The 43,870-nt window shown below is 50.4% G+C and carries 45 protein-coding genes; 25 read left to right on the top strand and 20 right to left on the bottom strand.

From position 1 onward, the window contains the following. Nucleotides 1-115: 115 nt before the first annotated feature. Both QLG09_RS15950 and QLG09_RS15955 read right to left on the bottom strand, forming a co-directional pair. Nucleotides 116-622 carry an ATP-binding protein gene (locus tag QLG09_RS15950; RefSeq protein WP_032677602.1) on the bottom strand — a complete coding sequence of 169 codons (507 nt, stop codon included), beginning with the start codon at nucleotides 620-622 and terminating at the stop codon, nucleotides 116-118. Between the two features lie 269 nt (nucleotides 623-891). Then, a complete protein-coding gene (locus tag QLG09_RS15955; protein WP_282489063.1) occupies nucleotides 892-1,767 on the bottom strand; it encodes a LysR family transcriptional regulator in 876 nt (291 codons plus the stop codon). 128 nt (nucleotides 1,768-1,895) lie between these two features. On the opposite strand from QLG09_RS15955, the gene gstA reads away from it, so the two are divergent. Beyond that, complete coding sequence (gene gstA / locus QLG09_RS15960) at nucleotides 1,896-2,501, top strand: glutathione transferase GstA (protein ID WP_183516567.1); 606 nt, start codon at nucleotides 1,896-1,898, stop codon at nucleotides 2,499-2,501. Between the two features lie 332 nt (nucleotides 2,502-2,833). Here the strand turns inward: gstA and QLG09_RS15965 are convergent, their stop codons facing one another. Continuing rightward, nucleotides 2,834-3,613: an SDR family oxidoreductase gene (locus tag QLG09_RS15965; protein ID WP_047955189.1), complete on the bottom strand. Its 780-nt coding sequence runs from the start codon at nucleotides 3,611-3,613 to the stop codon at nucleotides 2,834-2,836. After that, entirely contained in the window at nucleotides 3,613-3,939 is a 327-nt protein-coding gene (locus QLG09_RS15970; protein WP_032681485.1) for a nuclear transport factor 2 family protein, read from the bottom strand. The genes QLG09_RS15965 and QLG09_RS15970 overlap by 1 nt, the downstream gene beginning before the upstream one ends. 89 nt (nucleotides 3,940-4,028) lie before the next feature. Between QLG09_RS15970 and QLG09_RS15975 the strand changes: the two genes are divergently transcribed. Together QLG09_RS15975 and QLG09_RS15980 are read left to right on the top strand one after the other, a co-directional pair. Beyond that, a complete protein-coding gene (locus QLG09_RS15975; RefSeq protein WP_014169010.1) occupies nucleotides 4,029-4,355 on the top strand; it encodes a helix-turn-helix domain-containing protein in 327 nt (108 codons plus the stop codon). A gap of 581 nt (nucleotides 4,356-4,936) precedes the next feature. Continuing rightward, nucleotides 4,937-6,517, top strand: a complete 1,581-nt coding sequence (locus QLG09_RS15980) for a phosphoethanolamine transferase (RefSeq protein WP_183516566.1) — start codon at nucleotides 4,937-4,939, stop codon at nucleotides 6,515-6,517. Nucleotides 6,518-6,718: 201 nt separating this feature from the next. Here the strand turns inward: QLG09_RS15980 and QLG09_RS15985 are convergent, their stop codons facing one another. From QLG09_RS15985 to QLG09_RS16000, 4 genes are all read right to left on the bottom strand, one after another. Then, nucleotides 6,719-7,615: a PhzF family phenazine biosynthesis protein gene (locus QLG09_RS15985; protein ID WP_068795188.1), complete on the bottom strand. Its 897-nt coding sequence runs from the start codon at nucleotides 7,613-7,615 to the stop codon at nucleotides 6,719-6,721. A gap of 137 nt (nucleotides 7,616-7,752) precedes the next feature. Next, complete coding sequence (locus QLG09_RS15990) at nucleotides 7,753-8,289, bottom strand: GNAT family N-acetyltransferase (protein WP_044868879.1); 537 nt, start codon at nucleotides 8,287-8,289, stop codon at nucleotides 7,753-7,755. 255 nt (nucleotides 8,290-8,544) lie between these two features. Continuing rightward, the gene (locus tag QLG09_RS15995; RefSeq protein WP_282489064.1) at nucleotides 8,545-11,592 is read right to left on the bottom strand and encodes an autotransporter domain-containing protein; all 3,048 of its coding nucleotides are present in this window, start codon (nucleotides 11,590-11,592) and stop codon (nucleotides 8,545-8,547) included. A gap of 116 nt (nucleotides 11,593-11,708) precedes the next feature. After that, on the bottom strand, nucleotides 11,709-12,023 hold the full coding sequence (locus tag QLG09_RS16000; protein WP_014169014.1) for a lipoprotein: 315 nt from the start codon (nucleotides 12,021-12,023) through the stop codon (nucleotides 11,709-11,711). 175 nt (nucleotides 12,024-12,198) lie between these two features. Here QLG09_RS16000 and QLG09_RS16005 point away from each other — a divergent pair, with 175 nt between their 5' ends. The 3 genes from QLG09_RS16005 to QLG09_RS16015 all read left to right on the top strand — a co-directional run bounded on the left by QLG09_RS16005 (nucleotide 12,199) and on the right by QLG09_RS16015 (nucleotide 15,009). Next, nucleotides 12,199-12,831, top strand: coding sequence for a response regulator transcription factor (locus QLG09_RS16005; protein WP_044867764.1), 633 nt, complete (start codon nucleotides 12,199-12,201; stop codon nucleotides 12,829-12,831). Next, on the top strand, nucleotides 12,828-14,615 hold the full coding sequence (locus tag QLG09_RS16010; RefSeq protein WP_151711985.1) for a hybrid sensor histidine kinase/response regulator: 1,788 nt from the start codon (nucleotides 12,828-12,830) through the stop codon (nucleotides 14,613-14,615). Before QLG09_RS16005 ends, QLG09_RS16010 begins: the two co-directional genes overlap by 4 nt. A 76-nt stretch (nucleotides 14,616-14,691) precedes the next feature. Further along, nucleotides 14,692-15,009 carry a YebG family protein gene (locus QLG09_RS16015; protein ID WP_282489065.1) on the top strand — a complete coding sequence of 106 codons (318 nt, stop codon included), beginning with the start codon at nucleotides 14,692-14,694 and terminating at the stop codon, nucleotides 15,007-15,009. Nucleotides 15,010-15,161: 152 nt separating this feature from the next. On the opposite strand, the gene QLG09_RS16020 is transcribed toward QLG09_RS16015, so the two are convergent. Next, on the bottom strand, nucleotides 15,162-15,998 hold the full coding sequence (locus QLG09_RS16020) for a MipA/OmpV family protein (protein WP_282489066.1): 837 nt from the start codon (nucleotides 15,996-15,998) through the stop codon (nucleotides 15,162-15,164). A 205-nt stretch (nucleotides 15,999-16,203) separates the two neighbouring features. On the opposite strand from QLG09_RS16020, the gene QLG09_RS16025 reads away from it, so the two are divergent. Next, a complete protein-coding gene (locus tag QLG09_RS16025) occupies nucleotides 16,204-16,881 on the top strand; it encodes a response regulator transcription factor (RefSeq protein ID WP_282489067.1) in 678 nt (225 codons plus the stop codon). Next, a complete protein-coding gene (locus tag QLG09_RS16030; protein ID WP_282489068.1) occupies nucleotides 16,881-18,275 on the top strand; it encodes an ATP-binding protein in 1,395 nt (464 codons plus the stop codon). Before QLG09_RS16025 ends, QLG09_RS16030 begins: the two co-directional genes overlap by 1 nt. Before the next feature lie 75 nt (nucleotides 18,276-18,350). On the opposite strand, the gene QLG09_RS16035 is transcribed toward QLG09_RS16030, so the two are convergent. The 4 genes from QLG09_RS16035 to QLG09_RS16050 form a co-directional block, all read right to left on the bottom strand. Beyond that, nucleotides 18,351-19,049 carry an alpha/beta hydrolase gene (locus QLG09_RS16035; protein WP_226876204.1) on the bottom strand — a complete coding sequence of 233 codons (699 nt, stop codon included), beginning with the start codon at nucleotides 19,047-19,049 and terminating at the stop codon, nucleotides 18,351-18,353. Between the two features lie 183 nt (nucleotides 19,050-19,232). Further along, nucleotides 19,233-19,616 (bottom strand): RidA family protein, encoded by a 384-nt coding sequence (locus tag QLG09_RS16040; protein ID WP_049022507.1) that lies wholly within the window; start codon nucleotides 19,614-19,616, stop codon nucleotides 19,233-19,235. Between the two features lie 107 nt (nucleotides 19,617-19,723). Next, nucleotides 19,724-21,181: an MFS transporter gene (locus QLG09_RS16045; protein WP_282489071.1), complete on the bottom strand. Its 1,458-nt coding sequence runs from the start codon at nucleotides 21,179-21,181 to the stop codon at nucleotides 19,724-19,726. Between the two features lie 49 nt (nucleotides 21,182-21,230). After that, entirely contained in the window at nucleotides 21,231-21,977 is a 747-nt protein-coding gene (locus QLG09_RS16050) for a glucose 1-dehydrogenase (protein WP_282489072.1), read from the bottom strand. A gap of 113 nt (nucleotides 21,978-22,090) precedes the next feature. Here QLG09_RS16050 and QLG09_RS16055 point away from each other — a divergent pair, with 113 nt between their 5' ends. After that, nucleotides 22,091-22,960 carry a LysR family transcriptional regulator gene (locus tag QLG09_RS16055; protein WP_282489073.1) on the top strand — a complete coding sequence of 290 codons (870 nt, stop codon included), beginning with the start codon at nucleotides 22,091-22,093 and terminating at the stop codon, nucleotides 22,958-22,960. A gap of 19 nt (nucleotides 22,961-22,979) precedes the next feature. On the opposite strand, the gene QLG09_RS16060 is transcribed toward QLG09_RS16055, so the two are convergent. Further along, entirely contained in the window at nucleotides 22,980-23,888 is a 909-nt protein-coding gene (locus QLG09_RS16060; RefSeq protein ID WP_025204723.1) for a LysR family transcriptional regulator, read from the bottom strand. A 125-nt stretch (nucleotides 23,889-24,013) separates the two neighbouring features. On the opposite strand from QLG09_RS16060, the gene QLG09_RS16065 reads away from it, so the two are divergent. The 10 genes from QLG09_RS16065 (at nucleotide 24,014) to QLG09_RS16110 (ending at nucleotide 33,286) form a co-directional block, all read left to right on the top strand. Further along, nucleotides 24,014-24,751, top strand: a complete 738-nt coding sequence (locus tag QLG09_RS16065; protein ID WP_059306374.1) for an SDR family oxidoreductase — start codon at nucleotides 24,014-24,016, stop codon at nucleotides 24,749-24,751. A 232-nt stretch (nucleotides 24,752-24,983) separates the two neighbouring features. Then, nucleotides 24,984-25,898 (top strand): LysR family transcriptional regulator, encoded by a 915-nt coding sequence (locus QLG09_RS16070; protein WP_282489074.1) that lies wholly within the window; start codon nucleotides 24,984-24,986, stop codon nucleotides 25,896-25,898. A gap of 170 nt (nucleotides 25,899-26,068) precedes the next feature. Further along, nucleotides 26,069-26,716 (top strand): isochorismatase family protein, encoded by a 648-nt coding sequence (locus QLG09_RS16075; RefSeq protein ID WP_020885059.1) that lies wholly within the window; start codon nucleotides 26,069-26,071, stop codon nucleotides 26,714-26,716. A gap of 334 nt (nucleotides 26,717-27,050) precedes the next feature. Next, nucleotides 27,051-27,614 carry a gamma subclass chorismate mutase AroQ gene (aroQ, locus tag QLG09_RS16080; RefSeq protein WP_183516557.1) on the top strand — a complete coding sequence of 188 codons (564 nt, stop codon included), beginning with the start codon at nucleotides 27,051-27,053 and terminating at the stop codon, nucleotides 27,612-27,614. 97 nt (nucleotides 27,615-27,711) lie between these two features. Further along, nucleotides 27,712-28,767, top strand: a complete 1,056-nt coding sequence (locus tag QLG09_RS16085; protein WP_282489075.1) for a catalase family peroxidase — start codon at nucleotides 27,712-27,714, stop codon at nucleotides 28,765-28,767. Then, nucleotides 28,764-29,309: a cytochrome b/b6 domain-containing protein gene (locus QLG09_RS16090; RefSeq protein ID WP_063156293.1), complete on the top strand. Its 546-nt coding sequence runs from the start codon at nucleotides 28,764-28,766 to the stop codon at nucleotides 29,307-29,309. The genes QLG09_RS16085 and QLG09_RS16090 overlap by 4 nt, the downstream gene beginning before the upstream one ends. A 75-nt stretch (nucleotides 29,310-29,384) precedes the next feature. Continuing rightward, nucleotides 29,385-29,972: a TetR/AcrR family transcriptional regulator gene (locus tag QLG09_RS16095; RefSeq protein ID WP_044857230.1), complete on the top strand. Its 588-nt coding sequence runs from the start codon at nucleotides 29,385-29,387 to the stop codon at nucleotides 29,970-29,972. Nucleotides 29,973-30,381: 409 nt separating this feature from the next. Then, nucleotides 30,382-30,876 carry a molybdopterin-dependent oxidoreductase gene (locus tag QLG09_RS16100; protein ID WP_020885054.1) on the top strand — a complete coding sequence of 165 codons (495 nt, stop codon included), beginning with the start codon at nucleotides 30,382-30,384 and terminating at the stop codon, nucleotides 30,874-30,876. 16 nt (nucleotides 30,877-30,892) lie between these two features. Further along, a complete protein-coding gene (locus tag QLG09_RS16105; protein ID WP_282489076.1) occupies nucleotides 30,893-32,836 on the top strand; it encodes a GGDEF domain-containing phosphodiesterase in 1,944 nt (647 codons plus the stop codon). Between the two features lie 63 nt (nucleotides 32,837-32,899). After that, nucleotides 32,900-33,286, top strand: coding sequence for a hypothetical protein (locus QLG09_RS16110; RefSeq protein ID WP_040016881.1), 387 nt, complete (start codon nucleotides 32,900-32,902; stop codon nucleotides 33,284-33,286). A gap of 108 nt (nucleotides 33,287-33,394) precedes the next feature. Here QLG09_RS16110 and QLG09_RS16115 read toward each other — a convergent pair whose 3' ends face one another. Next, nucleotides 33,395-33,871, bottom strand: a complete 477-nt coding sequence (locus QLG09_RS16115; protein WP_014169039.1) for a GNAT family N-acetyltransferase — start codon at nucleotides 33,869-33,871, stop codon at nucleotides 33,395-33,397. Between the two features lie 92 nt (nucleotides 33,872-33,963). On the opposite strand from QLG09_RS16115, the gene QLG09_RS16120 reads away from it, so the two are divergent. Beyond that, nucleotides 33,964-34,923, top strand: a complete 960-nt coding sequence (locus QLG09_RS16120) for a LysR family transcriptional regulator (RefSeq protein ID WP_079231304.1) — start codon at nucleotides 33,964-33,966, stop codon at nucleotides 34,921-34,923. A gap of 15 nt (nucleotides 34,924-34,938) precedes the next feature. Next, nucleotides 34,939-35,295, top strand: a complete 357-nt coding sequence (locus QLG09_RS16125) for a DUF4440 domain-containing protein (RefSeq protein WP_079232011.1) — start codon at nucleotides 34,939-34,941, stop codon at nucleotides 35,293-35,295. A 188-nt stretch (nucleotides 35,296-35,483) separates the two neighbouring features. Here QLG09_RS16125 and QLG09_RS16130 read toward each other — a convergent pair whose 3' ends face one another. After that, nucleotides 35,484-36,692 (bottom strand): MFS transporter, encoded by a 1,209-nt coding sequence (locus QLG09_RS16130; RefSeq protein ID WP_032677632.1) that lies wholly within the window; start codon nucleotides 36,690-36,692, stop codon nucleotides 35,484-35,486. 103 nt (nucleotides 36,693-36,795) lie between these two features. Between QLG09_RS16130 and QLG09_RS16135 the strand changes: the two genes are divergently transcribed. Continuing rightward, nucleotides 36,796-37,713, top strand: coding sequence for a LysR family transcriptional regulator (locus QLG09_RS16135; RefSeq protein ID WP_032677633.1), 918 nt, complete (start codon nucleotides 36,796-36,798; stop codon nucleotides 37,711-37,713). Between the two features lie 150 nt (nucleotides 37,714-37,863). Here QLG09_RS16135 and QLG09_RS16140 read toward each other — a convergent pair whose 3' ends face one another. Beyond that, on the bottom strand, nucleotides 37,864-38,268 hold the full coding sequence (locus QLG09_RS16140) for a nuclear transport factor 2 family protein (RefSeq protein ID WP_032677634.1): 405 nt from the start codon (nucleotides 38,266-38,268) through the stop codon (nucleotides 37,864-37,866). Nucleotides 38,269-38,493: 225 nt separating this feature from the next. Next, a complete protein-coding gene (locus QLG09_RS16145) occupies nucleotides 38,494-38,934 on the bottom strand; it encodes a GNAT family N-acetyltransferase (protein WP_032677635.1) in 441 nt (146 codons plus the stop codon). 251 nt (nucleotides 38,935-39,185) lie between these two features. Between QLG09_RS16145 and QLG09_RS16150 the strand changes: the two genes are divergently transcribed. Continuing rightward, the gene (locus QLG09_RS16150; RefSeq protein WP_282489077.1) at nucleotides 39,186-40,088 is read left to right on the top strand and encodes a hypothetical protein; all 903 of its coding nucleotides are present in this window, start codon (nucleotides 39,186-39,188) and stop codon (nucleotides 40,086-40,088) included. Between the two features lie 550 nt (nucleotides 40,089-40,638). Here the strand turns inward: QLG09_RS16150 and QLG09_RS16155 are convergent. Then, nucleotides 40,639-41,259, bottom strand: a complete 621-nt coding sequence (locus tag QLG09_RS16155; protein WP_079231302.1) for a LysE family translocator — start codon at nucleotides 41,257-41,259, stop codon at nucleotides 40,639-40,641. 224 nt (nucleotides 41,260-41,483) lie between these two features. Here QLG09_RS16155 and QLG09_RS16160 point away from each other — a divergent pair, with 224 nt between their 5' ends. Beyond that, the gene (locus tag QLG09_RS16160; RefSeq protein ID WP_032677643.1) at nucleotides 41,484-41,702 is read left to right on the top strand and encodes a ParD-like family protein; all 219 of its coding nucleotides are present in this window, start codon (nucleotides 41,484-41,486) and stop codon (nucleotides 41,700-41,702) included. Beyond that, complete coding sequence (gene map / locus QLG09_RS16165) at nucleotides 41,683-42,471, top strand: type I methionyl aminopeptidase (RefSeq protein ID WP_032677644.1); 789 nt, start codon at nucleotides 41,683-41,685, stop codon at nucleotides 42,469-42,471. Before QLG09_RS16160 ends, map begins: the two co-directional genes overlap by 20 nt. 223 nt (nucleotides 42,472-42,694) lie before the next feature. Here map and QLG09_RS16170 read toward each other — a convergent pair whose 3' ends face one another. Then, nucleotides 42,695-43,570 (bottom strand): AraC family transcriptional regulator, encoded by an 876-nt coding sequence (locus tag QLG09_RS16170; protein WP_020885047.1) that lies wholly within the window; start codon nucleotides 43,568-43,570, stop codon nucleotides 42,695-42,697. Nucleotides 43,571-43,870: the final 300 nt, after the last annotated feature.

Below are 43,870 nucleotides of genomic sequence, written 5' to 3' on the forward strand. Positions count from 1 at the left end.
CCAGAGGGACTCTGGACGTTTTCATGTCAGTTTTACTAGAAACTCAACGTCCTCTTATCGCTCACAGCGGACCTTGCGGCTCTTATGCCGGTCCGCTTTGTGCAGAAAGGTAAATTCAGCTGTATTCAATAATATCAAACCCTTCATCAGCCGTTGGCTCTGCGAAAAAGCGCGTTATGGTTTCAAATTGTTGATCTGAGGCTGTAAATTCATGCATTCCTTCTGCATTACGGGCGCGCAAGCGGGATTTACATACTTCATCAGTAACTTTCAGATAATGCAGCCTGTTACTGGCACCTGACTCCTTAATGATGCTCATCATCCATTCACGATTGGTTTGTGTGTTTGCCGGAAAATCCAGAACTACGGATAGACCCGCTTTGAGTAGCGACACCAGATGAGGCTTCATAGCGTTTCTGAGTTTTGAAGAATACTGCACATAATCAGCTATGGATTGCATTTCATTGGCAAAGAGGGCAGCCAGCCAATAATCTTCACTGACAATTATGGTGCCGGGTAATGCACCTAACTTTGCTGACAATGTGGATTTGCCTGATGCAATTTTCCCACATAACAAGTGCAAAGTGGGTTTTTCTGACGTTGTTACTGAAGCGATATCCATTATTTACCTCACGGGATTGTTACCGGTAAGGCCCGCCTTACCGGCGGGAAAATGGCGAACGTTATCCCACCTGAGTCAGACAGGTGATAATAATCATTGAATGGAATAGGACAGAGTGTGTTTTCATTGTCATTCAAGTTAACAGGGCCTGAATGCAAAATCAGCAATTTTTTTCCCTTATATACTGAATGTCCACTCCAGTGAGTTTGGCCGCTTTGTGCCAGAAGCGGACATCTAACAAGGCGCTGAATTGAATAACACCAGCTGGCTCATCTTCGCTTACGTAGCGCATTAAGTAGCGTCTGCGTTGCATCGGAAGACGCTCCAGATGACGAACAAACCAGCCCAAATTCCCGGTGTATAGCAGGCGTCAAAGGCGCCACGCACAGGTTGCGCAGCGTCTCCGGCAGGGCTGATTCAGGTACAAGGGCGACGCCCATCTCTTCCCCGACCAGCTTACAGGCGCTAATCCAGTCGCGTACTGTCACGCGTATATCAGAAAGTTGCAAACCAGCCATTTCCATCAGGCTTTTTCCATTAACGACACATCCGCCTGTCGCCAGAATGAAGGGCTGGTCTGCCAGCGCCTTTAGCGTTATGCCATAAGCCCTGGCATGATGTGCCAGCTGATGTTTCGCTGGTATTACCGCGACCCATGCATCCTGTCCTAATATAACCTGTGCACGCCCGGGGCCGGGATTCATGACCACCCCAAGTTCTACGGTATCGGCGGCAAGCCACTCCTCGACTTCCTCGTCCGAACCTTCCAGGACAACGATTTCAATACCCGGATGCAGGCGCTTAACGTCGCGCAGAAGCCCTGGCAACAATGTGGATGTCACTGAGGGAAAACTGGCCAGGCGAATGCGCCCTCGGTGTAAGTCTCGGCTCTTATCAGCCAGTATGCGGATAGCATTCAGCTGCAAAAGCATGTTTCGTGCATTTTCAATAACCTGCTCACCCAGCGCGGTAATACCGATATACCGTCGCTCACGCGTAAATACCGGAAATCCAAGCGAAGCTTCGAGCTGGGCGATGGCCTGGCTGGCACCTGACTGAGTCATTCCTATCTCTTCTGCGGCGCGCGAGATGTTGCCGGCATCGGCGACGGCCACCAGCAGGCGCCAGTGTAAAAGATTCATCATGATTATCAGTAGCTCAGCTAATAGTTAGATTCTATATCATTAATTTTACAGCGAAATACGCGTCAAATACAGTGAGTTCAGAATTGCTTCGAATTTCTCGATGGCTTTACACATTTAACGGAGACAACATGAAACTCTATTACGCCCCGGATACCTGTTCGTTATCACCGCACATTGTGCTGCGTGAAATGGAAATTGAATTTGAACTGGTGAAGGTTAACAACAAAAGCAAGCTTACTGCTGATGGTCGCGACTTCCGCACCATTAACCCTAAAGGTTATGTCGCTGCACTTGAATTGGATAATGGGCAGATACTCACTGAGGGGCCAGCCATAGTGCAGTACCTCGCCGATCTTAAACCAGAATATGGCCTGGCACCGCGCGCGGACAGTTGGGCTCGGGTGCGTCTGCAGGAATGGCTTAACTTTATCACTAGTGAAATACACGCTGGCTCGGCACCGCTGTTCAACCCCGCGCTGCCTGAGGACATCAAAGCGATTTTTCAGGATAAGCTCTTCCGACAGTTCGATTTACTCCAGGCGAGGCTCGACGAAAACACCTATCTGACTGGCTCATCCTTCAGCGTAGCGGATGCCTACCTTTTTACTGTACTGGGTTGGTGTAAATTCTTCTCAATCCAACTGGAACGCTGGCCAGCGCTACCGGCGTACATGGAAAAAATAAATGCCCGACCTGCTGTACAGGCTGCATTACTGGCTGAAGTGTCTCAGTAGGGTAGGTAATCGCTTATTGCTGGACACAACATGTTGAGTGTCTGCAAAGAGGTCGTCTGCCCTTTGTTCTACGCGGGCCTGAAGTTGCGCGTAGCGTTCTGCTCTTTAGCATGAGCAGATGCTGAAACCCATTCCCGGCGGCATTCACTGCTGCTTTCGTTTCATTATGGACTCAACGCCGCGCGACTTTTTGCCTTCATCTATGCCTCAAGTCAGACCTTGCGGCTCTTATATCAGGCCGCTTTATACCCTAAGCGGCCGTTACGCCTGGCCACTCGTTTGTCGTGAGGAAACGTTAAGGCTCAAAATAATGCACTGTTTCAGATATAAAATTATACCGTCGGGACAGTACCGCCATCGATCACATATTCCGTACCGGTAATAGTGGCAGCACAGGATGACGCAAGGAAGACGATGAGGTTCGCCACTTCGATGGGCTTTGAGGGACGGCCCAGCGGAATTCCACCGAGTGCATTCATGATGATCTGCTTACCGCCCTCGTAGTCCGTTCCAGCCTGCTGAGCAAGTCGTTCCGCCATCGCTACCGATGCTTCGGTTTCTACCCAGCCAGGCGCCACACGCACCACCCGAATTCCCTTAGGGGACACCTCTTTCGACAGGCTTTTGCTGTACGCCGACAGTGCCGCTTTGGCCGCCGCATATCCGGTGGTCGATTCCGGTAACGGCAGTTCACGCTGAATAGAGGTGACGTGGATGATCACCCCATCCTGTTGCGCCAGCATCCCAGGCAACAACGCGCGATCTAAGCGTACCGCAGGCAACAGATTAAGATTGAGCTCCTGTTGCCATTCCTCTTCCCCAAGGGCTGCAAACCCACCGCCGGGAGCGGTAGAACCGCCTGCTACGTGGATGATGATATCGACGCCGCCCAGGTGTTTCTGAACGGCGTCCACGACTAAATTACATCCCTGGATGGTGGTCAGATCCGCCGCCACGAAAGCGTCTGCGGTAGATTCTGCGGGCTCGTGACGCGCGGTGGTTAGCACCGTTGCCCCTTGCTGTTTTAAAAGGCGGACAACTGCTTTGCCGATCCCTTTGGTACCTGCGGTAACCAGAACACGTCTGCCCTGTAAATCAAGATCCATCAGCATCAGATTATCTCCAGAGTCGCAATCTTGTCGCCAGCGAGGCCGAAAGTATGTGTAAGCATCACGGGGCTGCCGGGAAAATTACCGACAACGTTCGAGGTGACTATTACCCGATCGCCTTGCGTGAGAACTTCAATGGGGTGAACGCTATAGTCGAACGCATCACGCGCCGCGCGTTGCCACGCTTCGATTGCCGCGTGCCCCCGATGGGTTTTACCTTCGTCGAACACGATGGCATTGAGGGTAAAACAGCGCTTAACGCTGGCAATATCGGCACCATTGCCGATCGCAAAATAGGTTGAAATAGCTTGCGGTAGAGATAATGACATGGCCCTTACTCCCGTTATTTACAGTACGGGAATTTTTAACATAGACTGTAAAATTGACAAGTACGCACAAAAAAGTGAGCAACTGAATTATGAGTAAGTTATATAGCCCTGAAACCGCCGCAAGCGGCGTGGAACAAGTTCTGCGAATGCTGGAAGGTCGCTGGAAACTCATTATTCTGTTTCATCTTTTCGACGGAAAGGTGCAACGCTATTCTGATTTTGAAAAACTGATCCCCGAAATTTCGCAGAAGATGCTGGCACAACAGCTGCGACAGCTGGAGGCCGACGGCATTGTGTCACGTAGGGTATATCCCCAGGTTCCACCGAAAGTCGAATATCGGCTCACTGAGTGGGGGCAGGCGCTGTGTCCGGCTCTCGATGCGATGCTGAAATGGGCAGAAAAACGCGAGGTTTAGGGGCTCGGGTACATTTTTGTTTATGATCGAAAATTGTTGATGTTCATTCCTTGCTGATAGCAGACCTTACGGCTCTTATTTGGGTCCGCTTTGTGCCGGGAGCGGACATTATTTTTATCGACTTATTCTAAATTCAATGCAAGGTACTATTATTGAATATATCGGCTGGGTTAAATTATGAACACAACCAAACCCATAACGGGCAATATTGTGAAACGAAGGAATATTTGCATATGGCCTCATGGCCGCATCCCTGCTCATAGGCTGTTATGCGGACGTACAACGCATTGAGTGGAGTAGGGAGCATGATAAAGAGCGAAGTATGAAAATCGAAATCTACTAATCCTCGTAGTACCGAAGATTGCCGGCATACTATAGACTCTGGCACCCGCAGCGTTTCATATTCTAAAAGTCCTCAAGAAAGCTAAACAAGGCGTCCTGATTCTGTGAACGCTTTGAGCTTATGGAGCATATTTGCATTAATTAATCAAGCTCAGCTGATTATATAATAAACAAGAATCACACTATTTTCTATATTTAAATAAAACGGATAAAAACCGAGCCGGTTTAGGTGCTATGAAATGTTATTAACTCTTAAAAAAATTTGTTATGATAATTTTAGATTTGTTTTAAGTGGGGTGTTTTTTATAATTTCAGTATCCATTGTTGTAATTGTTAATTTTATTGGTGCGCGTTATAATTTGGTCATTAATCGCACCTTGGTTTTTGCTTTTCTGTTATTAACACTTCTTTGCATCAATAGCAAAATATTAAAAAACCTTATTGGCTTTATAGCCTTAACATTAATCGCTGCTGATTTATCTCTTCAGATGTATGCCTGGAATCACTTCAATGCTAAATTTGACTATGGTTTTGCATTAAGTGTAATAAATACTACAGGTAGCGAAGCATTTTCAATGTTAGGCGTTTATTGGAGAAGTTGTGCAATTTTTATGGGGTTGCTGTGTTTATTTGTTTTAACTATCAACTGTAGCACAAGTACCCTGCCGTTAAAGTATAGGCGATACCCTGCAATATTATTCGTGCTTTTGCTAACTGGCTATACTGTACAGGGTATACTGCATCAATTACGAAAAAGCAATGTTGATAGCCTTGCTCAACGTGTTGTCAATTCAACTCCACTGAGCACGGCTACAGTCTTTATGCAAGCCATCTCTGATATGAGTATTGCCTCCAGTATTAATAATAATACACCTGACTATTCAATATCACTATCAGATACCGGAATTGATAATTATGTAATTATTATTGGGGAGTCTGAGCGCAGTGCAAATATGAGCATATATGGATATGAGCGAAGCACGACTCCTGAACTGGAAGCAGAAATGAAAAATCTTCTGTTGTTCCAGCATGCCATTAGCCCCGCGCCAGTGACCATTATGGCTGTGCCACTTGCGCTCACTGCTGATTCAGTACAGGAAGCAGATCCCGCTAAGTACAGTGACAATATTATTAGTATAGCGAACAAAGCCGGGTACGATACGTACTGGTTTAGCCACCAGGGAAAAGGGGGCGCATATAATAATGTGATTACAGGTATCGCTATGAAAACCAAACACCATCAGTGGATTGAGCAGGGGTTCGATGACTCTTTGCTCCCAGAACTTGAATCAACGCTGAAAACATCTGGTAAGAAATTAATTGTGCTACATCTATATGGTAGCCACGAACCAGCCTGCGCGCGCTTCCCAAAAGATGCTTCCTTCTTTAAAGATGGAAATAAAGATGATGATTGCTATGATAACTCTGTGCGCTTCACGGATTATGTTATGGGGAAAGTTTTTAGCCAACTTTCAAATACACGCTCTTCTGTATTTTACTTTTCTGACCATGCCTTAATACGCGACCCTTCACGTTCAGTGGTATATTACCATGCGGGGGCTAATCCACCCCGGGAAGCGTTATCTGTCCCAACTTTCATTTGGTATAGCCCTAAAGTTGAAAGAAAGAATAAGTTGATCGGAGACTACAATACGCCATGGTCTACCGATGATGCGAATACCCTTTCCGAATTATGGCTCGGAATACATCGGGTTGAAAATGATATCGTTAGCTTGCAAAAGTGGCTACAGGACTATCAAAAACCGATTGTAATTAAGGATACAACGGGTAAGAAATTTAATTGGACGGATATAAAGTAGTAGAAACGATGATTCGTGGTTAAAAATTATTCTGCCGATTGACTGAAAATTCATGACTATGGGAGCCAGACCTGAAGAGGTACTGGCTCGTACTCTAAATATTCATGACCAGCTCTCCATTGATTTATACACTATGCTCTGAGTCAATCTTCATCGGGTGTGATAAAAATTGCGACATCCGCACCTCATTCACCGCGGCCGTCAGGGCAATGTAAATGAGCCTTCCATGACAATAACGCTTTTTCCTCCTACCCGAACTGACGGGCTTTCTGCAGTGCCGTCATAGCCTGAAAATAATATGCTGGCGCGCCCCATATCAACGCCCTGGCTTACGCGAAGAGAGAGCTCTTTTTTATTGCGAAGCTGGGCCAGCAGGGCTGTCACTGCGCCAGTCGCGCTGCCTGTTGCCGGATCTTCGGTCATGCGTGGCGTAAACATCCGGGCCTGCAAATCACACGGGTCTTCAGGATCCGTTTCCAGCGTATAGGCGTAAATGGACACCGCGCCGTCGAGGGGCAAAATAGCCCGGAACCCCTGCAAATTGGGTACGCAACAGCGAAGCGCATTTCGGGTCGCGAGTTCGACAATCAAAAAAGGCAGGCCAACAGAGGCGACGACAGGCATATGCATTTCAGTGCGTATATCACTGGCTTCAAGAGAGAGGCAGGCCGCCACGTTTTCCGGACTGACTTCTGAGTGGCAGGATAAAGCTTGCGGAACAAGAAGCTCTGCACCCGTGACCTTTGCATTTTCTTTGATAATCCTGACAGGTACCCGCCCGGCGGCTTCTTCGAATATCAGCGTTTCAGGTAGCGATTCGCCATTCAGTTCAGCCTGATACGCCAGGACAAAAGCAGTCCCAATATTGGGATGACCAGCGAAAGGGATTTCACGCGTCGGGGTAAAAATCCGTACCCAAGCCGTATGTGATGGTTCTTCAGGAGGTAAAACAAACGTCGTTTCACTGTAGCCAAATTCTAAGGCGAGCAGCTGCATTTGCTCAGTGGTCAATCCCTCGGCATCCAGAACGACAGCGACCGGGTTACCGCAAAACGGTTTATCAGTAAACACATCTGCAATCACATAACGTCTTCTCACCAGGACCTCAACTTCCATGCCTTAAAATGAATTTATACTCAACGAGTTTGTCGTTTTAATATACGCTCACGTGAAAACATAACCCACTGGCATTTACCTGTATGCGTATTTTTCACCTTAACGACGGAAGGTGATGTTTACCTGATTTTGTTCATCCACTCCGTTAAGGTGAGTGAATACAAAAGGCTCGGCGGTGCGTCTTTAATATCATGTATATCTCTGACATATCTCAGTCCCGTTTTTTCAAGAACGTTCTGTGATGCCAGATGGTTAGCTCTGACAACGGCTGAGATCTCGGTGAGTTGCATATCATCAAAACCATACCTTACCGCGCGTGTAGCAAATTCTGTCGCCAGGCCTTTTCCCCAGGCATCTGTCGATAACCGATACCCAAGATTGTTAATCACACAATCGCCATAGCTACGGATGCTCAGACCACCAAATCCGATGATTTTTTCAGGAGAGCCAAGAAGCGATATGGCGAAGCTACCAAAGCTGTGAGTTTGCCAGTGGGCGAGCCAGCGATTGAGAACCGTTTTTGCATGATCAATATCCGGGTAGGGGCCTGCGGGGTTAAACGTGTTCGTCGCCGGATCACCATAAATTCTGTAGAGATCCGCTACGTCTGATGCCATTACCGGGCGAAGGCACAATCGAGTTGTTTCAATTCGCAAACAGACCTCCTGATATGTGTTGACGGGAATATGTCTTTCATTAATTGATGCTCTCTGATTAAAGCATATATGTGTTTTGACGTAATTCGACAGATCCGATTGTGTGCTGTCGTGGCGAAACGCACACGACGAATACCCTGGTGTGTTAACCAATGGGCACAGGTCAGCCTCACCAGACATCAGTATGCGATGGACAGAATACGGACAAAAAAAGACCCGCAGTATGCGGGTCTGTATAAATGCTGAAAAGGGTAATCAGAACGACCAGCGCAGGTTAGCGTTGACCGAATTGATGCGGGTGTCTTGACCGAGTTGCCCCTGATAACCGACATCCAGCGTCGCAGCGCGCGACAGCTGTACGCGGACGCCGATATCGCCCACCATCACGTCCTCATCAACGGCCTGGCCCTGGGTGATGAACGCGTCACTGCCGGCAAATGCCATCCGCGATGAGGTGTTTTTATCCCCGTAGGCGTGCTGCCAGCCCAACGAACCATACAGGTTAACGTTTTTCGGCAGCTCGGTGACACCGCGCATCCCGAGCGTGGAGTAGAAGGTGTTCATCGTTTCATTACGCACGCTCAGTGCGGCGGCACCGCCATCTTCCCTGAAACTGTCGGTATGCAGTCGAATCCAGGACAGGTTGATAAACGGTTCAACATTCATCGCCGGCTGGCCAAAACGGTAGCCCGCCTCGGTAAACGCCAGCAGCGAGTTGGCGTCGTAATCTGACTTCAGGCGGTCCGAGAAACCACTGAAATCAACGTTGCGCTCGCCTTCAATCTTGTGCCAGGTGTAACCCAGCGCGCCGCGCAGTGAGAACGCATTCTGTTGCCCTGCGGCATACAGGCCAAGGTGATAGTTGTCGGTATCCGTGGATGAACGGCGGCTATCAACGTCGTAATCACCACGGCTATAGCCGAAGTACCCCCCGACACGTACGTTATGGTCAGCCAACGTGCGATCCGCGCCCAGCAGGAAGCCGGTGGTGTTGCCGTCCAGCTTGCCTGCGTTACCGTTGCCGCTCGTTCTGCTCCAGGAACTGAAGGTCTGGCCCCATATGCCGTTATTTTGTTGCTCCGGCTGTTGTACCAGCGACATCGCTAACGGCGGTATCGGCAGACTGTCATTATCGAACGCGCGCTGCATGCGCTGGTTCAGTACGTTGAACAGCTGAGTGCTGCCGGCGATCAGGTTAGACTGTACCGACGGGTAAACTTCACCTGACAGCTGGTTGAACGCCTCGCGCGCTTGCGGTGCGCTGAGTACCAGCAGAGAGTTATACAGCGCCAGGGAAGGGCCGTTTTGTGTCAGCGTGGAAAGCGCGCCGGCGGTATTCCACTGGTTGCTGGTGTTGGCTACCGTCTGGAAAATACCCGGCTTACCGCTTCCTGGATTTTCTCCACCTGGATTCTCGCCGCCAGGGTTTTCACCGCCAGGGTTTTCACCACCCGGATTCTCGCCGCCAGGGTTTTCACCGCCAGGGTTTTCACCACCCGGATTCTCACCACCCGGATTTTCACCCCCAGGATTCTCTCCGCCGGTCTCTTTCTGCGCGATGGTGAGATCGACTGCGTCGGTGCTCTGTTTCAGTGCCACGTCCAGGAAGGCGGATTTGGAGATGGCCCCGGCGAACTGGCCGTCAATTCCCCCGTCGGAGGTTAGAATGCGATAGCTTTGGCCCGTTTTGTAGCTGGTCTGCGGATCCAGCGCGGTAACCTGTACTTTAGCCTGATCGCTGATGGTCGTTTTGCCAGACACCAGTAACTGATCGCTGCGGCCGTCACCGGCGATATCAACGTCATAGAACGATTCACCCACAAAGTTCAGGTAGCGTTTCAGCGTCAGCGTGCCGATAGTACCATCACCGGGCGAGATATGGCCGCCGGAGAGGATCTCTGTCTGGCCCAGCGTGCCGTCACCGCCCAGCGTGCCGCCGGCTTTGATCGACGCGGCGCTGCTGTAACCTTGTCCGTTACTGACCTCCGATCCCGCCGTCGCGTTGAGGATCAGCGTGCCGCCGTTCTCGGCGCTAAGCGTCTGCACATCAAAAATATCGTCTTCGGGTTGGGTGTTGATATTGCTGGCAATAATGACTTTTCCACCGCGCGCGGTCACGTTCGCCTTGAGCCCTGAAAGATCGCCGTTCAGCGTGGTCTGACCGGAGGTATTGATCACTTCACCTTCGCCGCTCATCTTGTTGCTGAAAACGTAATTTCCGTCGGTATGGTTGAAGTAGACATAACTGCCGAATAACCCACCCCGAAGGCTGATTGCCGTCTTCGCATCAAGAGTGCCCGCGCCGCCCGCCGCGCCGAGCGTCGGCTCCGTTAAACCGGTGCCGGAGTCCATATTGCCGCGGCTGCCGATTATCAGCGCGCCCCGGTTCGAGCCAGAACCCGTCATCCCCACTACCAGCTCGTTACTGCCTGCGGAAAATGCACCGCCGTCCATGACCGACAGTACGCCATTGCCGTAATCGCCAACGCTAACGCTGCTGGCACTGGTAAAACGCGAGCCCTCGCCCGCGATAACCAGCTCGGCGGTTTTACGTGCGCCTGAGACGCCAGCCACCTGAATGTTGCCCACGTTAACCGCTCCGCCGTTGAGCACGTCCAGATCGCCATAAAGCGTGAGCGTACGGCCAACATTCCATTGCGAACCGGATCCCGTGACGGTGGCCTTCGGGCTCAGCTTGTCGGTTTCATCTGGGCCGGAACCATTGCCGATACGGGCATCGTAGGTGGTGTTGAGCGTCGCACCGTTTTCAATCGCCAGCGTGGAGCGGGCTCCCAGGTCAGTGCCAACGCTGAGAAAATTACTGACGACGCGTGAACCTGCGCCCGTAGCGATTAGATGGCTGTCGTAGCCACGGGTGGTACCGACCACGATCTCCTTCGCGCTGGCCAGCGCACCGTCTTCGACTCGCAGGGTGCCCAGGCCAAGATTCAGGCCACCACGCAGAATGTACTGATCGTTAACCGCGTTCAGCTCAGCGTTTGGTCCGCGGACCGTGACCACGCTTTCATAAATTTGGCCGTTGAACAGTCGACCGATATTGATGTTATAGGCAGTGATTTTGCCATTATCGATCAGCAGGTTTCCGCGTTGGTTACGGCCGACGTAAACATCGCCGGTGTAGCCTAAAGATTCGGTAACACGCGCGTCGCCGTCAAAAATGGCATCCGCTGCGCGAGCGAAATCGGCAGGGGAGAGCATCAACAGCGGTGCGGAAAATAGAGCGAGGTAAAGTCTGGAAAGCGGTGTCTTGACCGCTAAAGAATGCGATGTAGAGTTATTCACGGGCTATCTCCGTACTCATTAGCATGATGTCTGGAAAATCGTTTTTATATGAAACTCAAATGTGTCGGGAAATTTAAAAGGCGTTATTATTTGTACGCCTTTTGGTATTGAGGAAATTATTTATGCGTGACAACCGGCGTACAGGTCGGTGCGCTTAGCGTCGGCGCAGATCCTAAAATTCCAGGCATCATCATTGATGAGCAATCGAAAATTCGCCCTTTTTCTGTCGTGGCGCGATAAGAAAGTTTTTGCCCGCCCAACGCATCCGGTTGGGCACCATTCACGTTGGTCACCGTTATTTCGTCCGACGAGCCCAGCCCCAGCATTTTAGCGGTTTCCGCCTGCAGCAGTGGAATAGCCTGATCGGTTTTCAGGGTGGAACAACCGGCTAGCATCAACGTAACGGTTAAAGCGATTAGTGGTCTTTTCATAAATTATCCTTTATATCCAACCAGTTAAAATCACTGATTGTATTTATGTTTTCTATTACCCAAATCAGCGGGTAATATATTTCTCTTTCCTAATTGAAAAAACCCTCCTAAAGTAGGGTGGGTCGATAATAATTCATCTGTACTTTCAGATACGCGAAGGTGAAAGGAGATTCCTTTGGGGCAGAATTATGCGTTGGTCGTTGATGACCATCCATTGGTAGCAAGCGGCATCGCCAATTTTCTGATTACACATTGCCGGTTCAAACAGGCGTATGTCGTGACGAATGAAGAAGATTGCTACCGTCATATTAGGGAAAATGGCCCGCCACGTTTACTGGTAATCGATTTTTGGCTATCTTCCGGTACGGCGTTGAAATTACTCAAAGAAGTGAAACAGCTTTACCCTCAGGTGCGCCTCCTGGTCGTCAGTGGGGATGAAAATAACGATATCTGGCAGAAAGTGCATACGGCCGGAGGACACGGTTTCGTATTGAAAAGCGAACCTCCTGAATTATTCTCACGGGCCGTTTTTGCCCTGGCGGATAATCTGACATGGTTTCCTTGTGCAAACGAATGTGCCGTTAAGACGAATAATGAGAAGTTAAGTAAATTTAACTTAACGCCGCGGCAAATTGATGTTTTGAATATGATTATGCGCGGCCTGCCAAATAAAAGAATTGCCGCCCAGCTTTCTATTTCTGAGCCCACGGTAAAAGAACACATCAGCAATATTCTGAAAAAGATAGGCGTTAACAGTCGGGTGGAAGCCATCACGCTACTGCATGGCAAACGGGAGCCGTCGGAATGAGGTTTTTCCAGGGTTCACAGAACGATGGCATCTCTCCCCCCGCGCAAATTCGCCTGCTGAATAATACGTTTCTGCGGCTGGTATTCAGCTTTAGCGCTGTGCCTTTTGTCGGCATTCCTTTCGCTATCTGGATCCATTTGCTGGGGGACGATCTGGGTCCCACCATTACCTGGATAATAATTTACTTGCTCTGTGCTGTGGCGATCCGAATAGTGCATCGGCGCTATCAGCAAGAGGTTAAAGAAAATGATGATGAGGCCGTCCTGCGCCGCTGGCTTCCGCGCATTAATAAGGTGGCCTTTTTTCATGGGCTGGGGATTTCATCACTCTATTTAATTACCCCGCAGACGCAGAATTTTGACTTTTTCCTGCTCCTTAATATCAGCATTGCCGCTATTGTCGCTGCCAATGCGACGCATCTAACGCCGGTCATCAGCACCTTCACACGGTTTTTCTTTGCCTCCTGGGGGGTTCTGACTCTCGGTATCATCCTGCGACTGGATGACCTGATGTTCATCGTGCTGATGCTGAATCTGCTGTACGGCTTCGCAATCTACCGCCATGCGTTAACGTCCCACGCGTTCTTTATCCAGCAAGCACTGCTGGAAGAGCAAAGCTCACGCCTGGCGGAGCAGTTCCGGCAGGCCAAAGAAGAAGCGGAACAGGCGTTGCTCGATAAAAATCAGTTCCTGACGACCGCCAGCCACGATCTTCGCCAGCCGGTGCATGCCATGGGCTTTTTGATCGAAGCCATTATCCACAGAAACCAGGACGACAGCCTGACGCCGCAGCTGCTTGACCTGCAACAGAGCGTTCGTTCGGTGCACCTGATGTTCAATTCCCTGCTCGATCTCAGCAAAATTGAATCTGGCAATGTGATGACCGCCCCTACACGCGTGGACATCGGCACGCTTCTCGACTCGGTGATCACCCTGTTTCGCGAAGAGGCCAACAGTCGCGCCCTACGGCTGCGAACCTGGCGGCCCAAACGTCGCCTCTTCGTGATGGGGGACCCGCTGCTGGTGCGTCAGTCCTTGATTAACCTGATACAAAATGCCCTTCGCTACACGCAGCAGGGCGGTGTGCTGGTTGCCATCCGCCCGCGCGGTGCCGAGTGTCTGGTGGAAGTATGGGACACCGGGGTGGGGATTGCCGACGACGAAAAAAGCAAAATCTTCTCGCCTTACTACCGCCCCGAGCTGGCATGGAAGATCGACAGCGCAGGGCACGGGCTGGGCCTGGCGGTGGTTGCCCGCTGTGCCAAGCTGATGAACGTGAAGTATGGAATGCACTCCATTGAAGGCAAAGGTTCACGCTTCTGGATGCGCTTTACGCAATACACGGGTGACGTGAAAGCGGTGGATCCACTGCCCGCCGGTGACAACATCGCTTCCCCAGTACGCTATGCGCCACTGCATGGCTCCTGCCTGGTCGTTGACGACGATCCGCTGGTGACGTCCGCCTGGGAGAGCCTGATGAGCCTCTGGGGGATTAACGTGCGCTGCGCGGCCTCGGCCGAAGACGCTTTTGCCATCATTGACGACGGTTTCACGCCATTTGCTGTACTGTGCGACCAGCGCCTGCGATCCGGCGAAAGCGGGTTCGACATCCTGAAAGCACTTTTCGAACGTCTGCCCGACATGAGCGGCGCGATGGTCAGCGGGGAGTTTAACTCGCCGGTTCTGCTGGAAGCGGAGCAGGAAGGCTACCTGGTGTTGCGTAAGCCGCTGGAGCCAGCCAAACTGCATGCGCTACTGACACAGTGGTCTGCAGGCTCGGGCTAAAACGAAAGTGCAATTTGACTGCAACACAATTCTGGACATGCTATACTGTATATAAATACAGTATGAGAGGTGCATAATGGCTGTTGAAACAAAATATGTTGTCGTACGAAAAGGTGAAGAGAAAATGACATTTGCCAGTAAAAAAGAGGCTGACGCTCACGACAAACTGCTCGACATGGCAGAAGCGTTCACCGACTGGCTGTTGCAAAGCGGCATGCAGATGGATGAAACGCAGGCTGAAAATCTTGGGCTGTATCTCGCCGAGCAGAAAGAGGCCGTGCAGCATATTCTGCGTACCAGCAAGCTTCCCGATCTCAATGCCGCCAATGCCACAGATAGCCCCGAGCCAGATGCGGCTGGCAGTAAAAAAATCAGAGCCGTTAAAGCTGCCTGATCGCCAGAGTGCATCATTGATTCTGATGCCCCGAGTCAGGGGGGCATCAGGGCGTGTTGAGTGCCGCCCCGTTATCTGACAGGGGCGGAACGAAAACATATTATTGAGAGTTCAGCGCGAGAAGTCGTCGGGAAGCACTCATCCCATCACGATCAGAAGCTGTACGTCACTTTCAAACTTCCCGTGGGCGACGTTTTTCGTTGAACAATGGGGCTATTGCCTGCATCTCCCGTCAACTGCGTAACACCTGTTGCGACAGCTACGCTCCAGTCCGGGGTGAGCTTGTGGGTCCAGTCCACATTCAGCGAATAAGCATAAATACCGGATCCAGCATCATGTCGGGAAAACCCCGATGCTGCTGACTGTGCGGCATTCACCCCGTAGTAAGTCTGCATGTATTTGCTGGATCCCCAACTGGTGGTCAGCGCCAGCGTCAGCGAATTTTTCGGTGATGTATAAAGCGGGCTGATAATCCCGAAGTGCAGGGCCTCACCGTTGTTTCTTTCAGAAACCGGCACTTCAGCCTGCAATTGCACACTCAGCCAGTCGGTCACCTTATACCCCAGTCCGGGCACAATGATGGCCGATCCTTTGACATCACCCATACCCCGCAAGTCGTCACTGCCGGAGCTTATTGAATCGCTGCTCACGTCACGATCCTTGCGACCAACGCGATAGCTCAGCGCAGCGTTGTAATCCAGTTTACCGACACTGTTACCGTAACCGATACCCCGCGTGGTGCTGATAAAGACGCCATTTGCCATGGAGTAATCAAGCACTAATGCTGTAGTGGCGCGGCTTTTATCCGAACCAGAATAGCGTGGCGCAATATCCACACCTCCCCCCAGGGTCAACACGTTACCCTGGTTCTGTTCTGCCGCCAGTGTCGGGGTGGTCAGAAACGCCAGAACGACTCCCGGCACTATTTTTTTCAGGCTGCGAGGCAGGAGCAAAGGAGGAAACTGATGACGCAGTGCGATGTTTCTCATTAAAGAAGTCCTTGTGGATTCAAATGATGACGATACAAGCGGTTATTCACGCCAGTTTTCTCAGTTTGAATACGCACCCTAAGGTTCTTATGAGCCGAAAATGAAGAAACACTGAAGCAAGTACCGCTGCAGTAAACCTGATAGATTTATCGAAACCGTTTTTTTCTTAAGACGTTCTTCATTCACTGTTGATACCGTTACCAATGTGAAAATTCTACTAATCGAAGACGACCTGGATCTGGGCAATGGCGTGCGGATCGCCCTTGCAGATCAAGGGTTTGATGTCATATGGGTTCGCCGCAAAGAGGATGCGCTGCATCAGCTTGATGCCTGCGTGCCAGAATTGATATTGCTCGACCTGGGACTGCCCGATGGCGATGGCATGGGCCTGATGACCTGCTTGCGGCAACAGTTCAAGGGGATCCCTGTCATCATCCTGACTGCGCGAGGCACGCTACAGGATCGCCTGTGTGGGCTGGATGCCGGTGCAGACGATTACCTTGTTAAACCTTTTATTCTCGCCGAGTTGTTGGCCAGGGTAAGAGCGCTTGCGCGACGCAGTTACGGTTTTCAGAATGAGGCAATAGAAATCAGAGGGTTATCTCTGCATGTGCCAACGCGTCGCGTGACGGTGAGTGCCCGTCATGTGGAGTTGACGGCAAGTGAATACGCGCTGCTTGAAACGTTAATGTTGCGCGCTGACCGCGTGCTTACACGACGTTTTCTGGAAGAAAGAATCTTCGGCACCAAAGAAAATCTGAGTAATGCTCTCGACGTGCATATGGGGAATTTGCGTCGAAAAATCGGGGACGGTTATGTGCGAACGGTGAGAGGGGTGGGGTATGTCATTGATACTGTCCCGATCAACAAAGGCGGTGATTGATGCGAAATATCTGGCGCACCCTGAGACTCCCCACGCTCGTACGGCGAATCATCATCGCCCAGATGCTGCTGCTTACCTTGCTGTGGTGTCTTTTTTTGACTTTTGTTTTGTGGGAGGACTTGCGTAGCCCTCCGATATTAACGGGCAGTAAGACCTACGAAACCCTTTTTACGCTGGTGAACAGTATGGACGATCGCCCGCAGGAACGCACCGATGTGCTGAACACGTTCAGTAAGGCGTTGCGGGAAGGATATGGCGGAGGTGAAGATCCTGAACTGTCAATCAGCCTCATTATTCGCAAACATAACGAGATAATTTATTCATCTGATGGCGCACCAACAGGGGTCGTAAACACCCAACTGGGGGAATTACAGCGTATTGAGAGTGAGGGGCGCACCTGGACCAGCCGTACGCTAAAATCCGGGAACTCCGATGTGGAGGTGACACTTGTGACGCCTGCCGGAGGATGGAACTTCTTTATCTACCTGAACTCGCGTGGCTATTACATATTGCCGCTACTGGTGTGCATTCCTTTTCTTTTATTTCCCGCGTGGCTGTCAATTCGTATTGCAATGCGCCCCTGGAGCAAGGTCGTAAATGAAATATCCTTGCGAACGCCAGACGATCTCTCTCCATTAAAAGCCATGCCAAAACACATGGAGCTTCGTCAAATGGTGGACGCGATAAACGTGTTTCTTGCCAGGGTGCGCGAAAGCGCGGAAAGGGAACGGATTTTCATTGCTGATGCCGCTCACGAGCTGCGTACTCCTCTGGCTGCAATGCGAATCAACGTGGAGGCGCTGCAGTCGTATGTAAGCAATGAGACTCAACAGGAATTACTGGCGGGGATTGTTCGCAGCAACAGCCGGGCCGCCCGACTCGTCAATCAATTGTTGCTGATGATGCACAGTGAAGCACGTATTGATGCCGTTATGCAGCCAGTGCCGCTGACGACGCTCATTCAGGAGCGAATGGCTGCACTGGAACCGCTGGCTACGGAGCGCAGGATAGAGCTTGAATTCGTCTCTGATGATGAAGTCTGGATCACAGGCATCAGGGAGCGCCTGATGTCGCTGATTGACAATTTGATTGAGAACGCAGTCAAGTACAGCCCTGAGGGCGGACGGGTTGAAGTAGAGATACGATCGCGGGATAAAGCCACGCAGCTTCGTGTCTCAGATGCCGGGCCCGGTATTCGGCCTGAATTGAGGGAGCGTGTGTTCGACCGATTTTTTCGCGATCCCAACCAGATGCAAAGCGGGAGTGGACTGGGACTTGCCATCGTCAACGCGGTTGCGCAGCAACACAACAGCAGCGTAGGCCTGTGTACGTCTGCAGAAGGCGGGCTCCTGGTCACTGTCGATTTCCCAACTCAGATAGCCGAAAATGCGTAGCAGAGGCCAGAAGCAGACATCTAAGAAAAACGACCTGGTGTTTGATTCGGGGACTCTGTTTGCATCAACGTTATTTTAAAGGCCTGTTTTATCGAGCCATCTGGACACACGCTGGGCCAGTTCATCCGGTTTTTCCAGAGGAATAAGGTGTCCACAAGCGTCGACATAATCCACACAGGTTCCGGTTAGCCTGGCGAGTTCTTCTGCCTCCTCTGTTGAACGCAGCCGATCATGTTTCGCTGCAATAACGTAGGTCGGGCATAAAATGGGTTTTAACGTTATTCGCTCGCGGTTTAGCCCTGACTGGACTCTGAATACATCGGCTCCCAGCCTTTTTCCCATATTACGGATTTTCTTAATAATGGCCGTATTACTGGCGAGATCAGCATGAAGTGATTTTCTAATGGCCGTTGTGCTCAGCCCACTAAATTCTCTGGAGGAATTGATATTCGCTGCAGCAACACGGGTATTTATCTGTTCTGCCGAATCCTCTCTGAGAGACGTGGCAATGAGGATCATCGCCGCTGTCCGTTCCGGAAAAGCCTCATAAATAGCTCTGGCAACATAACCACCTAGCGAAAAGCCGGCCAGCACAAAACGCTCCGGTAGTTTCTGGACTATATTAGCGGCTATATCCTGGATTGTGGTTCCTTGGCCCAGGCTCGCAGGTATAAAGAGCCTGCGCTCGGGAAATGCGGTGATAAAATCGTCCCACAGTGTTTCATCAAGCATAAATCCCGGGATAAGTACCACAGGAAGGTTCTCTGCATTCATCGGCAAGCCTCATTTCCTGGCCGCAGTGCCATTGCCAGGGTTTCTAAATCTGTAAACATAGCCTATTGCAGTTGATGAAGACATTGTCGTCTCGTCGAGGTCTGCCGTTTGTTCGTAGCAGACCTTGCGGCGCTTAAGTCGATCCGGTTCGTGCCTGAGGTGATTTGGGGACTCACGGCGGCACTATTTTTTAGCCACAATCCGCATTTCCACCAGCGCATTTTCTGGAATGAACGCTGATACGCCTATGGCAGTCCACGCCGGGTAGGGTGCCTTAACATATTCATCTTTCACCTTAGAAAAAACGTCTATATGTTTTTTAAGATCAATATGAAAAGTGGTTATCTCAAGAATATTTTCATACCCTAAGCCTGCGGCTTTCAAATAAACACCAAGCTTATAAAACGCATCATGGAATTGTTCTTCCGGATGCTGACTTATCGGTTTGTCCTTCCGTGCCGCGGTAACACCAGAGAGATACACCGTGCCATCTGCTTCGATGACAGGCGAGAAGTGCCAGTCATCGAAATAATGTTGGAATTCTTCAGGGACTATCGATTTTTTCATGATTTTTTCTCAGGTTGACGCATGAGTACCTGCTGCGGGTAAACGGCACGCTGGGGAGGAACATGAGCAAGGATGTCCACGCCTCAGCCAGTTGATTGTCTGTTACGTTACTTGATAGACGCGCCGCTCGCAGCAGAAAATAAACCGGAGGCCTGCCGGGTAAGCCGGATGCTTAGCGCGGCACCCGTGGCCAGGCATATCGCCATCGCCAGAAGGGCGACGATAAAGGCATGCGTAATATTTGCACCGCTTCTGCCGGTGTCCAGCATGCTGTAAAAAATGCCACCGATGACGGCGACGCTCAGTGCAGTGCTGATTTGGAGTGTCGAGCTGGTTACTCCGGCAATCATGCCTGAAAACGCCGGTGCAACGCGGCCTGTCACCATCCGGACCAGCGTCGGCATCGCCAGTCCCTGGCCGAGGCCGGTGATAAAAAGCAATACAGCGAGTGGCAGCATGGACGGTGCGCTACCCGTCATGGTATGGGCAATCAACCCTGCCAGGCCTGTTAACCCCAACGTCTCGCATCCCATCCCGATTGCGCTCAGGTAATTGCCGACAAAACGCCTCAGATAAGGTGTTAGCAACGGACCGATCAGAAAACCCACGCCAAAAGGCAGAAAAAGCAGGCCCGCAGTCAGGGCGTTTAACTGCAACGCATCTTGTAGATAAACGGAGAACAAAAGAAAGAAGGCCCCGATAGAATAAAACAGCAAAACGATCGCCAGCCCCTGGCCCAGCCCCGGTGCGCGTAACACGACCGGATCAAGCAGAGGCGAACCGCCGTTCTGGCTAAGGCGACGCTCATAACGCCATAACAGCGACGCCAGCAGCGGGACAGCCAGAAATGACAGCCATGTCCACCAGGGCCATCCCGCTTCACGGCCTTCAATTAACGGCACAATCAGCGCACTCAACGTGGCGCTCGCCAGTAACATGCCGACCGGGTCCAGTCGTTGTGCGGATGGCGCACGCGTCTCTTTCAGCAGTGGCAACCCGAAGAGAATGACCAGCAGCGCCACCGGCAAGTTAACGAGAAAAATAGCGCGCCATCCCAGGTGAAACAGATCCGCTGAGATCAGGATACCGCCCACTACCTGCCCGATAACCGAGGCCAGGCCAAATACAGCGCCATAGATACTCAACGCGAACGGTTTTTCCGCTTCCGGAAAAATGGCCTGTACGGAAGCCAGTGCCTGAGGCGCCATAATCGCGGCCGTAGCACCCTGTAACACGCGTCCACTAATCAGTACCCATGGTGACCAGGCTAAACCGCACAGCAGCGATGCCGCCGCAAAACCGATAAGCCCTATAAAAAACATCTTCCCACGACCATAAATATCACCCAGACGGCCGCCGGTAATTAAGGTTACGGCATACACGGCTGCATAGGACGAAATGACCAGCTGTTCAGCAGAGGAAGAGGCGCTCAGCTCGTTCTGAATAGCAGGCAGTGCAACATTGACGATAAAAAAATCGAGCGGGGGCAAAAATGCGCCAACCAGCAGGATGACAAACATTGCCCAGCGACGCGGCTCGGCTTGCGGGAGGATAGGGGTCGACATGGAACACTCCACAGGTAACAGTTATGTGCAGAGATTGAGAGGCAGGGCGTTAGCGCATGCCACCAGAGGCAAGAATCACCTCACCGGTGATCCATCCCGCATCGTCTGATGCGAGAAATGAGACGATCGGCGCAACATCCTGCACCTGACCGATGCGGCCGAGTGGGGTCTGCTTTTCATTCCATGTCTGGAAGTCCGAGTTCATCGCGCCTGCACTATGACTGCCTTCCGTTTCGATAAGGCCAGGGTTGACCGCGTTGACGCGAATTCCCCGGGGGCCGAGTTCTCGTGACAGTACCCCGGTAATAGCATCGATCGCCCCTTTGGTGCCGCTGTAGATGGCACTCTCGGCGATAAAGACGCGGGTGACGAACGAACTGATGTTAATGATGCTGCCGCCTTTATTCAGATGCGGCGCAGCAGCGCCGGACATTAACAGCGGGCCCAGAACATTGATGTCGAATTGTCTGCGGTAGAGTGCCTCTGTGCTCTCTTCAATGCGGGCGAACTCATAAATGCCGGCGTTGTTCACCACAATGTCCAGCCGCCCGAAAATGTCGATGGCCGCGTTAACCAGCGCCTCAACCTCAGCCTGACGGGTGACATCCGCCGCGACCGCTACCGCCTGCCCACCGGCAGCCTGTATATCGGCAACGACGTTATCAGCACTACTTTTGTCTGACGCGTAATTGACAATAACCTTCGCGCCGTCAGCCGCCAGTTGACGGGCAATCCCGGCTCCGATGCCTTTGGAACCACCGGTTACAATCGCCACTTTGTCTTTTAATTTGTACATGTCATTCATTTCCTGACTGGGGGGTGAGGACGCTATAGTGATATCGACAAAGTTGTTTTGGAACTGCCACTTTTGTATATTCAATGTTCATTTTTGTACGGTGAGACACTGGCATGGAATGGGGCGATGTCCGGGTATTTCTTGCAGTTATGCGTAAGGGCTCTTTCGGCGAGGCGGCACGAAGCCTGGGTGTGAGCCATCCGACGATTGGTCGCCGGATAAAGGCGCTTGAGGAAGAGGCGCAGCAAGCGCTATTTCGCCGGACACAGGATGGTCTGGTTCTGACCGACGCCGGCGATAGGGTGCTGAAGCTGGCAGAAGCGATGGAAAACTCCGCGCTGGCGATGGAGCGGCGTCTCGCCGGTAATCACGAACGTCTTGAAGGGATATTGCGGATCTCTTCAGCAGAGTGGTTTGCCAACTATGTTCTCGCACCGGTCCTGGAGGAACTGACGCGCCGCCATCCGGCGATTGTGCCGGAGCTTATCGCAAGCTACCGCTTACTTAACCTGTCGCGGCGTGATGCCGACATTGCGTTTCGCATCGTTCCCTTTACCGAACCGGATATTGTCCAGCGCCGCCTGATGCGCATCCCCTATGCGCTATATGGAACGCCGGAAATCGCCGATATCGCCCGACACGATCCGGCCGCAGTGGGGCTTATTCTGATGAACACGGCACAATCCCACTTCTCTGACGTCGCCTGGCTGCTCGACAGGTTCCCCCAGTCACGACGTGTGTTCACCAGTACCAGCCGGGCCGTACAGGCACAGATGTGCCAGCGCGGAATGGGCATCGCCGTGTTACCGCGCCCGCTTGGTGATGCCATCACCGGCTTAGCGGCTATCAGCATGCCGGAGCCACCGCCGTCCAAAGATATATGGGTAGGGTATCACTCTGACCTCCGGCATATGGATCGCCTGCGGGTTATACTGGATATCGCCGATGCGATGCTTGCCGATCCCGCGGCGCCGTCAACGTGAGCGACGGTTTACGCAGCCATTAAGCGTTCACCTCAAAGCGTTCCCGATAGAGAGAAACCAGCCAGTCTACAAAAATCCGGACACGGGGAGAAAGCTGTCGGTGCTGTGGATAGATAGCCGAAAGTTGCATGGACGGGCTTTTCCAGTCGCTTAACACTTCCTGTAGCAGGCCATCCCGAAGGGCATCGTCCACATGATAACGTGGAAGCTGAACCAGCCCACATCCACGCAACGCGCAAATAACGTAATTCTCTGCGTCATTCACTGTCATCCAGCCTTTGGTCGGATAGCTTTTCTCTTTACCGTTAACAATGAGTTCCAGAGGGTAGTTCTTACCCCGGCTGGTGGAAAAGAAATTGACGCTCTGATGAGAAAGCAGATCGTCTGGAGTCATCGGTCGGCCGTGCTTACGAAGATAGTCCGGACTGGCGCAGATAACCTGAGGCATCTGGGCTAAAGGCCGGGCAATTAATGATGAATCAAAGAGCTTGCCCGCGCGTACGGCGCAGTCAACGCCTTCCCGAATCAGATCGACCAGACGATCCCCACTGCTGATAACCAGCCTGATGGCGGGATAGCGGGCGTGAAACTCGTCAATACGGGGCAGTACAATGCGGGTCGCATGGGCCCCGTGAAGATTCACGCGCAAAATCCCCTGTGGTCTTACGCCGGAATGACGCAGGGAAGACTCCGCATCGTCCAGTTCAGAAAGAATATGCACGCAGCGTTCATAAAATGCCTCGCCATCCAGCGAGGCCCGCACGTGTCTGGTCGTGCGCTCCAGCAGACGACACTCCAGGTTTTTCTCCAGGCTTTTTATTGCATTGCTGGCCGTCGCTCTGGGGATCCCTAGCTGGTCCGCGGCCTGACTGAAGCTTTGAAGCTCTACAATGCGGGTGAAGAGCAGCATGGTATCAAATTTATCCATCACGGATCCTGAAGGCGATTATTAACGATAATGGAATTATGTTATCAAATATCACCCATTTATCTCTCCCGCTAAAACATTAATATCTCCATTCAGACCCCCTTTCACTGAAACCGGAGAGAACGATGGACAAAGTCAATAAAACTGCCCTTGTTACGGGTGGTTCCCGTGGTATCGGCCGCGCCATTGCTGAGCGTCTCGCGCGGGACGGTTTTACCACTATCGTGAATTACGCAGGTAATGCCGAGGCGGCTGAGCAAACCGTGCAGAGCATCGTTGCTAGAGGTGGCTGTGCGACGGCGATTCAGGCTGATGTTGCCAGCGAAGCGGATGTCAGCCACTTGTTCCAGCAAGCGAAAGCGGTTACCGGCAGACTGGATGTGGTGGTGCACAGCGCGGGGATCATGCCAATGGCGAAGATTACCCCTGCCGGTCTTCACGATTTTGATCGTGTCATTCATACCAACCTGCGTGGCGCATTTCTGGTGCTGGCAAATGCTGCTGAAACAGTGAGTGAAGGCGGCAGAATCATTGCCCTTTCGACGAGCGTGATCGCCAAATCCTTCCCGGCTTATGGTCCCTATATCGCCTCAAAAGCAGGCGTGGAAGGGCTTGTACACGTGCTGGCAAACGAACTGCGGGGCAGAAATATCACCGTTAATGCCGTTGCTCCGGGCCCCACCGGGACTGAGCTCTTCTTTAACGGTAAGAGCGAAGAGCAGGTTGCGGCCGTTGCAAAACTGGCCCCGCTCGAGCGCATCGGTACCCCAGAAGAGATCGCCAGCGCAGTAGCGATGATCGCCGGTCCGGACGGGAGCTGGATCAACTCGCAGGTTATTCGTGTAAACGGTGGCTTCGCCTAATCCCCCCGACAGGCGGATGCATACGCTTTCGGGGTAAATGAGCGATGAGGCCTGCACGGTCATGCCGCGCAGGCAATAGTCAATATCGTCAATACACCTGCGGGAAACGTCCCTTCCGGGTTGATATTGATCCGACTGATGAGAGTGCGGCGGTGGTCAATGCCATTGCCGAGCGCATCCGCCAGCAATTTTTACAGCTGGCCTGCCGATAAGATATTTGGATTTAAAGAGTATGAAGAAAATGACCTCCCAGAACTTTTCCTGGGATGATTTGAAAACCGTTATGGCTGTAGGTGAGCACGGTAATCTGTCACGCGCCGCAGATGCTCTGGGCATCAATCATTCCACCTTGTTTCGTCGGTTGGGGGCCATTGAGACGTCGCTGGCATTAGCCCTCTTTCTGCGTCGCCGCACCCACTACGTTCCGACAAAAGCCGGAACCGCGCTGATCGCCCTGGGACACCGCATAGAAGAGGATATCCACTATGTTCTACAGAACATTGAAGAGGATGAATGCGGTTTTTCGGGGGAGATAAGGGTCACCACGTCGGATGCCCTTTTGCAGGATTACCTTAACCCGCTGATCGCGTCATTTAGCCGGGTAAATCCCCACATTACCTTTCAGGTCTCGACAGGAAATGAATCCGTCAATTTGTTCGATGGCGGGGCGGATATCGCGTTTCGAGCCACCAGAGACATTCCGGAGCATCTTTCCGGGCGCAAGGTGGGATCGGCGTTATGGGCAGTGTATGGTTTACGTGAGCAATGGGAAAAAAAGCAAGTCAATGCTATGGCGCTCACGGAGCATCGCTGGGTCTCCTTCCATTACGCAATGTCTAAGTTAAACGCCTTTCTGTGGATTGAAAAAAATATTCCCGAAAAAAATATCACCTTTCGCGGCGACTCCGTTCTCAGTGTTGCGTCGGCAATCTCAAGCGGGATTGGGATCGGTTTGTTACCCTGCATGCATGGCAATCAGATAGATAAACTGGCTCAGATTAGCCCCATCATGGAGGGACTGGGTGAAGACATTTGGCTGCTCGCGCATCCTGATGTGAGGAAATCAGCAAAAATAAGGGAATTTATGAATCACTGTTCTCACTATTTAGCAGAGAACAGAAAGAGAATATTCGGACAGACATGTTAATTCCTTTTTTCATATAAAATTCATTAATATTTCACAGCGTTCATTTTTGCAATAAGCCCTTTGCAAAAATGAACGGACAAAAGAATATTTCGTTTTGTATAGTTTTCTCGTGTTCACGAATCAGGTCGTTAATACACTGATAAATTTAAACAAACATCGCGGAAACTATTATGACGATTAAAGCAACACCTGCAGCGGCCAGAAATCTGTTAAGCCCGGAAAACCATGCGCTGATCCTGCTGGATCACCAGAGCCAGATGGCGTTCAATGTGAAAAATATTGATATCGGCCTGCTGAGACAAAATACCGCAGTCCTCGCGGAAACAGGTAAGGGGTTTAATATTCCGACCCTTGTTTCGACGATTTCACGCCATGATTTTGCGGGCCCGGTATTTCCTGAAGTTTCAGCGGTATTCCCGGATGACGCGTCGTATGTTAACCGATCCACCTCCAACGCATGGGAAGATGGTAATTTTGTTGATGCCGTCAACAAACTGGAGCGCGACCGCCTGGTGTTTGCAGGTCTGTGGACCTCGGTCTGTCTGAATGGTCCGGTTCAGTCTGCCATTGAGCAAGGTTTTGACGTCTATATCGTCACAGACGCCAGCGGTGACATGAGTGCAGAAGCTCATGAACGCGCTGTGCAACGCATGATTCAGGCTGGCGCAAAGCCGATTACTGCCCTGACTTACCTGCTTGAACTGCAACGTGACTGGGCACGTCATGAAACCTACGAACTGACCACTTCGATCAGCCAGAAACATGGCGGAGCGTTCGGTATTGGCATTCAGTATTGTGCAGATATGGTTCACGCCTAAGATAACTCGCCATACGATTTTTTTTGCTGGGGGAGTGGAATGACCGTATGGCCGGTATGCGGGCAGGATGCAGTATTCCTGCCCGCATGTTTTTTCTGAGTTCTGTTCATCTTTCTTCGTTCCCCCTCGCTCGCCGTTTCGGCAGCCTGCCTTACCCCGAATTCTTTTGAAAACCATTCCGAACAAACATGCCATCCAGCATTGAGTAAAAAATGAGTGATGAAATTGACACTCAACCTACCAACTGGTAGGTTGGTTTTCGCTCGCTTTCCAGCCAACCGGATCCGGGCCTGAGAACGTTATTTTTTTACCTATGCGATAAGTGAGATCGGTAATGGAGAAAAAGCATGAGTTAGCGGCAGGGCCATCCATTCAGGGAGATGGCATTGCGGAAACAACGACAGCGACCGAGGTTTTTTCCGGCCCTGGCATGAGTATCAACCTGCGTTTTTGCCTGATGAAAGAGGTTGCGGCGTATAAGGCGCAGCAGGGTCAGGCAATTGCCGACCCTGAACAGGAACGGGACGTGCTTGAAAGAGCCTTTGCTGTCGCCCACGCGTCAGGGCTGGAAAGAGAGAGCGTCAGGTCTTTCATTCAACTGCAGATGAACATTGCGAAGGCTATCCAGCATTTCCATTGTGCCGACTGGCTCATGGAAGAAGACACACCGAGGACACCGATGCCGCTCTCTGCGGTGAGAGCAAAAATTGCCCATGCCGATGAATCAACGCTTCGCAGTATCGCCCGGAAATTAAAAACGGAGGGCGGCTTTTCCGGAGCTGATAAAGCGGCATTCATGCGAGAAATTCAGCATGAAAAAGTACGTGACAGAGATAAAGAGCGGCTCTGGGCTACAGTTAAAAAAATCCTGCTTCATTCATCCTGTGGCGCGTCTTAATGGGCGAGTTATCACGCCAGCAGCGAAAGACGTGCTTAATGTTTTCAGGAATACGTTCTCGCGTATTTGATTGTGTATTCACTGTGTGAGCAAAAATATGACGAACACTTCACTTTCCACCGGCCAAAAAATAGTCCGCCTGTGCCTGGTCGCGATTATTCCCCTTGTCTTGATAGCGCTGTTTCTCTGGTCAGGCGGCTGGCTGACGCCCAATCGTCTGACGTCTGACAAACTGGTTTCGGTATTGCAGAAATCGGGTGGGGAACATCCCGGTTTTCGCCGCAATCACGCGAAGGGCGTGTGCGTGGTGGGGGATTTTATCTCTAACGGCCAGGTCAGTTCGTTATCGCGAGCAGCGCTATTTGCCCCTGGCGAAACGCCAGTTACGGGCCGTTTCGCCATCGCAGGGGGTAACCCAAAAGCGCCGGATTATGCCGTTCCCGTGCGCAGCATGGCGCTGCAATTCAGGCAGAGCAACGGCGAGCAGTGGCGAACAGGCATGAACGCGATGCCACGCTTTCCGGTCTCTACCGTTGAAGACTTCTATGCGCTGCAAAACCTGACTCTGCCCGATCCGGCAACCGGTAAACCCAACCCCGATAAGCTTAAGGCGTTTGTGATCGCGCATCCTCAGATGCAACCCTACCTCGCCTGGGCAAAGCAGTATGTACCTTCATCCAGTTGGGCAAGCGATCGCTTTAATAGCCTGAATGCATTTCGCTTTATTGATAAAGCGGGTAAAGAGCATCTGGTCCGCTGGAGTATGGTGCCGCATATTGGCTCTCAGCCGATGAGCGAGGCGGATAAAAATGATAAAGATTTTCTGCAACACGATCTTGAAGAGCGCCTGAAGCAAGGGCCGCTGAAATGGGATCTGATGATTACCGTCGCTAAACCGGGCGATCCGGGCAACGATGCAAGCCAGGTTTGGCCTGAAGATCGGCAAACCATCAATGCCGGCATGCTCGTGCTGACGCGTGCAACACCGCAGCAAAACGGTCCGTGCAATGACATCAACTACGATCCGCTGATTTTGCCCGATGGCATTGCCCCTTCGGACGATCCTATACTGAATGCGCGCTCGGCGGCCTATGCCAAATCCTACAATGCGCGTACCCGTGAACAGTCCCAACAGTCAGGAGCTGGCTTATGAAACAGGTTGCTTATTTCCATCCGGCGTTGCGCATTCTGCACTGGTTCATGGCGGCGGCTATCGTGGCAATGTTGTTTATCGGTATTGCAATGGTTTCAACCATTTCGTCGAAACATGCCCTGCTGGTGGCGATCCACAAACCGCTGGGGCTGATGATTCTGGTTCTGGTGGTGGTCAGGCTATGGCTGAGGTTTTATACCTCCGTCCCTTCGCTACCGGCTTCCATACCGGCCTGGCAGCGCCTGATAGCGCATCTCTCACACTGGGCGTTATACCTCATGATGTTCCTTCAGCCCCTGATTGGCTGGGCGATGCAGTCAGCGGCGGGGTACCCCATCACCCTCGGGGGCGGGGTTGTTTTGCCACCCATTGTTCCGGTGAATAACGACTGGTTTGCCATTCTGCGGCCTTTGCACTCTCTGGTTGCGCTGATGCTATTTGCTACCGTGATGCTGCATTTGGCGGCCGCGCTTTTTCATGCGTTAGTGCTGCGAGATAGCGTCTTTGACAGTATGGCGGGGACCGGCAGACGGCGGCAGTAAAGGCGGCCTGTCGGTAGGTTTTCGCTCTGCTCTCTGATATCTTATTGATCTGTATACTGACAATGGGTTACGGCTATGTCCACCGAACGTTCACAGAAAGCAAACGACATTATATTTTTCACCCGACAATTGCTTACCACCGGTGGCTACCGAAGCTTCAGTTTTGCCGACCTTTCTGAAAAGGTGAATATTCGCAAGGCGAGTATTCACCACCATTTTTCAAGCAAGGCGGAGCTGGTAAGGGTCGTCGTGAGCGAGTATCGCCAGGAGGCCCGCGCCGGAATGCAGGCATTAAGCCGTCAGCTAAATAATCCGGTTGCCGAACTTCAGGCCTATGCCGATTATTGGGCCAAATGCATCCAGGACGGTTCTGCGCCATTTTGTATCTGCGCGATGCTTGCCGCCGAACTGCCGACGTTGCCGCCCGAAGTCGCTTCGGAAGTGACGGGACATTTCGCCGATCTCTCTGGCTGGCTGACGGAGTTGCTTCAGAGAGGAGAAAGGGAAAAATGCTTTACTGTCCGGTCAACCCACGCCAGCGAGGCGGGGCAGTTAATGGCAACGGTACATGGTGCCATGTTAGCCGCACGCGCGTTTAACGACGCGAAAGTATTTCAGCAAATCGTCCAGCCGGTGATCGACAATATTCTTGTGTCGGATTGATCGCTCGATAGCACGACATTGCTCTTTTAACCTGCTTATAAGGGCGCAATGTGCACCTCTCCTGAGGGTATTCCGTACCAATAATTGAACACTCCGCACAAATTCTGACCGTTTAAGACGCAACGGGGGATTAGAAACGACAATTTTTTCAAATTCCGCCTTCGTCCAATTTTAATAACCTGCTCTGTCTCATATTATCATGGTGTAAAAGGGAGACAGGGACACGTCTGAAGGCTAATCTTTGTTAATGACGATACGGCAAGCAACAACGTCGGGATGGCTGTCATGGACCGTTAAACGAGAGTGTAACGGGACCGTTTCGTCCTGGAGTCTTATCTGGTTGGCTGGTAACAATTTGTGTCAGAATAGACGACAAGACATACCTATTTCCTTATTGGAGTCATCGCGCATGAGAATGGCAATCACCCTACTTTTCTTGATTATTTCGACCTGTTCCTGGGGGAAGGAACTCCCTAAGCTTGAAGGGAAACCCGTGTTAACCATCTCCGGGAAAATCGAGAACAGTAATCAAAATGGCGCTGCAGTCTTTGATATCGCTGGCCTGGAAAAAATCGGCCTCGTTACCATGCGTACCCGTAACCCATGGTATAATGACCAGACAAGCTTTGAGGGTATTCCCATGAAAAAACTCATGGAACTGGTCGGCGCCAAAGGCACTGTTCTGAGTGTAACCGCGCTCAATGATTATACGACTGAAATTCCCATTGAAGACTTCACAAAATATAACGTGATCCTTGCAATAAAAATGAACGGCCAATATATGCGCGTTCGCGACAAGGGCCCTCTGTTTATTGTCTATCCTTATGAAAGTAACAAAGAGTTGGATAACCAGGTCTATTACTCGAGATCAGCATGGCAGATTAGCAAAATGGTCGTAGAGTAATAATCTGGAGAAATGCATGAACAGGATCCTGGTAGGCATTATATTTTTCCTATTCATTACAACCGGGTATATTTCATTTCTTTTGCATGAGCGGCAGGAGGATCTGCAAAAACTCAACCATTATAAGGACTCCTGGTCTGTCTCTCAGATGGTTTCAGAATACTACAGGCTGGAGTCGTGGATCAGCCGTTATTCTGACAATAATCCTGATATCACCATGGACGATCTCCGCATGCGGCTGGAGATCATGCTTAGCCAGCGTGAGTTACTGAAAGAAGGCGATTTAGGGAAATATGTAAAGTCGAATAAAAGCCATAATGCACTGGCAAAAAACCTGCATGAAACGCTTGATTACCTTGAGCATCATCTGGAAGGGATGAGTCGCGCTCAACTTGCTGATTATCTTGAGAAAATGTATGCGCTTGATTCCTCCCTTAGCCAGTTTTCATCCAGTGCACTCTCCAATGATGTTAACTCCATCAACGAGACAAACCAGAATATACAAAAGCTGTATCGTATCTATTCAGGCCTTTCGGTTCTGCTGATTATTTTAAGTGCGATATTGGGTGTTTTAAACGTCTGCCAGAACAGGAAGATACTTAAAACTCACCGACAGGTTACCAGCCTGGCAAATGAACTTCAGAAATCGAAGGAAATACTCCAGCAACAGAATAAAAAACTGGCGTATGACGTTTACCATGACTCGTTGACGGGGCTTAAAAACAGGCTTTATTTCTGGGATGATCTTATTAATAATATCTCGATAGCGAGCCGCATACACAGGCCAGTCACGGTCATGTTATTTGATCTTGATCGCTTTAAAGAAGTCAATGACAGCTTTGGTCACGATGCCGGCGATCTGTTATTGCGTGAGGTTGCGCACCGGTTATCCTCCATGAGCAACGAAACAAATACATTCTATCGCCTCGGGGGCGACGAGTTTGCATTATTGTCGCATGAGCTGACAGAAGAAAGTGCCGTTAATCTGGCCATGGAAATCTGTGAGTGCATTAAAAAGCCTTACATAATAGGTAATTCTAACGTCACCATTGGTACCTGCGTCGGTATTGTTGTTTCAGAGTTAGAACGACGTTCAGATTATCTTTATAAGTTTGCCGATCTGGCTCTGTATGAAGCTAAACGTGCAGGCTTAAACATGATCAAAGTGTTTCGCCGCATCATGCTGCAAAAGCTCGAGGAAAGCAGAACCCTGGAGCGTGATTTATCAGTGGCAGTCGCAAATAAAGAGTTGGTCGTTTACTATCAGCCGATTGTTGATTCGTACACCACTGAAATATATGGCTATGAAGCCCTTCTGCGCTGGAATCATCCCGTTAAGGGCATCATTGCGCCGGATGATTTTATTTCGGTAGCAGAGAAAACGGGATTCATTCATGAGATAGGCAAAGCCGCGCTTGAAATCGCCTGCAAGGAAGCGACGACATGGAAGGTGCCGGCAAGGATCTCTGTCAACGTGTCTCCGGTGCAGTTAAGCAGTATGAATTTTGTCGATACAGTACGCGCAGTGCTGGCCGAAACGGGGTTGCCCGCGACCCGACTCGAACTGGAAGTGACGGAATCTTCGCTGTTTACCGACAGTGAAACCCCCATCGAAATCCTTATGGCGCTCAGAGTGCTGGGCATAAAAATCTCTATTGATGATTTTGGTACGGGCTATTCCTCCCTTTCAAGATTGATTCAGTTAGGCTTTGATAAAATAAAAATCGATAAATCCTTTGTGCGAACAATATCCACGGATGAAGAAACTCAGACCATCGCAAAATTAATGGTCGGCATGGCGAAATGCCTTGATATGATAATTATTGCTGAAGGCGTTGAAACCAATGATCAACTTTTGTGCCTTCAACGTTTAGGGTGTGATTTGGCACAAGGTTATCTCTTTGGAAAGCCCGCGCCCTTTATCAGTCAATCAATCAAAGCGGGTGAAACACTTGTTTAATCCTGCGGTGACGCTCCCTGGTCAACACGTGTGCCTGGCGCCTGGAAGAGAAGAGAGGGCGATATGCAGGCGCAACGGCTGATGGGGGAGGGGTATGAACCGTACGTTGAGCAACAGGGTGACAGACTGACCTACTCTTTGCCGGTCGATTCCGGATTTGTCAGTTTTAACTTCACGTTTGATCTTCGCCAGACCGATCTGGATGTCCTGCTGTCGAGCGATTACAGGCGAGCCGTCCTTGAGATCACGGCCCACACCTTGCTCCAGCATTCGACACTGAAGGGGAATGACCGTTTCACTCAGAAAGACTTCGACAATCTGGTCGCAGTCACACTCCATGCATCGCTGGCACTTTTGCACATATTCATTTCGCGCGTGAGCCGTGAGCACAATATTGCCATTGACCATTATGTTGAAGAAATACTCCACCGACGAACGCGCCGCGGCTGAACAGGCCCGAAGCCTGATCAATGTGTTCCTGATACTCCCCTCAACGCGAACATGACTGCCCCTCAACAGAAGCAGCATGCATCTGCAATTTGCCGCATCACGGTCGCGTTATTCGGCAAAGTTCAACAGCGCGTTACCCTCCAGGCGATACCGTACCCATTCGTTTTGAGGTAATGCGCCAATGCTGAGGTAAAAATCAATTGCGGGCTGGTTCCAGTCCAGTACGCTCCATTCAAGGCGTCCGCAGCGCCGTTCCACGGCATATTGCGCAATTTTCTTCAGCATCGCTTTTCCCGCGCCCTTGCCGCGATAATCGGGGGAAATATACAAATCTTCCATATAAATACCGTTACGTCCAAGCCATGTGGAGTAGCTGGTGAAGAACACGGCGTATCCGGCGATTTTCCCTTCAATCTCGCAGATTAATGCTTCGGTATGGCTGCCGTCGCCAAAGAGTGTTTCGCGAATCTCATCCGGTGTGGTGACCACTTCTTGCGGGGCTTTTTCGTAAACCGCCAGCTCATAAATCATATCGTAAATAGCGGAGGCATCTTCCGGGCGGGCCTGGCGAAGGCTGATACTCATATGTTTTCCTGTCTTTTTTGCAAGGCATCGTTATTGATGGCGTTAAGCATAGGGGGTATTGTCAGAAGAATTAAGTGCAATGAAATCACCCCATGATGAATATTATGCATCCAGCGCTACGACGTCTTGATTTAAACCTGTTGCTCATTTTTGACGCCATTTATCGGCACTGTTCCGTTCGCCTCGCCGCGGATGAACTGGCGATGAGCACCTCTGCGTTGAGCCACGCACTGTCCCGACTGCGTATTGCGCTCAATGACCCGCTATTTTACCGGGAAGGCCACCGGATGTGCCCAAGCGTGTATGCCACCCAGCTCGCGCCCTCTATTGCATCAGCACTGAAATTTCTCAATCAGGAGCTAACTGTACAACCGGCGTTCGTGGCTTGCGAAAGCACGGAGCGGATCCAGATTGCGATTACGGACTTTACCGCGTTGTGCATTTTCCCGACGTTGATGCAGAGACTGCAGCAGGAAGCGCCTGGCTTGCGCTTTGATTTACGCTATTTGCCACACAGCCCGGCGCTGAACGAACTGTTGGCAGGAGAAGTGGATCTGGCGCTGGGATTCAGTACACCCGACGATATCCGCCACAATGAACTGGACGAGATAAACTGGTTTGAGGATGAGTATGTTGTCATCAGCAATACCCGCCGAACACAGCTGACGCTGGAAGATTATCTTGCCGCACGGCATCTGGTGATAACCCCCTGGAACGAAAAGCAGGGGGTACTGGATTTACGGCTTGAGCAGTTGGGGTATACGCGGCATATAGCGCTTAAGACGCCATCCATGCTGAGTGCCCCGTTTATCGTTGCGGAAAGCGACCTGCTAATGGCCATTCCCCGTTTTGCTGCTGAGAAGCTGAAACATGCTGCCAGTATTCAGATTTTTTCATTGCCGTTCACCATAAGCCCGTTTGAAGTAAAGATTTACTCGCATAAACGCAGTGGCCAGAGAGGGGCAACCAAATGGCTGAAGACGACACTTCACATGCTGGCGGACGAGTTGCCGCAAAACATTTATGGCCATGAAACTGACAGTCGAATTTGAATGAGGGTAAATGCCATGCTTCTGGAACAGTTGAAAACGCTGGAGCGCACGCTTCATGGCAGCAGGCGCAACGATCGTGAATGGCTTGAACAGATACTTCACGACCAGTTCAGGGAAATGACACGATCAGGTGTGTTGATCGATCGTTCGCAGACAATAGAGGCACTTTCTGCCGAAACAGTTATCCCGACCATTCTCAGCAGCGACTTTCAGCTCATCCAAATAAGAGAGGATGTCGCGATATTGCACTACAGGACATTCAATGCGGACGGCACTCGCCCGACTTTGCGTTCTTCGTGTTGGGAGCGGGCCGGGAGCGGGCAATGGAAACTGGTATTCCATCAGGGGACACCTGATGCGGGGAGCGGATAAGGTCCCGGGAGCGCACCGCAGAAAACGATTTCTGGATCTCAAGTGGGGAGAGTTAAGCCAGCCGACGGGCTGGCCTGAAATAGCGGCATTGCTCCGCACTCATTTTAAGTTTGTGGGGTCGCTTATCGCTCGTAGCAAACCTTGCGGCTCTTATGTCGGTCCGCTTTGTGCCAGAAGCGGACGTTATGCTAATCATTGATGAGATGATTTGGCTGGAGCGTACGCTTAGCCAGCTTCTTTTGCAGAATGATAACGATGATGGGGAACCCTGATGCGGAAATTGCACATACCCCCAGCAACGTGTTCATATTTTGTTGTGCTATGGAGTGCCCAGATAATAGAAAAGAAGACAGAAAAAATGCGACAGTTGTGATCAGGTACATTATTGATGACTGCAATGAAGAAAATCCCGCTCGTTGCCTGTCATCAGGAAACTGAATACTCACCGCCGAGGAGGAAACCAGACGACTGTAAGATGCACCGAGAAATAAAATAATAAATAGCGTCGGATTCGAATAGCCCATAACAGGTATCAGCAAAGCGAGTAAAAAAACGAAAGTTGACCCTGTAGCTAGACTCACTGCAGAAAAATGCGGAGTTAGCGCACCTGTCATTTTTGTTGACAGGTATCCTGCAATGCCCCCGGCGAAAAACAGCCATGGCAGCAGGTATTGAGAGCCCCCCAGCTGTTGGGTCATTAATGGTACCAAAACAGGAATGACCAGCATCGGGCTAAACTGTACCAGCGCATTACTGGAAGCGAACAGTAAAGTATTAACGTCGAGAGGCAGTGCGTGGGGTGTATCGAAAGAGACTGTATCCTGAGGGATGATGGATACAATCAGTGGCATTGCCAACAAACACAGCGTACTGGTTAGCCACAAAGCGACATGCCAACCGTAATGAGCGCACAAAAATAGTATCGTGGGCATTCCGGCAATGCTTATCATCGGAAATGATGCAATTACCGTCGCCAACAATTTCCCTCGCAAGTTAGTTGGTGCGAGATTTATCAATATACTGATACTCACCCCCATAGTTGTGCCTCCAGCCAATCCGGCACAGAATCGTAATGTAAGCAGAAGGCTAAAGCTGGAGGTAAATGTCGTCAAAAGTGTCAGTAGGCCGAGTAGTGCCATATTGGCGATTAAAAAACGTTTCTTATTGAAACGACCAATCCAGTAAAAGGCGATAATTCCCGACAGGACCGCCCCGGAGGTGTACATGCCCGATACGTAGCCAGAGAATGACACGGGAACGGCGAAGTCTGCTGCCATAAAAGCAAAAACAGGGTTGAACATCATATATTCCAGCGCATTTGTGAACTGGATAAAAGCCATGACAACCGCTATCCGGATGAGGGCTTTATGATTAAACGTTGTTGTGACCGATGACATAACAAGCGACCTGTGGGTAAAAGATATCCGAGTTTAATTGCTTTCAATCTTATTCAGTAGATGGTAAAACTGGCACGTATTGTTATCATTTATGGGATAGTCTATGCGACCAGCTCTTGATTTTAATACCCTGAAAGTTTTCATTGCGGTGGTTGAAAGAGAAAGTTTTGTTGGGGCATCTAAAGTCCTTGAAATGCCGACATCAAACGTTAGTCGTTGTATTTCTCAGCTAGAAGACAGACTGAATCTTCAGCTCATTGAGCGCAGCACCCGACATATGAAACTCACACAAGCGGGGCACCTGCTCTATTCCCGGGCGAAGCCATTAATGGATGCACTTGAGCAGACTGAAACAGAATTAACGTTGCGGCAGATGCAGCTCAAGGGGCCACTACGTATCTGTATTCCCAATGAAATAGGTCCTGCACTGCTGGGTTCTGTGATTGCCGATTTCGCCTGCCAGCACCCGGATCTGGAAATTAGCTGTGTCACAAATTTGTCTGGTCTTGAATCCCTGAGAGACGATCTCGATTTAGCCATCATTGTGAGCCGTGGCCAGATGGATGACGGTGATTACATAGCCCGTCACCTGGTGACGATCCCTTGCACCATCGTTGCAGCCCCCTCCGTCATTCAGCGTTATGGCATACCTTCTCGTATACAGCAATTTGAAGAATTACCCTGTATTACCACGGTAAATGCACTTAAAGGTGCTCCCTGGCAGTTTGTGAATAAAAAGGGGGGATTTGAGACGATAAAGGTTAAAGGCCATTACCGGGTAAACAGCGGAGAGATGGCAGGACGCGCGGCGGTAGCGGGTGTTGGTTTCGCTATTCTTTCGAAACAGGCCTGCCAGCCCTACATCGACGATGGACGACTGATCGAGACTAAGTTCGAACAACCGCCAGCCCCACTTCAATTGTACGCACTTTATTCAGACAAGCGTTATTTGCCCGCTAAAACACGAGCGCTTATTGAATACATACAGCAGAATTTGAGCAATCTATCCTTAGCAGCCTAAGGATAGATGAAACAGCTACAGAGAGTTCCAGTGTTTCAATGGTCTCTAAATGCAGAATGTCTGCTGTACGCTCAACGCAGACCTTATGACCACGTGGGCTGTCCGTTGCGTGCCAGAAACGGACGTTCAATGGAATAAACGTATCTGCAATTAAAGGCACGCCTCGGAAACTCCGAAGCTATCCTCAAACATGCGAAAGCGGGTAATAAGACCATTTTCGATGTACATGTCGAGTACAAATTCGGTTTCAATCAGCTTCTGTGTTTTTTTAACGCGTGATGCAAGCTCACCAATAGCAACCAGTCGCTTGTCTTTAATGAGAATATCTTTTATTTCAAAATGTTCTGGTGAGAGGTGTGTCCGTATTTGCGCATAGAATTCTGCCACACCGTTTCTGCCGTATTTTCGGCCAATCCAGGGAACTAACTGAGTATTTCCAGCGACCACCCAGTCGACGCTTTCACTTACCAGTGCCGCTATCTCATTCACATCTTCTGCTGTGGCTATACGATGAAAAAAAGTTTCCGCTACTACCTGTGGTGTTTGGACTGTCATAGCTTGTTAATCCCAGTAAGAGTAGTTAAGGATTGTCAGACTAAACGATGGTATTAAAAATCACCTTGTCCTACGGTGCTGTTTGATCATGTTATAGAGAGCAGTTGGTACGTTACTCAGTCCCCTGGGGGGGCTTTTGTCCGATTTTCGCTCATGGCGGACCTTTGGCTCAGTTAGCTTGTCCGCTTTTTGCCAGAAGCGGACAATGCAAACCTTGCGAGGGAGTTAATTAACAACGGGAACGTCGGCGAGATGTTTAACAAAACGCTTCCTAACTTCCTGATAACCATTATCTTCATAAAACTTGTGTGCTCTGACTCTTCTTTCACTGCTTGAAAGCTCAATTTGAGAACATCCTTTCTCCAGGGCGATTTGCTCAGCGGCGATGAGGAGTTTCCGCCCGATCCCTGCCCCTCGCAATGATTCGTCAATAACCAGAGCTGAAATTAATGCCCATAAGCCGTTTTCGTGCAGGGGCGTTATAAAATTCACCACAATAACCCCGCAAAGTTCTTTTTCTGATTCGGCAACCAATATGCTAAGACCGGTATACTCTTGGTCAATGTGCTTTTCTAAGCGTTCTCCCTCTGTCTGATATCCTAGTTGCAGAAACAGCTTATTTAGAGAGGGTATATCTTTTAACTTTGGCGTCCTGATTAAGACCATGCCATAACCTCCTTCATAATAGTTTAGAAAAAATATCCAAATCACATGCACGTTGCAAACTTCCGCTCTTTGCTCAAAGCGGACCCTTCCATCTCCACCTGCCTTTTGCTTTGAACGCCGGAGCCTCAACAATTTCTCTGCCCGGCCCGGTGCAGAGAGAAAAGACGTCATCAACCTCATGCTATCTTTCTATAAAACAGGTATCCCAGTGGTAATTGGGGCTGCCCCGTTGAAATAAAAGGAACAAGTTAATGCTTGATTATATGCTTGAGCAGTTCAGCAGGCTGCCTGTTGACTCCTGGTTACTCAGGAACGGCCTGAAAGACTATATTGATGAACAGCTGCTCTGGTGTGAGGACAGCAATTTTTCATCAAATTTCCCTTTCCGGGAAACCGGTCTGCCTCAGGATTTTTTTCTTCAGAAAATCATTTCCTGCGACGGTAATGACTACCTCACCGGACCCAGATACAGAGGCGGCGATTTGAAGAAGCCGTTCATTGATCTGGTCGCCAGCTCTGCTCCTCTGACCCGGCGGGCAATGGCCTCAATACTGGACGTATGGCATCCCATGGGCGCACGTTCAGTCCGCGTTCTCCGACCCGTGTCTGAGGATACGCGCGGTTGTGCCGATCAGTTTTTCTATGTCGGCGGCAGCATGGATGAAAAAAAAGAAGCTGTAATCAGCGGCCATACTGTCCGCATTGAGCGTGCCTGCCAGCCGTCAGTTGAGTGGTGCCTTCAGGCTCTGGAACTTGCCTATGCCGAGACGTATTCCCGCTATCCTTTCCTGAAGGATAAGGTGGTTCCTGCAGATGAAGAAGACATTCGCGATGCCATTAAGGACGGAAACCTGTTCATCATAGTTTATGAGGGGGCGCGTGCCGGTTTTATCATCTGTGATAACGCGCGCCGGGCTTTTATATCCGGACAGTGGATCACCGAGGAGATCGTTATTCCGCGCTTTCGCGGAAAGCATGTTGCGGGTTCCGCTCAACAGGCCTTACTTTCTTTTCTCAGCACGCCCCGCACACCGGCATCGCTATGGGGAACCATCGAAAGCAGTAACCTGCCTTCAATACGCGCCGCTGAGCATGCCGGGAGAAAGCGGGTGATGGAGTATGCTTTTCTGTATGGGGAAGATGTGCATGATTAAGAGCTACCGGCAGCTTACGCTGTGTCTTTTCATACTGTTGTCCACATTCGGCTTCTGCCTTTATCTGGGTTTTTTTCCTTCTGTCTGGTTAAAATAAAAACCGACCCGCTTGTTATTTCAGTGCTGACAGGTTCAACTGCGCTGGCGGCGTGACCGCCACCTTGTGATCCACCCTGTCAGCTGCATACAGACCGCCTTCCCGGCGGTTTTTTTATGCCTTTTCTGCGGTAACAAGACAGGGCGGAAGTCTGCCTGCCCCGTGGCTCAGCATCCGACTTCGGGAGTTTTCGGATCTGTGCAGAAGAGGAGAGAGATTGATGCTGGACAGGCACTAATTAAGGAGGATTATTGTGATTAGGGGATTATTGTCTTTCAGGAAGGAAAAGGTACTGATTATTGCACCGAGCAGACAAGTCATTCTGACGGTCTATCAGCGACGAAGCGGCACGCATCATTTTTCACCCTGAACATCCGTCCTGACCTTTGACAACGTGGCCGATGATTAAAGTCCGCTTAGTGCCAGAAGCGGACATTGCCAGCCAGCCCAAGGCTATCTCGTGCTAATAGCAAGTTTAGCCGCGAAACATAAAAACAAGCCCCCTGTTGCTCTGTCCATCACCCGGACAACGCGACTTTTCTTCAGTACGGCTGACACAAAATGCGTAGATAAAATGAGAGTGACTGACCATATAGTCCCAATCGCTACGTGGATGCTGACCAGGATAAAAGTCCATATTAAAGGTGAGTGACCGGCAGGTACGAACTGCGGCAAAAAAGAGACATAAAAAATGCCCATTTTGGGATTGAGCACATTCCCCAGCATTCCTCTGATAAACCAGTTCCCTTGAGAAACGTTGTTGTCATCACCATCACTGAAAGATGATCGAGGACGTATCAGCAGTTGTAAGCCCAGCCAGCTCAGGTAGACCGCGCCACAAACTTTGAGCACAGTGTAAGTCATCTCTGAAACCGCCAGAAGAGCACCAAGACCTAACGCAACCAGCGCGCCCCATACAAAACAGCCAGCATCAATGCCAAGCGCAGCCTGAAAAGCCTTTTTACCGCCCTCAGCACAAGCGGTGCGCAGAATAAGTGCCGTATCAAGACCGGGAGTCAGGGTAAGTAACAGTGCTGCGAGAGAGAATGCGAAGAGGGAATCGTTAACAGTCATTTTCTTTGCCCGAAAGAGCAGATGCTAATCATTTAGCTCCCTACAATCAATCCATTAAATATTGTTTTTAAAGGTCTGCTCTTCGCTCAAAGCGGACTTTCAGCTCACTTAGCCTGTCCGCTTTGCGCCCGAAGCAGACCTTTATTCGTACGGCAAAAATCTCCGTGACAACGGTCTGTGAAACATATACGTTATATATATGTTCTATTGCAGAGTATATGCTTATGGGTATTGTCAAAATTTCAGATTTGCTGCATGAAGACGTGCGGGATGCAAGCAGAGCGATGTCACGTTCAGTGAATGCACAAGCCGAATACTGGATCCGCCTCGGTATGATGAGTGAGCTTTACCCGGAACTTAACTATCAACAAATTAAAATGATGATGCTGAAATCAGGTTCTGACCGTTTAATGGAGGTTATCAATGCCATCAATTCCCATTAAAACCGCAGATGAACTTGCCCGCCAGCGTCATGCAGGAGCGTTGCTGGCCTCCGTATTTGAGATGCTGGACACGTTTATTGTTCCGGGAGTCTCAACTCTGGACATCAATGATCGCGTAGAAGCTTTTATTGTCAATGAGTTGCAGTCAAGACCTGCCAGTAAAGGACAATATAATTACCCTTACGTCCTGAATACTTCTGTGAATGAAGTGGTTTGTCACGGAGTTCCTAAAGCCAACGAATACCTGAAAGCCGGCGCTATAGTTAATGTCGATATCACCCTGGAGAAAGGGGGCCTGATTGCCGACTCCAGCAAAATGTATCTGATTGGTGACGTCTCTCCGCTGGCTCGCCGGTTGGTGGATATAAGCCAGGAAGCCATGTGGCTGGGCATAAAAATGGTAAAACCGGGTGCAACACTGGGAGACATCGGGCATGCCATCCAGACGCATGCTGAGTCCAACGGCTATAGCATTGTCAGGGAATACTGCGGGCACGGTATCGGCAAAGAAATGCATGAAGAACCGCAGGTGCTGCACTATGGTAAACCTGGTACAGGCGAAGTGTTACAGGCAGGAATGGTTTTTACCATCGAACCGATGGTAAATCAGGGAAGCAGTAAAATAAAAACCAAAAAAGACGGCTGGACAGTGGTCACCCGGGATAAAAAACTCTCGGCCCAGTGGGAACACACGGTCGCTGTGACCAATGACGGTTTTGAAGTTTTAACACTTCGTAAAGATGAAATCATTCCAGAAAACATGGTTTGACTCCGGTGATTACTCAGCAAAAAAAAGCTTTCACGCATCTTCAACTGTGTGCTTGATTCCCGTATCCAGCCTGGCATCTTTTACAGGGGACGTCCGCTTATCGCTCACAGCGGACCTTCTGCTCCGTTAGTTTGGTCGCTTTGTGCCAGGAGCGGACGTTGCAAATATCACGGTTTTAATCGATGGGGAGCAGATCAACGATGAACAATAACCCTGAATCAGCTCATTTTAACGGCAAATAGATATCCGTGAGTAATTCATGTTCTGCTACCTCATGCACAAAGTTGTGGTAATGAAAGAAAAGCGGGAAGTCGCGAAGTTCCTCTCCGCTCTCTGGCAACCAGTCACGATACAGAGACTTAGCCAACCCGGTTAACGCATCATGCGATCCCTGATGACGTAACACCGCACAGCGACCAGCCGGAATGTCACTATTTATCACCCCGAAGCGATTGTCTTCAATAATGGGTGACGTGACGGTTCCGCAAATATGGAACTCAAATTCATCCGGCGGCGTTAAGGTTGGATCGTGTGGTGCAATACCGTATGTCTGGCTACTGGCAACCGGTGAAAAACCCGTGGTTTTTCGCCATTCAATAAAGCGAGCCGCCGTTTCGTTTATTCGCTCCGGTTGTCCATAATGTGTCAGCATTGCGACTGACGTCGCGGGGAAAGTAATGATCCTGACCTGGCTTTGCATGGTTTGTCTCCTGGCTTTGTAAGGTTCGGATATGCGCTTATGCCAATCCACCCAGGGGGGCTGCTGGCGGAATTGCGTCGGTGATAGACCGAACATTTGTCTGAAAGCACGGCTAAATGATTCAGAATGCTGGAAACCGGCGTCGTACGCGATATCAGTGATTTTCTCTAACGGATTAAAAGCCAGTCGATAAGATGCGCGTTTTAAGCGCATCATCTGGATGTAACGGCCAGGTGGCATCCCACAATAACTACAAAACTGACGATGGAAATGAAATGGCGAGAAGTGAGCCACTTCACTCAGTTTTTCCAGTAATAAAGCGTCATCGAGATGGTGGTCAATATAATCAAAGACCTGTTTAAAGCGTCTGGCGTAACTATCAGTTTTATTATCACACATGACTTCCTCCGTGCTGCTTAATATGCTCGAAGGCGATTCAGTTTGCCTGACCGATCTTGCTCAATGACGTACAAAGGAGAGCATTTCCAGGTGGCTATCTTTCGAACCTTTGACTTGCTCCCCATTGCTCAAGACTCTCGATGTCAATATGCATGCAGAACTTCCACTGTTCGCTCTAAACAGAACTTAATCCCTACACGACGGTCCGCTTCGTGTCAGGAGCGGACCTCCGTTACTCTTCTGACGAGGAAGCACAGAAATATTTAGGTCTGTTGGGTAATAATTACGATATATAATAAA

This window comes from Enterobacter sp. V89_11, assembly GCF_029967775.1.
Lineage (GTDB): Bacteria > Pseudomonadota > Gammaproteobacteria > Enterobacterales > Enterobacteriaceae > Enterobacter > Enterobacter ludwigii.

Excerpts from the sequence above, each read along its gene's own strand:
- QLG09_RS16000 (WP_014169014.1), bottom strand. The coding sequence starts at position 12,023 with ATGAAAAGACCACTAATCGCTTTAACCGTTACGTTGATGCTAGCCGGT.
- QLG09_RS16060 (WP_025204723.1), bottom strand. The coding sequence starts at position 23,888 with ATGGATAAATTTGATACCATGCTGCTCTTCACCCGCATTGTAGAGCTT.
- QLG09_RS16015 (WP_282489065.1), top strand. The coding sequence starts at position 14,692 with ATGGCTGTTGAAACAAAATATGTTGTCGTACGAAAAGGTGAAGAGAAA.
- QLG09_RS16020 (WP_282489066.1), bottom strand. The coding sequence starts at position 15,998 with ATGAGAAACATCGCACTGCGTCATCAGTTTCCTCCTTTGCTCCTGCCT.
- QLG09_RS16075 (WP_020885059.1), top strand. The coding sequence starts at position 26,069 with ATGACGATTAAAGCAACACCTGCAGCGGCCAGAAATCTGTTAAGCCCG.
- QLG09_RS16090 (WP_063156293.1), top strand. The coding sequence starts at position 28,764 with ATGAAACAGGTTGCTTATTTCCATCCGGCGTTGCGCATTCTGCACTGG.
- QLG09_RS16045 (WP_282489071.1), bottom strand. The coding sequence starts at position 21,181 with ATGTCGACCCCTATCCTCCCGCAAGCCGAGCCGCGTCGCTGGGCAATG.
- QLG09_RS16010 (WP_151711985.1), top strand. The coding sequence starts at position 12,828 with ATGAGGTTTTTCCAGGGTTCACAGAACGATGGCATCTCTCCCCCCGCG.
- QLG09_RS16140 (WP_032677634.1), bottom strand. The coding sequence starts at position 38,268 with ATGACAGTCCAAACACCACAGGTAGTAGCGGAAACTTTTTTTCATCGT.
- QLG09_RS15980 (WP_183516566.1), top strand. The coding sequence starts at position 4,937 with ATGTTATTAACTCTTAAAAAAATTTGTTATGATAATTTTAGATTTGTT.
- QLG09_RS15950 (WP_032677602.1), bottom strand. The coding sequence starts at position 622 with ATGGATATCGCTTCAGTAACAACGTCAGAAAAACCCACTTTGCACTTG.
- map (WP_032677644.1), top strand. The coding sequence starts at position 41,683 with ATGCCATCAATTCCCATTAAAACCGCAGATGAACTTGCCCGCCAGCGT.
- QLG09_RS16105 (WP_282489076.1), top strand. The coding sequence starts at position 30,893 with ATGAACAGGATCCTGGTAGGCATTATATTTTTCCTATTCATTACAACC.
- QLG09_RS16070 (WP_282489074.1), top strand. The coding sequence starts at position 24,984 with ATGAAGAAAATGACCTCCCAGAACTTTTCCTGGGATGATTTGAAAACC.
- QLG09_RS15970 (WP_032681485.1), bottom strand. The coding sequence starts at position 3,939 with ATGTCATTATCTCTACCGCAAGCTATTTCAACCTATTTTGCGATCGGC.
- QLG09_RS16155 (WP_079231302.1), bottom strand. The coding sequence starts at position 41,259 with ATGACTGTTAACGATTCCCTCTTCGCATTCTCTCTCGCAGCACTGTTA.
- QLG09_RS16130 (WP_032677632.1), bottom strand. The coding sequence starts at position 36,692 with ATGTCATCGGTCACAACAACGTTTAATCATAAAGCCCTCATCCGGATA.
- QLG09_RS15965 (WP_047955189.1), bottom strand. The coding sequence starts at position 3,613 with ATGCTGATGGATCTTGATTTACAGGGCAGACGTGTTCTGGTTACCGCA.
- QLG09_RS16055 (WP_282489073.1), top strand. The coding sequence starts at position 22,091 with ATGGAATGGGGCGATGTCCGGGTATTTCTTGCAGTTATGCGTAAGGGC.
- QLG09_RS16160 (WP_032677643.1), top strand. The coding sequence starts at position 41,484 with ATGGGTATTGTCAAAATTTCAGATTTGCTGCATGAAGACGTGCGGGAT.
- QLG09_RS16050 (WP_282489072.1), bottom strand. The coding sequence starts at position 21,977 with ATGTACAAATTAAAAGACAAAGTGGCGATTGTAACCGGTGGTTCCAAA.
- QLG09_RS15955 (WP_282489063.1), bottom strand. The coding sequence starts at position 1,767 with ATGATGAATCTTTTACACTGGCGCCTGCTGGTGGCCGTCGCCGATGCC.
- QLG09_RS15975 (WP_014169010.1), top strand. The coding sequence starts at position 4,029 with ATGAGTAAGTTATATAGCCCTGAAACCGCCGCAAGCGGCGTGGAACAA.
- QLG09_RS16085 (WP_282489075.1), top strand. The coding sequence starts at position 27,712 with ATGACGAACACTTCACTTTCCACCGGCCAAAAAATAGTCCGCCTGTGC.
- QLG09_RS16120 (WP_079231304.1), top strand. The coding sequence starts at position 33,964 with ATGATGAATATTATGCATCCAGCGCTACGACGTCTTGATTTAAACCTG.
- QLG09_RS16030 (WP_282489068.1), top strand. The coding sequence starts at position 16,881 with ATGCGAAATATCTGGCGCACCCTGAGACTCCCCACGCTCGTACGGCGA.
- QLG09_RS16145 (WP_032677635.1), bottom strand. The coding sequence starts at position 38,934 with ATGGTCTTAATCAGGACGCCAAAGTTAAAAGATATACCCTCTCTAAAT.
- gstA (WP_183516567.1), top strand. The coding sequence starts at position 1,896 with ATGAAACTCTATTACGCCCCGGATACCTGTTCGTTATCACCGCACATT.
- QLG09_RS16170 (WP_020885047.1), bottom strand. The coding sequence starts at position 43,570 with ATGTGTGATAATAAAACTGATAGTTACGCCAGACGCTTTAAACAGGTC.
- QLG09_RS16035 (WP_226876204.1), bottom strand. The coding sequence starts at position 19,049 with ATGAATGCAGAGAACCTTCCTGTGGTACTTATCCCGGGATTTATGCTT.
- QLG09_RS16095 (WP_044857230.1), top strand. The coding sequence starts at position 29,385 with ATGTCCACCGAACGTTCACAGAAAGCAAACGACATTATATTTTTCACC.
- QLG09_RS16065 (WP_059306374.1), top strand. The coding sequence starts at position 24,014 with ATGGACAAAGTCAATAAAACTGCCCTTGTTACGGGTGGTTCCCGTGGT.
- QLG09_RS16100 (WP_020885054.1), top strand. The coding sequence starts at position 30,382 with ATGAGAATGGCAATCACCCTACTTTTCTTGATTATTTCGACCTGTTCC.
- QLG09_RS16110 (WP_040016881.1), top strand. The coding sequence starts at position 32,900 with ATGCAGGCGCAACGGCTGATGGGGGAGGGGTATGAACCGTACGTTGAG.
- QLG09_RS16150 (WP_282489077.1), top strand. The coding sequence starts at position 39,186 with ATGCTTGATTATATGCTTGAGCAGTTCAGCAGGCTGCCTGTTGACTCC.
- QLG09_RS16040 (WP_049022507.1), bottom strand. The coding sequence starts at position 19,616 with ATGAAAAAATCGATAGTCCCTGAAGAATTCCAACATTATTTCGATGAC.
- QLG09_RS16125 (WP_079232011.1), top strand. The coding sequence starts at position 34,939 with ATGCTTCTGGAACAGTTGAAAACGCTGGAGCGCACGCTTCATGGCAGC.
- aroQ (WP_183516557.1), top strand. The coding sequence starts at position 27,051 with ATGGAGAAAAAGCATGAGTTAGCGGCAGGGCCATCCATTCAGGGAGAT.
- QLG09_RS16115 (WP_014169039.1), bottom strand. The coding sequence starts at position 33,871 with ATGAGTATCAGCCTTCGCCAGGCCCGCCCGGAAGATGCCTCCGCTATT.
- QLG09_RS16135 (WP_032677633.1), top strand. The coding sequence starts at position 36,796 with ATGCGACCAGCTCTTGATTTTAATACCCTGAAAGTTTTCATTGCGGTG.